At 68.2% G+C, this 49,563-nt stretch carries 46 protein-coding genes, 2 tRNA genes and 1 riboswitch (1 of these 49 running past the window's edge); of the genes, 36 read left to right on the top strand and 12 right to left on the bottom strand.

The genetic code is table 11. The features are described from left to right. Positions 1-271: 271 nt before the first annotated feature. Positions 272-598, top strand: coding sequence for a helix-turn-helix domain-containing protein (locus EII35_RS01280; RefSeq protein WP_185744092.1), 327 nt, complete (start codon positions 272-274; stop codon positions 596-598). A 167-nt stretch (positions 599-765) separates the two neighbouring features. Then, complete coding sequence (locus EII35_RS01275; RefSeq protein WP_125226638.1) at positions 766-2,283, top strand: hypothetical protein; 1,518 nt, start codon at positions 766-768, stop codon at positions 2,281-2,283. Here the strand turns inward: EII35_RS01275 and EII35_RS01270 are convergent. Then, on the bottom strand, positions 2,234-3,142 hold the full coding sequence (locus EII35_RS01270; protein ID WP_125226637.1) for a DNA adenine methylase: 909 nt from the start codon (positions 3,140-3,142) through the stop codon (positions 2,234-2,236). The genes EII35_RS01275 and EII35_RS01270 overlap by 50 nt on opposite strands. 368 nt (positions 3,143-3,510) lie before the next feature. On the opposite strand from EII35_RS01270, the gene EII35_RS01265 reads away from it, so the two are divergent. The 5 genes from EII35_RS01265 to EII35_RS01240 all read left to right on the top strand — a co-directional run bounded on the left by EII35_RS01265 (position 3,511) and on the right by EII35_RS01240 (position 7,357). Then, positions 3,511-4,410, top strand: coding sequence for a DNA-processing protein DprA (locus EII35_RS01265; protein ID WP_125226636.1), 900 nt, complete (start codon positions 3,511-3,513; stop codon positions 4,408-4,410). 114 nt (positions 4,411-4,524) lie between these two features. After that, positions 4,525-4,731, top strand: a complete 207-nt coding sequence (locus EII35_RS01255; protein WP_125226635.1) for a hypothetical protein — start codon at positions 4,525-4,527, stop codon at positions 4,729-4,731. Between the two features lie 41 nt (positions 4,732-4,772). Beyond that, positions 4,773-6,413 carry an AAA family ATPase gene (locus tag EII35_RS01250; RefSeq protein WP_125226634.1) on the top strand — a complete coding sequence of 547 codons (1,641 nt, stop codon included), beginning with the start codon at positions 4,773-4,775 and terminating at the stop codon, positions 6,411-6,413. A 73-nt stretch (positions 6,414-6,486) separates the two neighbouring features. Then, positions 6,487-6,780: a DUF6112 family protein gene (locus EII35_RS01245; RefSeq protein WP_260464969.1), complete on the top strand. Its 294-nt coding sequence runs from the start codon at positions 6,487-6,489 to the stop codon at positions 6,778-6,780. After that, positions 6,764-7,357 (top strand): hypothetical protein, encoded by a 594-nt coding sequence (locus EII35_RS01240; protein ID WP_260464968.1) that lies wholly within the window; start codon positions 6,764-6,766, stop codon positions 7,355-7,357. The genes EII35_RS01245 and EII35_RS01240 overlap by 17 nt, the downstream gene beginning before the upstream one ends. Here EII35_RS01240 and EII35_RS01235 read toward each other — a convergent pair. Continuing rightward, positions 7,350-7,425 (bottom strand) — tRNA-His (locus tag EII35_RS01235). The genes EII35_RS01240 and EII35_RS01235 overlap by 8 nt on opposite strands. 83 nt (positions 7,426-7,508) lie before the next feature. On the opposite strand from EII35_RS01235, the gene EII35_RS01230 reads away from it, so the two are divergent. After that, on the top strand, positions 7,509-8,810 hold the full coding sequence (locus EII35_RS01230; RefSeq protein WP_125226633.1) for an amidase family protein: 1,302 nt from the start codon (positions 7,509-7,511) through the stop codon (positions 8,808-8,810). A 6-nt stretch (positions 8,811-8,816) separates the two neighbouring features. Here the strand turns inward: EII35_RS01230 and EII35_RS01225 are convergent, their stop codons facing one another. Together EII35_RS01225 and orn are read right to left on the bottom strand one after the other, a co-directional pair. Beyond that, on the bottom strand, positions 8,817-9,140 hold the full coding sequence (locus tag EII35_RS01225) for a hypothetical protein (protein WP_125226632.1): 324 nt from the start codon (positions 9,138-9,140) through the stop codon (positions 8,817-8,819). Between the two features lie 336 nt (positions 9,141-9,476). Next, entirely contained in the window at positions 9,477-10,106 is a 630-nt protein-coding gene (orn, locus tag EII35_RS01220; RefSeq protein ID WP_125226631.1) for an oligoribonuclease, read from the bottom strand. A 155-nt stretch (positions 10,107-10,261) separates the two neighbouring features. On the opposite strand from orn, the gene EII35_RS01215 reads away from it, so the two are divergent. Then, positions 10,262-10,337 (top strand) — tRNA-Arg (locus tag EII35_RS01215). A gap of 7 nt (positions 10,338-10,344) precedes the next feature. Here EII35_RS01215 and EII35_RS01210 read toward each other — a convergent pair. Further along, positions 10,345-11,001, bottom strand: a complete 657-nt coding sequence (locus EII35_RS01210; RefSeq protein ID WP_125226630.1) for a hypothetical protein — start codon at positions 10,999-11,001, stop codon at positions 10,345-10,347. A 75-nt stretch (positions 11,002-11,076) separates the two neighbouring features. Between EII35_RS01210 and EII35_RS01205 the strand changes: the two genes are divergently transcribed. From EII35_RS01205 to EII35_RS01165, 9 genes are all read left to right on the top strand, one after another. Continuing rightward, a complete protein-coding gene (locus tag EII35_RS01205) occupies positions 11,077-12,417 on the top strand; it encodes a PrsW family intramembrane metalloprotease (protein ID WP_125226629.1) in 1,341 nt (446 codons plus the stop codon). Then, a complete protein-coding gene (locus EII35_RS01200) occupies positions 12,414-14,135 on the top strand; it encodes a P-loop NTPase family protein (protein WP_125226628.1) in 1,722 nt (573 codons plus the stop codon). The genes EII35_RS01205 and EII35_RS01200 overlap by 4 nt, the downstream gene beginning before the upstream one ends. After that, positions 14,135-15,709 carry a GTPase gene (locus EII35_RS01195; RefSeq protein ID WP_125226627.1) on the top strand — a complete coding sequence of 525 codons (1,575 nt, stop codon included), beginning with the start codon at positions 14,135-14,137 and terminating at the stop codon, positions 15,707-15,709. Before EII35_RS01200 ends, EII35_RS01195 begins: the two co-directional genes overlap by 1 nt. Before the next feature lie 61 nt (positions 15,710-15,770). Continuing rightward, on the top strand, positions 15,771-17,453 hold the full coding sequence (gene ettA / locus EII35_RS01190) for an energy-dependent translational throttle protein EttA (protein WP_125226626.1): 1,683 nt from the start codon (positions 15,771-15,773) through the stop codon (positions 17,451-17,453). A 3-nt stretch (positions 17,454-17,456) separates the two neighbouring features. After that, positions 17,457-19,397, top strand: a complete 1,941-nt coding sequence (uvrC, locus tag EII35_RS01185; RefSeq protein WP_125226625.1) for an excinuclease ABC subunit UvrC — start codon at positions 17,457-17,459, stop codon at positions 19,395-19,397. A 177-nt stretch (positions 19,398-19,574) separates the two neighbouring features. Then, a riboswitch (cobalamin riboswitch) is annotated at positions 19,575-19,747 on the top strand. Between the two features lie 41 nt (positions 19,748-19,788). Next, positions 19,789-20,850: a FecCD family ABC transporter permease gene (locus EII35_RS01180; protein WP_260464967.1), complete on the top strand. Its 1,062-nt coding sequence runs from the start codon at positions 19,789-19,791 to the stop codon at positions 20,848-20,850. Continuing rightward, a complete protein-coding gene (locus tag EII35_RS01175) occupies positions 20,847-21,650 on the top strand; it encodes an ABC transporter ATP-binding protein (protein WP_125226624.1) in 804 nt (267 codons plus the stop codon). The genes EII35_RS01180 and EII35_RS01175 overlap by 4 nt, the downstream gene beginning before the upstream one ends. Positions 21,651-21,682: 32 nt before the next feature. Continuing rightward, positions 21,683-22,774, top strand: a complete 1,092-nt coding sequence (locus EII35_RS01170; protein ID WP_185744098.1) for an ABC transporter substrate-binding protein — start codon at positions 21,683-21,685, stop codon at positions 22,772-22,774. 45 nt (positions 22,775-22,819) lie between these two features. After that, on the top strand, positions 22,820-24,211 hold the full coding sequence (locus tag EII35_RS01165) for an alpha/beta hydrolase (protein WP_125226622.1): 1,392 nt from the start codon (positions 22,820-22,822) through the stop codon (positions 24,209-24,211). A 24-nt stretch (positions 24,212-24,235) separates the two neighbouring features. Here the strand turns inward: EII35_RS01165 and EII35_RS01160 are convergent, their stop codons facing one another. Genes EII35_RS01160 through EII35_RS01150 form a run of 3 tightly spaced genes read right to left on the bottom strand, consistent with a single transcriptional unit; the run spans position 24,236 to position 27,257 of the window. After that, positions 24,236-25,069 carry a carbohydrate ABC transporter permease gene (locus EII35_RS01160; RefSeq protein WP_125226621.1) on the bottom strand — a complete coding sequence of 278 codons (834 nt, stop codon included), beginning with the start codon at positions 25,067-25,069 and terminating at the stop codon, positions 24,236-24,238. Beyond that, positions 25,069-25,965 carry a carbohydrate ABC transporter permease gene (locus EII35_RS01155; protein ID WP_125226620.1) on the bottom strand — a complete coding sequence of 299 codons (897 nt, stop codon included), beginning with the start codon at positions 25,963-25,965 and terminating at the stop codon, positions 25,069-25,071. The genes EII35_RS01160 and EII35_RS01155 overlap by 1 nt, the downstream gene beginning before the upstream one ends. A gap of 2 nt (positions 25,966-25,967) precedes the next feature. Continuing rightward, complete coding sequence (locus EII35_RS01150) at positions 25,968-27,257, bottom strand: extracellular solute-binding protein (RefSeq protein WP_125226619.1); 1,290 nt, start codon at positions 27,255-27,257, stop codon at positions 25,968-25,970. Between the two features lie 269 nt (positions 27,258-27,526). Here EII35_RS01150 and EII35_RS01145 point away from each other — a divergent pair, with 269 nt between their 5' ends. After that, positions 27,527-29,602, top strand: coding sequence for a hypothetical protein (locus EII35_RS01145; protein ID WP_125226618.1), 2,076 nt, complete (start codon positions 27,527-27,529; stop codon positions 29,600-29,602). A 12-nt stretch (positions 29,603-29,614) separates the two neighbouring features. On the opposite strand, the gene EII35_RS01140 is transcribed toward EII35_RS01145, so the two are convergent. Further along, complete coding sequence (locus EII35_RS01140) at positions 29,615-30,775, bottom strand: MFS transporter (RefSeq protein WP_125226617.1); 1,161 nt, start codon at positions 30,773-30,775, stop codon at positions 29,615-29,617. A 102-nt stretch (positions 30,776-30,877) separates the two neighbouring features. On the opposite strand from EII35_RS01140, the gene EII35_RS01135 reads away from it, so the two are divergent. The 16 genes from EII35_RS01135 (at position 30,878) to EII35_RS15740 (ending at position 44,432) form a co-directional block, all read left to right on the top strand. Beyond that, positions 30,878-31,465 carry a biotin transporter BioY gene (locus tag EII35_RS01135; protein WP_260464966.1) on the top strand — a complete coding sequence of 196 codons (588 nt, stop codon included), beginning with the start codon at positions 30,878-30,880 and terminating at the stop codon, positions 31,463-31,465. Further along, a complete protein-coding gene (locus EII35_RS01130; RefSeq protein ID WP_221739641.1) occupies positions 31,462-32,154 on the top strand; it encodes an energy-coupling factor ABC transporter ATP-binding protein in 693 nt (230 codons plus the stop codon). The genes EII35_RS01135 and EII35_RS01130 overlap by 4 nt, the downstream gene beginning before the upstream one ends. Then, on the top strand, positions 32,151-32,768 hold the full coding sequence (locus EII35_RS01125; protein WP_125226615.1) for an energy-coupling factor transporter transmembrane component T family protein: 618 nt from the start codon (positions 32,151-32,153) through the stop codon (positions 32,766-32,768). Before EII35_RS01130 ends, EII35_RS01125 begins: the two co-directional genes overlap by 4 nt. A 9-nt stretch (positions 32,769-32,777) precedes the next feature. After that, positions 32,778-33,641: an RNase adapter RapZ gene (rapZ, locus tag EII35_RS01120; RefSeq protein WP_125226614.1), complete on the top strand. Its 864-nt coding sequence runs from the start codon at positions 32,778-32,780 to the stop codon at positions 33,639-33,641. Continuing rightward, positions 33,638-34,588 (top strand): gluconeogenesis factor YvcK family protein, encoded by a 951-nt coding sequence (locus EII35_RS01115; protein ID WP_125226613.1) that lies wholly within the window; start codon positions 33,638-33,640, stop codon positions 34,586-34,588. The genes rapZ and EII35_RS01115 overlap by 4 nt, the downstream gene beginning before the upstream one ends. Before the next feature lie 34 nt (positions 34,589-34,622). Then, the gene (gene whiA, locus EII35_RS01110; protein ID WP_125226612.1) at positions 34,623-35,606 is read left to right on the top strand and encodes a DNA-binding protein WhiA; all 984 of its coding nucleotides are present in this window, start codon (positions 34,623-34,625) and stop codon (positions 35,604-35,606) included. A gap of 117 nt (positions 35,607-35,723) precedes the next feature. Beyond that, the gene (gap, locus tag EII35_RS01105; protein WP_125226611.1) at positions 35,724-36,719 is read left to right on the top strand and encodes a type I glyceraldehyde-3-phosphate dehydrogenase; all 996 of its coding nucleotides are present in this window, start codon (positions 35,724-35,726) and stop codon (positions 36,717-36,719) included. 105 nt (positions 36,720-36,824) lie between these two features. Further along, positions 36,825-38,033, top strand: a complete 1,209-nt coding sequence (locus tag EII35_RS01100; protein ID WP_125226610.1) for a phosphoglycerate kinase — start codon at positions 36,825-36,827, stop codon at positions 38,031-38,033. A gap of 1 nt (position 38,034) precedes the next feature. Next, on the top strand, positions 38,035-38,808 hold the full coding sequence (tpiA, locus tag EII35_RS01095; RefSeq protein ID WP_125226609.1) for a triose-phosphate isomerase: 774 nt from the start codon (positions 38,035-38,037) through the stop codon (positions 38,806-38,808). 125 nt (positions 38,809-38,933) lie between these two features. Further along, positions 38,934-39,194 carry a preprotein translocase subunit SecG gene (gene secG, locus EII35_RS01090; protein ID WP_260464965.1) on the top strand — a complete coding sequence of 87 codons (261 nt, stop codon included), beginning with the start codon at positions 38,934-38,936 and terminating at the stop codon, positions 39,192-39,194. 35 nt (positions 39,195-39,229) lie between these two features. Next, positions 39,230-39,586: an RNA polymerase-binding protein RbpA gene (locus EII35_RS01085; protein WP_125226608.1), complete on the top strand. Its 357-nt coding sequence runs from the start codon at positions 39,230-39,232 to the stop codon at positions 39,584-39,586. Positions 39,587-39,650: 64 nt separating this feature from the next. After that, positions 39,651-41,222 (top strand): S1 family peptidase, encoded by a 1,572-nt coding sequence (locus EII35_RS01080; protein ID WP_125226607.1) that lies wholly within the window; start codon positions 39,651-39,653, stop codon positions 41,220-41,222. A gap of 22 nt (positions 41,223-41,244) precedes the next feature. Beyond that, positions 41,245-42,303 (top strand): GNAT family N-acetyltransferase, encoded by a 1,059-nt coding sequence (locus EII35_RS01075; protein WP_125226606.1) that lies wholly within the window; start codon positions 41,245-41,247, stop codon positions 42,301-42,303. Beyond that, the gene (locus EII35_RS01070) at positions 42,300-43,373 is read left to right on the top strand and encodes a GNAT family N-acetyltransferase (protein WP_125226605.1); all 1,074 of its coding nucleotides are present in this window, start codon (positions 42,300-42,302) and stop codon (positions 43,371-43,373) included. Before EII35_RS01075 ends, EII35_RS01070 begins: the two co-directional genes overlap by 4 nt. A gap of 1 nt (position 43,374) precedes the next feature. After that, on the top strand, positions 43,375-44,085 hold the full coding sequence (locus EII35_RS01065; RefSeq protein WP_185744091.1) for a GNAT family N-acetyltransferase: 711 nt from the start codon (positions 43,375-43,377) through the stop codon (positions 44,083-44,085). A 29-nt stretch (positions 44,086-44,114) separates the two neighbouring features. Then, a complete protein-coding gene (locus EII35_RS15740; protein ID WP_185744090.1) occupies positions 44,115-44,432 on the top strand; it encodes a GNAT family N-acetyltransferase in 318 nt (105 codons plus the stop codon). Here the strand turns inward: EII35_RS15740 and EII35_RS01060 are convergent. From EII35_RS01060 to EII35_RS01050, 3 genes are all read right to left on the bottom strand, one after another. After that, on the bottom strand, positions 44,425-46,986 hold the full coding sequence (locus EII35_RS01060) for a beta-N-acetylglucosaminidase domain-containing protein (protein WP_125226603.1): 2,562 nt from the start codon (positions 46,984-46,986) through the stop codon (positions 44,425-44,427). The genes EII35_RS15740 and EII35_RS01060 overlap by 8 nt on opposite strands. Before the next feature lie 177 nt (positions 46,987-47,163). Then, on the bottom strand, positions 47,164-47,895 hold the full coding sequence (pgl, locus tag EII35_RS01055) for a 6-phosphogluconolactonase (protein WP_125226602.1): 732 nt from the start codon (positions 47,893-47,895) through the stop codon (positions 47,164-47,166). Between the two features lie 185 nt (positions 47,896-48,080). Continuing rightward, positions 48,081-49,241, bottom strand: a complete 1,161-nt coding sequence (locus EII35_RS01050) for a Gfo/Idh/MocA family protein (protein WP_125226601.1) — start codon at positions 49,239-49,241, stop codon at positions 48,081-48,083. A gap of 150 nt (positions 49,242-49,391) precedes the next feature. Here EII35_RS01050 and EII35_RS01045 point away from each other — a divergent pair, with 150 nt between their 5' ends. Continuing rightward, positions 49,392-49,563, top strand: partial view of a helix-turn-helix transcriptional regulator gene (locus tag EII35_RS01045; RefSeq protein WP_125226600.1) — the beginning only. 497 nt of this gene lie beyond the right edge of the window; 172 of the gene's 669 nt are visible here — the first part of the coding sequence; it begins with the start codon at positions 49,392-49,394; its stop codon lies beyond the right edge, outside the window.

Genomic DNA, 49,563 nt, shown 5'->3' with positions numbered 1-49,563 from the left:
GCACGAGCCTTCACCGCGGGATCAATCTTCTTCGGCATGATGCCAACCTTCCCACCCCAGAAAGGACCGGCACGAAACCTGGGGCGCTTCAAAGTGCCAGGCCGTGCCTCGTTCCTGAAGGCTGGACCTGACCCATCTGGGGTGCCTGAGTAGCACGTTTGGCAACTCCGCCCCCAAGACGAAAACCCTGGTCAACCGCCTGAACCGTGGGGTCTACGCGGTCTCCCGACGGCCCGAAAGCACCGCTCCGAGGGATGATCGTGGCCCTGTTGTGAGGACTGTCGAGACGGCTCAAACTCTTCTCACCGCCGCCGAGGTGGACGCGCTCGTCGGGGACTACCTGGCCGGGATGAGCGTGAAGTCTCTCGCCGAGACCTACGGCATCCACCGCGCCACGGTGTGCACGCACCTCCGCCGGCGCAACGTGCCGACCCGCCTGCCGGGGCTGGGTCTGGACGAGAAGGCGGAGGCGGTGCGGCTGGCCCGAGCGGGTGTCTCGATGCGGGCGATCGGGCGCCGGCTGGGAGTGGACCGCAAGGCTGTGCGTGCAGCGCTGGTCGAGGCTGGACTCATCGTGGATGGCGCTGATGCCTCGTAGCGCTGTTCCGGGTCGGTGGTCGCGGAGAGTTTCGCCGGACATCGTCGCTCTCGACGTGTCTCGGCCCACAGACCGAAACAGGCGGCTAGCGTTCGGCATGAACGACTGCTCTCGCCAGTTCGCCGAGGGCGTGGATCGCCGGACGGAGCACGAGAGCGGGGCTGGGTATGGCTTACGAGCAGCTACCGATAGTCGAGGTCGACCTCGATCGGCTCCTTCTTGACCTGGAGAACTACCGCATACCGACGCGCCGCGACGACGAAGCTGGTGCGCTGAAGTACTTGTTTGCGTCGGAGGACGTCCTCGGAGCGGCGCGACTGATCCTCCGTGACGGTTACTTCGACAACGAAGTCCCGATTGTGACGTCGGCATCGGACTCCGGGAGTGGTTCCCCATACACCGTGTTGGAAGGCAACCGCCGAGTCAGCGCGCTCAAGGCGCTTCGGGACCCGACGATCGTGCCCGGCCATGAGGCAGAGATTCGAGCCCTGCTGAAGCGGTACGCAGTGGAGGCGGGGAGTCTGCCGGAACGGATTCGTGTGATCGTCGCTCCCGACCGGGCGACAGCGGCGCCTCACGTGGCGAGGTTGCATACCGGCATGTCGAAGAGGCGCTGGAGCCGTGATCAGCAGGCCACCTTTTACTATTCGCTCATCGACGAGCAGACCACGGTTGACGATGTGAAGGCGCAGTACCCGGACGTCGAGGTTGCCAGGTTCATGAGGATGGCCGTGATGCGGCGCTTCCTAAGTGCAGCACCGTTTACTGATCACACTCTCCGTGAGTATGCTCAAAGCGACGCCTTGAAGATGTCAGCCTTCGAATATGCCTACCGAAACAAGGAGATTGCCTCTGCGATCGGCGTGGAGTTCGATAAGGATGGCATGCTCCTGCCGCGGGCATCGACGCCCGAAAAGATTGCTGTGAAGTTGACGAAAGAGAAGCTCAGCGCTTTGGAGTATCTCGTCGGCGAGTTTCGTGCCGGCCATCTCAACACTCGCTCGCCAGAGTTCAAGAAGAGCAAGCAGGAATATCAGTCCCTGGTGAATCGCCTCAACGGCGTCTCGACTCCTACTTCGCCACAACCAGCGCCGCCCGATCTTCCCGCGCAACCAACGCCATCAGGACCATCCCAAGGCGGTCCGTCCAGTGTGTCCGGCGGGCCCGGCAGTGGTCGGGGTGGAACCGGTCCGACTCCACCTGGCTCACCTGGTGGCACCGGCAGCCGTGGGCCCAACCATCCAGACACGAAGGACACGCTTGACCTGTCGGGGCTTGACTACGAGAACGCGCCACTGAATCTCAAGCTGCGATACTTCGAGCTGCGCAGGATCAGCCTCACGAATCTCCCAATCGCGGCCGCGATCCTCATGCGCTCAGTATTGGAGGCGACCATCAAGGTCCATTTCGAGGGCGACCCAACCCCCGCCACCGGCCAGTTGAGCGATGCATTCAAGCATGTCGTGCAGGCCTACGGTCAAGAGAAGTCTCTCAAGTCGACCATTGCCACTATTCAGTCGGGTAACGCTCACAAGCACGGGTCGATCCAGTGGTTCAACCTCATCGCGCACAGCGCCGATGCTTCCGTTAGCGCGGACGACCTTCGGCAGGCGTGGAAGCTTGTGAACCCGCTGCTCAGGCGCTTGTTGCGTCGGATCTCACAGGCGTCAACTGCAACGCCTTGATCGCCCGTGCGACCGACGGGGAGGCCACCAACAGCTCTTCGGCCTGCCCCGGGTACCTGGCGGAGTAGGTGAGCTCCAGTCGGCACTGGAACTGATCCTTGTACAGTTTTTCGATCAGTGGGGCCGTGTCATAGGTCACCAGCCAGTGCGCCTCTTCGACTGAGTTGACGATCGCCGAGAGGGCCTTGTGATCCCGTCCGTCGAAGGCGTTTAGGTAGAGTTGCGAGCCCGCCTGCACATAGGGCGGGTCGATATACATGAACGATCGCTCATCGTGAGAGTACTGCTGAATTACTGTCCTGCCATCGAGGTCAGAGACCGTGATGCGATCTGCCAGCTCGCCGATTGCGGTCAACCGCTCAACGAGGGTTTGCCGGTTGAACCGGGCATCAATCTTGTACTTCCCTTCCTGACGCTGCCCGCCGATAACGCCTGCGTTCAGAATCCCTGAACGATTTGTTCGGTTGAGGAAGAAGAAAGCGAATCCCAAGCGCAGCATATCGCTCTCCTCTCGGGAGCGGTATATCTCTCGTTGTCTCTGCCACTCGTCAATGGTCAGCGGCGTTGACCCGACCAGCTCTACAAAGCTCGCATTGTGGGCAACGACAGACTTCCAAAAGGCATGGACGGCTGGATCGATGTCATTGATAACTAAGTGCCGGACGATGCCCTCACGAAGTAGCGCGATCCCTGCGCCTGCGCCCCCGGCGTAAGGCTCAATGTAGCGGGCATCTGTGATGCCAAGAACCTCGATGATGTCAGCGAAGAAGCCAGCAAGCGCAGCTTTTCCGCCTGGGTATCGAAGCGGGGAGAGTGTGCCGTAACGGCGTGACCCAACGACACGCAGGCTGTCATTCACTGGAGTCTTTCCCTCACTCGATGTGCAGTCACTCGGCAGCGAGTAGAACAGAAGCGCGCGTCACCTCGGCCGAGAAAGGGGTCGCCGCAGTGCTCACAATCTCGCCATGCGTCGCGACGACGAAGGCGCTCGCGACGCAGAGCACGGTCCAACTCTGTTAGGCCCGCGTCAGTCAGATCGCCCAGACTCTTCATGTTACGAATAGTACTCGTTACGCGACGAGCTGCCAGTTGCAACGCGGACAGTTCGTCAGGTGTGGATCTTCGGCGGCACGGCTTTCGCGCTCAGAGCGGAGGGAGCGCCGAGCTTCGTTGCCGCGAGACGCTCGGTGCGCACCTTCTCGGTAGGAAAGCTGAGAGGAAGCGAAGATGGCTGGCTTGACCGCCCTTGCAGGTGACGAGCGGGCTGCGCGGATGGTGTTGTCCCTTGTTGTTGAGCCGAATGATCCAGTGACGGGTCGTCTTCTTGCTCGGCTTGGAGCGGTGGAGATGCTTTGGCTTGCCGAGCACGACAGCGCTGTGGTGGGCCTCAGCTCTGTGGACGCGCAGGTCTGGCGGGGCCACTTCGACGTCGCTGCGGTGAAGGATGTCGCCTCCCGTCTGGACCAGGTTCAGCGGTCAGGGGTTCGGGCACTCGTCCCCGGTGACGCTGACTGGCCTGCTGCACTTGATGATCTGGGCGTGAGAGCCCCGTACGTGTTGTGGGCTCGTGGTGCGTCGTCATTTCTCGCTCGCGCGGTGCAGGACTTCATCACGATCACGGGGGCACGCGCTTCCACTTCTTACGGCGACCATATTGCCCGCGAACTCGCCGCTTCGATGGCTGCGGACGAACGGGTGGTCGTCGCCGGTGGCGCGTATGGGATCGACGGTGCCGCGCACCAGTCGGCGCTCGCCGCAGGTGGGAACACGATCGCGATCCTCGCTAACGGAGTTGACCGCCCCTATCCTGCTGGCTACCGCGACCTACTCGAACGCGCGGCCGATGTCGGGCTTCTTATCAGCGAGGTGCCGCCCGGTGCAGTTCCGACCAGGAATCGGTTCATCGCTCGCGCGCGGGAGATGGCGGCGTGCTCGTCCGCGACGGTCGTCGTCGAGGCAGGAAGCCGGTCGGGCTCCCTGGTGGTGGCGCGCAACGCTTTCGAGTTGGGTCGGGGCGTGGGGGCCGTACCAGGCCCGGTGACGAGTGCCGCGAGCATCGGGCCGCATCGTCTGCTTCGGGATGGCACCGCATCGCTGGTCGCCGACACGTCTGATCTTGCTGGTTGAGGTGGAGCATGCGGGCGGTGACCTTGCCCGAGCTTGAGGGATCGTCGACGAGCCGGTCCGGGTCTCCATTGACGCCGGTCGGCGTGCCCGAAGTGGTGGTGTTGCAGTCGGCGGGTGATCCGCTGGTCGTCGCCGTCGGCAGGTTCGCGGTTCCGTTCTGATCTGGCAGGGCCAAATGCCCTCGACATTCAAGGCTGGCAAACCTACAACGGCGGCGGCAGGCACAACCTCGCATCCATCTCCGGAGGCCACTACGAACTCCTGCACGTCACCGTCAAGGCAGGTGACGACGGCATGGCGATTAAACCGAGGTCTCTGTGATCCTCAGGCACCGGAATTGCCTTGCACCTAGGATGCGTGTCATGAGAGAGACGGTCGCGCTCTGGGCGCCAGACATCGAGCCGCCCGACGATTGGCTTGTGCCCGCGATCCTCTACCAGGACAAGATCGCGACGTTTGCGCCCGAACCCTACTTGGACGACCGCGACGGTCGGGTTTCGCGTCGTATCAAGCACCTTCTGGGCGATCTGTACGAGCCGGTGAGCCTGCCGGCCACATTCGCGAACGGTGACTACATCGAGCACGAGCTTCGAGCCCGAGTCTCAGGCTGGATCGCTACCGCGCGGCGAATAGATCCGAAGAGAGATAGCTACATCGGTCGATGGGCTGATCGGGCCGAAGGCTTTGATCGACGCCGACGGAATGTGCTCGGACAACTCGCTGAGGTGGGGAATATAATTCGGGAGGCGCAAAGACGAGAGGCTCGCCTCGCGGAAGCTCTGAAGCAGCTCCAGGCCGACAGGCGCCTAAAGGAAGAACGCTTGGAGTCGATGAAGGCGGCGGCTCGTCCAAGCATCAAGGCAGCGAAGCTAGCTCGACGGGAAGAAATCGACCCGCTCGTCAAACAAGTGCGCATTCTGTGGCAGCAGCGCAGGGATCTGGACCGCGCATCCCAGGACTACCGTGACGTTTGCCGAACTCTCGACGAACTTCGTGCTCAGATCGACGCAACGAAGCAGAGCAAAGATTATCCGGGCGCGTCTGAGATTCGGGACCTCGAGGAACAGATACGGGGCATTGTTTCCGAGGTGAACGCTGCGGCGACTGAGCTGAATGCGCTGCGTGGCACAACTGAGCGATTGCGTAGGCGACGTGAACGACAGCAACGTTGGATTGCCCGCCCATGGGAGAGCGACCAAGAGTTCAACACCGGACACCTCTGGAACCTGCCTCCGGGGCTCGACACGATTGCCGTCGGCAAGATTTACGGCCGGGCGTTCGATTTCCTCGCGTCATCCGCGGGGATGTGGGTGGCCGGGCGAGGCGATAGGCCGTATGCTGGAACTCTTGTCGGTCCGAAGTTTGTGGTCGATGACATCATGTTGACCGTCGCGGCGCACGTTGCATCGGATCGCGATGATTGCGTCCTAATGCTGAGCGAACAGAGGAGGCGGGCGCTTAGCGCGCCAACCGATCCCCTTGCCGCAGCGGCGGCGGTGACTTGGCTGTTGCCAGTCCCTCAAACATCTGATCTTTTGGCGGTCCGCTTATTCCGGGATCAGCACGCCGACGAGCTTAAGTCGCTGCGGAGGTACATCCAAACGCCTCTGTCGTCGGCCGTGACAGTTGAAGACTTGCAGGACGCGATTCGAGACATCCAAGTCTCGTGCCAGAGTGCGGCGAGGGAAATCTCGCGTGCGCTGGAGCTCAATCGCCGCGTCGGCCTGGCGTACGTCCGGGGGGCAGTCGTGAGCGAAGTTGGCGCGAGTGTTCGGGATACCGCCGTGGCGGCAGGTCTCGGCGCCATTCCCGCACTGCATGCGGCAATGGATGTCGGGGACCCGCTCGCTGGGGCACCAGCTGGTCTCATGATGACCGGGGCGGCTCTGACAGCTATGACAGCCATCAACTCCGTCCGTGCGTGGTCAGCACGAAGGCGCGTGCCTTCGCCATTCCTGTATACGTACGAGGCATTGCGCGCGTCTGAACGGTGGCGCGCATAGGGGGCGACACTGAGAGGGCCGCTACGCGGACCGTGCTGTAGCCCACCAGGCTCGACAAGCACACCTTTGCGGCATGCACTACTCCAGTCGCCAGCATGTTCGCTACCTCGTCCCACGGGCGGCTTGGCGGCCTGCGATGAATGTGTTCCCCGGCTTCGACGGACTCAGCGGCATCGGAGGCCTCCGCGTCGTGGCCGGTGCTCTCCTGGCATTCGTCCTGATCGTCGCCGTCCTTCTGCTCATCGTCTCCGCGATTACATGGGCCATCGCCGCGGTGCACGGCAACTACGCCCCTGCCAGCAAGGGCGGAGTCGGCGTCCTGGTTGCTGTCGGCGCTGCCGTCCTTGCCGGTGGAGCGGCTGGTTGAACGGTTCTACGAGACGGTTCAGATCGACCCGGAGACCCGGCAGGCGCTGTCGGGGATGTTGCATGCGAGGTTCGATCAGATGATGGCCGAGGGTGCGGGGGAGTTGGCTGATCTGGCTGCCCGCCGGACCCGTCTGGAGGACGAGCAGCGCAAACTGTTGCAGGCCCACTACGCGGGTGCGGTCCCGTTGGGGTTGTTGAAGCGGGAGCAGGACCGGATCACCGGGTCGTTGGAGACCATCGAGTACCGGCTGGCCGCGCATCACGGGCATTATGCGGATGCGCGGGCGAACCTGGACGACTCGTTGCTGCTGCTGGCTCATGTGGGTGACATCTATGCCCGTGCCGATGATGCGAACCGTCGGTTGTGTAATCAGGCGTTATTCAAGGCGATCTACATCGACGAGGACAACGACGTCCGGGTCGGGTATCGGAGTCCCTACGACGGGCTCGCCAACACCGATCTACAGGCCGACGCCCTGACCTGGGCCGCCCGAGCGCGAAATCAGGGCCATGACGGAACCCCGACCAAGGGTGGTCCCTTGGTCGAAAATTCACACCTGACCCATCTGGGGTGAGTAACGGGACTCGAACCCGCGACATCCTGGACCACAACCAGGTGCTCTACCAGCTGAGCTATACCCACCGTGCGTCGCCAGAGGCGACTGGGAAACGATAGCGTATCCGACCTCGCAGCATGAAATCGACCTGTCGTGGTAGGTTGCCGGCATGGATCTGCTCGACGTCGGCGCGGTGGAACTCGCCCGCAGCCTGACCCCCGGTCGGGTGGCCGACCACCTGCTCCGCGTGCTTGCCCGCATCGAGGAGCGCGACGAGGCGTTGAACGCCTTCTCGGCCCTCAACCCTGCGGCCCTCGACGACGCCCGTTCCCTCGACCTCCTGCCCCGCGTCGTCGCCGACCGGCTGCCGCTGTACGGGGTTCCCGTGGCCGTCAAGGAGGAGATCGACGTCGCCGGCATGGTCACGACCTTCGGCGGGCGCGGCAACTCCAACCCGGCCGCTGCTGATTCGGAGGTCGTGGCCCGGCTGCGCGCCGCCGGGGCCGTCATCGTCGGCAAGACGCACATGCCCGAGTTCGGGCAGACCCCCTTCACGACGGGGGAGTGGGGCTGCACCCGCAACCCCCATGACCCCACCCGCTCCCCGGGTGGCTCCTCCGGGGGATCCGCCGCAGCCGTCGCCTCCCGGATGGTGCCCCTGGCGCTGGGCGGCGACGCCGGGGGTTCCGTCCGCATCCCCGCCGCCTGGACCGGGATCGTCGGATTGAAGCCCACCCGCGGCCGCGTCAGCACCGCCCCGCAGCCCCATCTCTGGCACGACCTCGGCACCTACGGTCCGCTCGCCCGCACCGTCGAGGATGTCGCGACGGCGCTCAGGGTCCTTGCATCGACCGCAGTGCGGCGGGAGAGCCCACCCACTCTCACCATCGGCTGGACCCTCGCCTCCCCGATGCCGGGACTTCGTCCCTCCACGGACATCGCCGCGGCCGTCGCGCATGCCGCTCGCCGACTCGAGGATTCGGGTCACACGGTGCAGCACGGCTCCCTGCGCTGGCTGAACCCGGTGCTGCCGTTCCTCGTGCAGTACCACTGCGCAGTCCGCGACGAGGTGGCTGCACTCGAGCATCCCGACCGCGGGGAACGACGCTCCCGGCGGGTAGCAGCCCTGGGGCGTCTCATTCCCCAGGTGGTGTTCGACTGGTCCAGGCGTAGCATCCGTCGACTCGAGGCGGCGGTGGACAAGGCGTTCAGCGCCTTCGACGTGCTGCTCACCCCCGTCACGCCGACGCCGCCCCACCGGATCCGCAGGATCCATGACATGGGGTATCTCCGCGCCCACCTGATCTCGTCCCCGGTGATCGCCTACACCTCGTACTGGAACCTGGCCGGGCTCCCCGCCGTCGCCGTGCCGGTCGGCAGGACGACGACGGGGCTGCCGCTGGCCGTTCAGGTCATCGGCCCCCGAGGGGACGACGACCTGGTGCTGGACGTGGCCGAACTGCTCGGCTGAGTTCCGTCACAACTCCGCGCCGAGTGCCACCGCCAGGCTCCTCGCCCGCGCGGCCTCCTCCTTGCGGGACTGCCGCTCCAGCGAACGAACCAGAATGGTGTGGGCGTAGCTGTTCGTCGGGTTGGACTCGATGAGCTCGCGGGCCAGCACCTCTGCCCTCGGCAGGTAGGCGGCCTTGAAGTTCGCCAGCGCGAGCAACTCCTTGGTCTCCTCGATCTCGCTGGGCCGGTGCTCGGTCTCCAGGATGGCCTGGAGCTCGACGATGGCCTCACGGAACCGCCGACGCTCGATGTGGTTCCTCGCGGTCACCAGACGCTCGTATCCCATCATGGGCCTCCTTCTCTCGTGTCGGCTAGCACAACGTGCGAGAGAAGAGGTTTATTCCTCAACGACAGGTTGCTCGGGCAGGGGGTCGTGACGAGGGTCGTCACAGTGCGTTGACAGCCGGTTGTGCATCGCGGGCCGTCGACCCCCAGGCCCCTGATTCGCCTGCCTTACAACGGTTTCACCTGTCCTGGGTCGGAAACGCCTGCCTCGTTCCACTTCGCCTGTCTTGTAGGACAGGCGAGCCGCCGAAAAGGCAGGCGAGCCCGGCTCAAGGCAGGCGAACCCGGGTCAAGAGGGCGCGCGGAGAGGGGGTCACCGGGGTGACAACAGTGGATGCACCTATCCGCGTACCCTCTCAGTTTGAAGCCCGGTGATGGAGCCGCGGTGCTTCGCCGCCATGACCTTCGCCTGCGCCGTCGTCGGTCCGGGAGCGGGCACGAACATGGCCTCCCGGTAGTAGCGCATCTCCTCGATCGACTCCTGGATGTCGGCCAGCGCCCGGTGGTTGCCCTGCTTCGCGGGGGCCTGGAACAGCACCCTCGGGTACCAGCGTCGCGCCAGCTCCTTGAACGACGAGACGTCGACGTTGCGGTAGTGGACCCACGCCTCCAGCTCCGGCATGTCTCGGGCCAGGAAGGCGCGATCGGTGCCGATCGTGTTGCCCGCCAACGGCGCCTTGCGGGCCACGGGAACGTATTCGCGGATGTAGTCCAGTGCCAGCTTCGACGCCTCCTCAAGCGTCGTGCCGGAGGCCAGATCGTCGAGCAACCCCGACGCGGTGTGCATCTCGCGGACGAAGTCGCTCATCCCCGCCAAGGCGTCGTCGGAGGGTTTGATGAGCACGTCCACGCCCTCGCCCAACACGTTGAGCTCGGCGTCGGTGACGAGCACCGCCACCTCGATGAGCGCGTCCTTCGTCAGGTCCAGCCCTGTCATCTCGCAGTCGATCCACACCAGTTCATCACTCACAGCCCAAGCCTATGGGCAACCGGGGTGGGGATGATGGCGCGACGTCCTGCAGACCCCGAGCTTGTCGTGATCGGCTCGGGGCGGTCGCGCGAGTCGTCGCGAGCCATCGCCTGTGCGTAGAATCATCGCTGTCGGGGGTTGTGTCAGGCCTCCGAGCCCCAGTAGCTCAGTGGATAGAGCAACAGCCTTCTAATCTGTCGTGCGCAGGTTCGAGTCCTGCCTGGGGCGCCAGGAGGCTTCAGGCCGGACCCCGGGCCGCATCCCGGATCGCCAGGTGCCGCCCCTGCGGGCCGAGGGTGAAGCCATGCGCGACGAGGGTCGGTGCCACCACCTCGTCGATGAGCGAACCAGCAGTCGGATCGGTGCCGGACCCTCCCGGGGGCTGGTCACAGCCGCCGCCCGGCAACCCACAGTTGACCAGTACCCCTCGCCGACCCGGGGGAGCGGCGGAGTGGGGCTCCTGCAGGAACAGGTATCCCTGAGCGGGTAGGACCACCTGTTCCAGTTCCGGGTGCTCGTACCCCGTGATCGAGCCCAGGCAGTACGAACAGCAGAAGAAGTCCACCAGGGCCACCACCCCGCGACGGCGCAACTCCGCGAAGGCCCCGTCCAACCGGTACCGCTGCAGGTCCGCGGCGGCCGTGGCCAACTGCTGGCGGCGGAAGCTGAGCAGGTGGGCCGCGAGGTCGCGGTCGGCGTGCGCGCCCAGCCGACTCGCCCACGAACCGATCCCAATGCACGTGGCCAGGGCCTCGACCTCCGTGTGGCCGGAGACGATCCAGCCCCAGGCCAGCCGGACCCCGTCCAGCACCTCGTCGACCTCCGGGGCGTCCAGCCGTCCCCGCCACGACGGGGGCAGCGTCAGCCCCGGCGGCAGTGGCGTGACCTGGCTCATGGGGTCACGTTAGCGAACCGGGGTTGGTGAACCCCGTCGCCGTTGGCCGGGGTGCCCAGTAGGCTGGTGGCCATCATGACCACAGGTGTCTCCGATCCCAAGGAACTCGCGCTGGGCGACCGCCAGCGGTGGCTGTCCGGGCTGCCCCCGGCCACCCCCCGCCCCTGGTGGCAGCGGATGCTCCGAAGCCCCCTCTTCTGGCTCACCCTCGTCCTCGTGCCGTTCTACGCCTACTGCCTGGTGGACCAGTACCTCGTGCTCCACCCGGACCGCACCTTCCCCGATGGCACCGTCGCACTCGGGCTCAACAACGAGGCCCTCCGGATGGCGGCCTTCTGGGCGATGTGGACGGCGCTGGCCTACTGCCTGCTCTTCCTGTGGCTCGATCGGTTCCGGCCGCAACGTCCCCTCATCTGGCTGCTCACCTTCCTGTGGGGCGCCTGCGCCTCCACGTGGATCAGCATCCACGTCAACTCGTGGGCCGGGGAGATGATGCAGACCACGCAGGCCGATGCCGACGCCGGTACCCGACCCGCCATCTTCATCGCCCCATTCGTCGAGGAGGCGAGCAAGGCGACGGTGCTGTTCCTGCTCATCATCCTGTACCGCACCCGGATCGTCTCCCAGATCAGCATCGTCGCCCTGTCCGGGCTGTCGGCCATCGGATTCGCCTTCGTGGAGAACATCATCTACTACGGCCGCGTCATTGTGTACGCCATGAACACCATCGAGGTGGAGGACCCGACGGCCGCCGTCAAGGAGATGGTCATGCTCCGCGGCGTGTACACCTCCTTCGGGCACCCCCTGTTCACGATGATGACGGCATTCGGGCTCGCGGTGGCGCTCGGTGCCCGCAGCAAGTGGGTGCGCATCACGGCCCCCCTGGCGGGCTTCCTCGTCGGCGTGGCCGGACACATGCTGTTCAACGGGGTGGCGAGCCTCTACCCGATCGAGCAGCTCAAACCCCAGTGGTACATGGCGCTGGGCCTGGTGGCGATCCTCGTGCTCTACCTCATCCTCGGCGTCGTCGCGGAGGCCCGCCTCATCCGGCACCGACTCAACGACTTCCGGATGGCCGGATGGCTGCAGGAACGCGACCTCGTCGTCATCTCCGGCCCTTTCCGCCGGATCAAACTCCTCACCGCAGCCCTCTTCCGCGGCCCCCGGATGTGGTGGCGCACCGCCAGGTTCATCCGGCTCGTCACGGAGCTGGCCCACACCCGCGCCCAGGTCACGCGCGGCACCGTCGGGCCCGGCTCGGATGAACGCTGCCACGAACTCGTCCACCGGATCGAGGAACTCCGGTCCAAGGCCCTCACCGAGACCGAGGGCCTGACGATCCTCCCGCCGCGCCGCCGTCGCCGTCCCGCCCCGGCTCCCGCCCCCACCTATCCGCCGCCGGGATGGTCCCGATGAGCGGCCCACGCCTGGCCACCGCCCTCCACGCGCTGGTCGATGTCCTCCGGGAAACCCAGCTGCCGCTCCCCCTGGAGGGGGTGGAGGATCAGCGTGCCCTCGTCGCCAGCCTGGGCCACCAGACCCAGGACTACCTCCTGCCCCGGGCGCAGCGTCTCGACGCGCCCCTCCTCGCCGTCGTGGGTGGTTCGACGGGGGCGGGCAAGTCGACGCTCGTCAACACCCTGCTCGGCACGGTCGTCACCAGGGCCGGGGTCCGGCGCCCCACCACGACGGCGCCGACCCTCATCTGTCACCCGCTGGACCGGGAGTGGTTCCGATCCGGACCGGTGCTGCCACACCTCGTGCGCAGCGACGAGGCGGTCGCCGACTCCCGCGCCCTCCAGATCGTCGCCACCGAGGAACTGCCGGAGGGGCTCGCCCTCCTCGACGCCCCCGACATCGACTCCATCGACGACGAGAACCGTCGCCTCTCCAGACAACTCCTCGCCGCCGCCGACCTGTGGGTCTTCGTCACCACAGCGGCCCGCTACGCCGACGCGGTGGCCTGGGAACTCCTCCACGAGGCCGCTGAACGCGACGCCGTGGTCTGCACCGTCCTCAACCGCTGCCCGCCGGAGGCCGCCGCCGACCTCACCGCCCACCTCAAGGAGATGTTCCTCGCGCGCGGCATCAGCGCCCCTCAGGTGTTCACCATCCCCGAGCAGGACACCCCCGTCGAGGGCATGCTCCCCACCGAACTCGGCGCGCCACTGCGACGCTGGCTCGCTGAGCTGACCAACGGTCGGGGACGTCGCCACGCCGTCGCTGTCCAGACCCTCGCCGGGGCGGTCCGTCACCTCGACCCGCAACTGCGGGGCCTGGCGACCGCGGCCACCCAGCAGGCCGAGGCCATCGCCCACCTGCGCGAGGCCGCCGCCTCCGAGTTCCGGATCGCCACGAACGAGATCACCCGGGCCACCTCCGACGGCACCATGCTCCGCGGGGAGGTGCTCTCCCGCTGGCAGGACCTCGTCGGCACCGGCGAGTTCATGCGCGGTGTCGAGCAGCGCATCGCCGCGCTCAGGGACCGCATCACCGGCTGGTTCACCGGAGGGAAGAAGGCCGACGAGGTGCAGGGCGCGATCTCCGACGGCCTGTCCGCCCTCATCATCGAGAGTGTCACCTCCGCCTCCGACCGGGCCGCCACCGCCTGGGCCCGCACCCCGTGGGGACGGGTCCTCGCCGCCCGGGAACCCACCCTCGCCCGGCCGGAACCGGGCTTCGACCAGGAGGTCGCCTGGCTGGTGCGGGCCTGGCAGTCCGATGTGCTCAGCCTCGTCGAGAACGAAGGGCGCGGGAAACGACGCCGCGCCCGGGTGCTCGCCCTCGGCACCAACGCCGTCGGGGCCGCCCTCATCGTCCTGGTGTTCGCCACCACGGGTGGGCTCACCACCGCCGAGGTCGGCATCGCGGGCGGAACCTCGCTCGTCGCCCAGCGTCTCCTCGAGGGCATCTTCGGCGACGACGCGGTCCGGCGGCTGGCCACCCGAGCCAGGCGGGAACTCGAGTTCCGCGTCGAGAGCCTCATCGCCACCCACCTCGGCCGTTTCGAGGAACGCCTCGCCACGCTGCGGTTCGACGAATCCCTGCCGCAACGCCTCACCACGGCGGCCGAGGCGCTCCGGCTGGCCAGCGGCGACGCCTTCGACGCCCTCACCAGGCCGGAGGGCTTCTGATGCGGCGACGCCTGGAGAACCTCGACGAACTCGTCACCCTCACCGCGGGACGGGTGCCCGAGGAGGTCGTGGCCCGGGCCCGCGCCATCGCCCAGCGCGCCGACCAGCGGCTGCGGCTCGGCGAACAGACGGTCGTCGCGCTGGCCGGGGCGACGGGATCGGGGAAGTCCTCGCTGACCAACGCCCTCGCCGGAACGCAGATCACCGACGTCGGGGTGCGACGCCCCACCACCTCCGAGACCATGGCCGTCAGCTTCGGCCCCTCCAACCCCGAACTGCTCGACTGGCTCGGCGTCGTCCGTCGACACGAGGTCCCGGCCCCGGAGAAGGGGCTGCGCGACGTCGTGCTCCTTGACCTGCCGGACCACGACTCCGTGGCGCTGGGGCACCGCGCCGAGGTCGACCGGCTGGTGGAGGTGGTTGACCAGTTCGTGTGGGTGCTCGACCCGGAGAAGTACGCCGACGCGGCCGTCCACCACCGCTACCTGCGTCCACTCGCCGGGCACCGCGACGTCGTCACCGTCGTGCTCAACAAATCGGACCGGCTGTCCTTCGTCGCGCTCAAGGAATGCATGACGGACCTGAGAAGGCTGCTCGACGAGGCCGGCCTGACCGGGGTGCCGCTGCTCGCCACCTCGACCCGCTCCGGGGTCGGCATCGACGAACTCCGCCGCGACCTCGCCGCCATCGCCGCCAGGAAGACCGCGGCCCGCGCCCGCCTCTCCGCGGACCTCGACGCGGTCGCCGCCGAGCTGCGTCAGGCCTGCCGCGGGGACGTCGGCAAGGTCCCCGACCAGGTGGTGACGGAGATGGAGACGGCACTCGCCCAGGCAGCGGGGGTGCCGGAGGTCGTCGAGGCGGTGCGGCGCGGCATGATCCACCGAGGCTCCCTGGCCACGGGCTGGCCGCTGGTGTCCTGGCTCTCCCGGCTCCGCCCGGACCCCCTCAAGAGGCTGCGACTCGGGGCGGGGCAGCAGACCGCGGACGAACCCGTCACGCAGCGCAGCTCCCTGCCCACCCGGGGGCCCGTCGCCCAGGCGCGGCTGCGGATCGGGCTGCGGAACCTCGCCGACGAGGCCAGCAGCGGCATGTCCCCGGACTGGACCCAGGCGGTGCACCGGGCCGTTCACCGCGACGTCGACCATCTCCCCGACCTCCTCGACCAGGCCCTCGTCCGCACCGACCTCGGTACGGAGGAGGTCCCGATGTGGTGGCGGCTGTTCAAGGGGCTGCAGTGGCTCCTCGTCCTCGCCGTCGTCGTCGGGCTCGGGTGGCTCGGGGTCAACGTGGCGCTGGCCTACTTCGGGCTGCCGCCGCTCCCCGTCGAACCGCTCGGCCCGGAGGGCGGTGTCCGCATGCCCCTGCCGACCCTCATGGTGCTGGGCGGTCTGCTCGGCGGGGTCGTGCTGGGGGCGAGCGGCCAGTTCTTCGTCCGGCTGGGGGCCCGGGGAGCCGCACGTCGCGCCCGACGGCGACTCCGTCGCTCCATCAACGAGGTCGCGACGACCCATGTGCTCGACCCGCTCGGGGAGGAGCTGGGGCGGTTCGCTCGCGCGAGGAAGCTCATCGGCTGAGCGGGTGCACACCCGCTGGGAACTGGCATACTTGCCCACGGTCTACTCGAAGGGAAGCTTTGTGGCCGAGTTCATCTACACCATGCAGAAGGTCCGCAAGACGGCGGGCGAGAAGCTCATCCTCGACGACGTCACCCTGGCGTTCTTCCCGGGCGCCAAGATCGGTGTCGTCGGCCCGAACGGTGCCGGGAAGTCGACTCTGCTGAAGGTGATGGCGGGGCTCGAGCAGCCCAACAACGGCGAGGCGGCCCTGGCCAAGGGCGCCACCGTCGGCATCCTCCTCCAGGAGCCGCCGCTCACCGAGGGCAGGACGGTGCAGGAGAACGTCGAGGAGGCCGTCGCCGACCTCAAGGCGAAGATGAAGCGCTTCGACGAGATCGGCATGGAGATGGCCGAGCCCGACGCGGACTTCGACGCGCTCATGGCCGAGATGGGCGAGCTGCAGACCGAGCTCGACGCCCACAACGCCTGGGACCTCGACGCCCGGCTCGAGCAGGCCATGGACGCCCTGCAGTGCCCGCCGCCGGACACCCCCGTCGACGTGCTGTCGGGTGGTGAGCGTCGCCGGGTGGCGCTGTGTAAGCTGCTGCTCCAGCAGCCCGACCTGCTGCTCCTCGACGAGCCGACCAACCACCTCGACGCCGAGTCCGTGAACTGGCTCGAGGGCCACCTCAAGTCGTACCCGGGTGCGGTGCTGGCCGTCACCCACGACCGCTACTTCCTGGACAACGTCGCCGAGTGGATCTGCGAGGTCGACCGCGGCAAGCTGCACCCCTACGAGGGCAACTACTCCACCTACCTGGAGACCAAGCGGGAGCGCCTCCAGATCGAGGGCAAGAAGGACGCCAAGCGCGCCAAGATCCTCGAGAAGGAGCTCGAATGGGTGCGCTCCTCGCCGAAGGCCCGCCAGGCCAAGAACAAGGCCCGACTCCAGCGTTACGAGGAGCTCGCGGCCGAGGCCGAGCGGTTCCGCAAGATCGACACCGCCGAGATCAACATCCCGGCCGGTCCGCGGCTCGGCTCCGTCGTCCTCGAGGTGAGCCACCTCACCAAGGGCTTCGGCGACCGGGTCCTCATCAAGGACCTGTCCTTCTCGCTGCCCCGCGCGGGCATCGTCGGGATCATCGGCCCCAACGGCGTCGGCAAGACCACCCTGTTCAAGACGATCACGGGCATCGAGGAGGCGGACTCCGGCAGTGTGAAGATCGGCGAGACCGTCAGCTTCAGCTACGTCGACCAGAACCGCTCCGGCATCAACGCCGAGGACAACGTCTGGCAGGTCGTCTCCGACGGGCTCGACCACATCAAGGTCGGGAACTTCGAGATGCCGTCGCGCGCCTACGTCGCCTCCTTCGGCTTCAAGGGCCCGGACCAGCAGAAGAAGGCCGGGGTGCTCTCCGGTGGTGAACGCAACCGGCTGAACCTGGCGCTCACCCTCAAGCAGGGCGGCAACGTGCTGCTCCTCGACGAGCCCACCAACGACCTCGACGTCGAGACGCTGTCGAGCCTCGAGGACGCCCTCCTCGACTTCCCCGGCTGCGCCGTCGTCATCTCCCACGACCGCTGGTTCCTCGACCGGGTCGCCACCCACATGCTCGCCTGGGAGGGTGAGGACGAGGACGGCACCCCGCGCTGGTTCTGGTTCGAGGGCAACTTCGCCGACTACGAGGCCAACAAGATCGAACGTCTGGGGGCCGAGGCCGCCCGTCCGCACGCCTCGAAGCACCGCCGCCTGACCCGGTGAGTCATGGCTGACCCGGCCAGTTACCGGCCCAGGCCGGGCAGCATTCCCACGGAACCGGGGGTGTACCGGTTCTTCGACGCGTTCGACAACGTCATCTACGTCGGCAAGGCGAAGAACCTGCGCTCCCGGCTGAACTCGTACTTCGCCGACCCGGCGTCGCTCCACTTCCGCACCCAGACGATGGTGCGGACCGCGGCCCGGGTGGAGTGGACGGTGGTGGCCAACGAGGTGGAGGCCCTCCAGCTCGAGTACACGTGGATCAAGCAGTTCGACCCCAGGTTCAACGTCAAGTACCGCGACGACAAGTCGTACCCGTGGCTGGCGGTCACCTGGAGCGAGCGGTTCCCGCGGGTGTTCGTCGGGCGCGGGGCGAAGCGACGCGGCACCCGCTACTTCGGCCCGTTCGGTCAGGCGTGGGCGATCCGTGAGACCCTCGACGCCCTGCTGCGGGTGTTCCCCATGCGCTCGTGCACCGACGGGGTGTTCAAGCGGGCCGAGGGCTCCGGCCGTGCCTGCCTGCTCGGGGACATCGGCAAGTGCTCCGCCCCCTGCGTGGGCAGGGTGGGCCCGGAGGAGCACCGGGAGATCGCCGACGGGCTGTGTCGCTTCATGGCGGGCGAGTCGGAGCGGATCGTCGCCGACCTGGAACGGGAGATGCTCGCCGCCTCCGCCGAGCTGAACTTCGAGCGGGCAGCGGTCCTGCGGGACCAGCTGGCGGGGCTGACGAAGGCGCGGGAACGCAACACCGTCGTGCTCGCCGACGACACCGTCTGCGACGTCGTCGGTTTCGCCGACGACGGTCAGCAGGTCGCGGTGCAGATCTTCCACGTGCGGGGCGGGCGGATCGCGGGCGAGCGGGGCTGGATCGCCGACCGGGCGGACGATCGTGACCTCGCGGAGCTGCTGGAGCCCTTCCTCCTGCAGCTCTACGACGCGGAGAACCCGCCGCCCCCGGTGGTGCTGAGCTCGGTCCCGGCCGAGCCGGAGCTCATCACGGTGCTGGAGGAGCTGCGCGGCGGTCGGGTCGAGGTGAGGGTGCCGATCCGGGGCGACAAACGCGCCCTGCTGGAGACGGTGCTGCGGAACGCCCAGCTGGCCCTCGACCAGCAGGCCACCAAGCGGGCCTCGGACCTGACCACCCGCAACGCCGCACTGGAGGAGATCGCGGACGCGCTGGGCCTGGCCGAGCCGCCGCTGCGCATCGAATGCTTCGACATCTCCCACACCCAGGGGGTGGAGGTCGTCGGCTCCATGGTGGTCTTCGAGGACGGCCTGCCGAAGAAGTCCGACTACCGCCGCTTCATCATCAAGAGCTTCGAGGGTTCCGATGACCTCCGGGCGATGGATGAGGTCCTGACCCGCCGACTCGGTCGGCTGCTCGACGAACGGGGCCGGGGCGACGACGACGCCGACGGTCCGCTGCTCATCGACCCGACGACGGGGGCACCTCGTCGCTTCGCCTACGCCCCGGCGCTCATCGTCGTCGATGGTGGGGCGCCGCAGGTGGCCGCGGCGGCGAGGGTGCTCGACGAACTGGGGCTGGCGGGGGAGATCGCGTTGTGTGGGCTGGCGAAGCGGCTGGAGGAGGTGTGGCTACCGGGGGAGGAGTACCCGGTGATCCTGCCGCGCGCCTCCGAGGGGCTCTACCTGCTGCAACGGCTCCGCGACGAGGCCCACCGTTTCGCCATCGCCCATCACCGGGGTCGGAGGAGCAAGCACATGCTGGCCTCGGCCCTCGACGACGTCCCCGGCCTCGGCGAGATGCGTCGCAAGGCCCTGATCTCCCACTTCGGCTCGATCAAGCGGCTCCGCGAGGCGAGCGTCGAGGAGATCGCGAAGGTGCCGGGCTTCGGCCCGAAGCTCGCCGCGACGGTGCAGCAGGCGGTGGCAGGTACGGCGGGCGAGGCCATCAACCTCACCACCGGCGAGGTCACCGAGACGTAGATTCCGACCCATCCGGCTCGCCTGCCTTGACTTGGAAACGCCTGCCTTGAATCGAATCGCCTGCCCAACAAGACAGGTGAGCCGGGGAAATGGCAGGCGAACCGCAGTGAAGACAGGCGAATGAGGGGGGGCATGCGGAGGAGGCCGTGACCGGAGAGGAAATCCACGGATTCACTGATAGGCTGCTCGGGAAGCTGGCGCCCCTTGGGGCACGGGAACCCGGTGGGAATCCGGGACTGACGCGCAGCGGTGACGGTGACGAACCTGTCGTGGGACCACTGGGGAGACCCGGGAAGGTGACGGGGGAGGGTGAGCCGGAGTCCGAAGACCGCAGCTTCATGTCCTGTCGGTCGAGGGCCTCGCGCATGGGCTCGTGGACTCTGGAGTTGTGTTGGACCGTACCGCTCTGGTTCGTGGCACCCGTCGGTGGTTGACGCTGCCCATCCTCATCGTGATCCCCGTGTTGACCGCGCTCAGCATCGTCTACTCGGTCAACATCGGCTCGGAACGCCTCGACCCCGACGCCATCTGGCAGGTCATCCAGGCCCACCTGTCCGGGACCACCAGTGACAACCGCGCCGTGGAGGCCATCGTCTGGGAGCTGCGGCTCCCGCGGGCCCTGCTGTCGGTCATCGTCGGCGCCGGGCTCGGCATCGCGGGCTGCGCCATGCAGACCCTCGTCCGCAACCCCCTGGCCGACCCCTACCTCCTCGGTGTCTCCTCCGGGGCCTCCGTCGGTGCGACCGCCGTCATCACCTTCGGGGTGCTGTCCGGATTCGGCCTGTGGGCGATCTCCGCGGGCGCGCTCCTGGGGGCCTTCGGCGCGGCCCTCGCCGTCTACCTGGTCGCGATGGCCCAGGGCGGGCTCACCCCGATCCGGCTCGTGCTCTCTGGTGTCGTCCTCTCGTCGGCCTTCTCCGCCATCGCGAGCTTCCTCGTCTTCAAGGGGCCTGACCCGCGTGCCGCCCAGTCCGTGCTGTTCTGGCTCCTCGGCAGCGTCTCCGGCGCCCAGTGGGACCGACTCATGCTGCCCTTCGTCGTGGTGCTGGCCAGCCTGCTGGCGCTCATGCTCGTGAGCGGCTGGCTCGATGCCCTCGCCAGCGGTCCCGATGCGGCCGCGGCGCTCGGGGTTCCGGTCAATGTGCTGCGCCAGGGCCTGTTCCTGCTCCTCGCGATCCTCGTCGGGGTGCTGGTCGCGGTCTCCGGGGGGATCGGTTTCGTCGGACTCGTCGTCCCGCACCTGTGCCGGATGATCGTCGGCTCCCTCCACCGACGGCTGCTGCCGGTCTGCGCGGTCATCGGCGCCTTCTTCCTCCTGTGGGTGGATGTCGTCTCCCGCGTCATCGTCGCCCCCGCCGAGGTGCCCCTCGGGGTCGTGACGGGTCTGGTCGGTGCCCCGGTGTTCCTCATCGTCATGGGGCGCCGCAGCTACGGATTCGGGAGTGCAGCATGACCACGCTCAGGGCAGAGGGGCTGAGCTGCTCCATCGGACGACGTCTCATCGTCTCCGGCATCGACCTCGACGTCCAGCCGGGCACCATGACCGCCATCGTCGGCGTCAACGGCGTCGGCAAGTCCACCCTGATGCGGGTGCTGGCGGGGATCCGCCCCGCGACCGCCGGGAGGGTCCTCGTCGACGGGGTGCAGCTCGCGGACATGCGCCCCCGGGAGCGGGCCAGAAGGCTGGCCTTCGTCGCCCAGGAGGAGACCCCGCCGGACGAGCTGACCCTCGCCGAGATGGTCGCCCTCGGAAGGCTGCCCCACCTCATGCCATGGCAGCTCGGAGGCCACCGGGAGCGACGGATCGTCGAGGAATGCCTTGACCTCGTCGGGCTCGCGGAGCTGCGGAACCGGCGCTGCAACCAGCTCTCGGGCGGTGAACGACGCCGGGCCATGCTGGCGAAGGGGCTGGCCCAGCACACCGAGCTGCTGCTGCTGGACGAACCGACCAACCATCTCGACGTCCACCACCAGCTCCACCTCCTCGACGTCATGCGCAGCATCGGCCGCACCATCGTCGCGACCATCCACGACCTCGACCTGGCCATGGGGTGGTTCGATCAGGTCGTCATGCTCGCCGACGGTGGGATCCATGCCGCCGGTGCCGCCCAGGACGTGATGACCGCCGAGAACCTGGAGTCCGCCTTCCACGTGCGGGCCCGCCAGGTCGAGGCGGTCGAAGGCGGGGTCCCGCACCTCGTCATGGATGGCCTCGTGCCGACATTGACCCCTGAAACGAAGGAAGACAGATGACCACTCGCCGCCGAATCCGGGCCCTCGCCTGGCTGACCGTGCCCATGCTGGCGCTCGGAGCCTGCTCCGCTCCCGCCAACCAGACCCAGCAGACCAGCAGTGCCCCCGCCGCATCCAGTGGGGCCGCGGGTGGCGGCTCCGCCGCGCCCGCGGGGAGCCTCACCGTGACCAACTGCGGGAAGGAGCTCACGCTGTCCGCCCCCGCCACGAAGATGTACATCAACGACGGCAACATCATCGCGCTCGCCCTGGCGGCCGGAGCCGTCGACGAGATCACCGCCGTCAGCAGCATCGGTCGTGACCTGCCGATCCTCACCGCCAAGTACGGCGAGGAGACCGTCAGCAAGCTCAAGGAGGTCTCCCCGGAGTACCCGGCGCTGGAGTCCGTCCTCGCCGCCTCGCCGGACCTCATGGTGGCCGGGTGGGGCTACGGCTTCGACGAGGCGAAGAACCTCACCCCTGACAGCCTCGAGGGCAAGGGGATCTCCTCCTACATCCTCACCGAGTCCTGCCGGCAGCAGGAGGGTGGAGCCGAACGCGGCATCGTCGACCCGTGGGAGGCCGTCCGCATCGACATCACCAACCTCGGCACCCTCACCGGCCACAGCGACGTCGCCAAGGGCGTCGTCGACGACATGGATGCCCGCCTGAAGGTCCTCGAGGCCGCCCCGAAGGCCGAGAAGGCCCCGGTCGTCTTCCTCTTCGACTCCGCGAAGGACGCCATCTTCACCAGCGGATCGCTGGGCGCCCCCACCGCCATCATCGAGGCCGCGGGCGGGGTCAACGCGACGGCGGACGTCAAGGACACCTGGACCCAGGTGAGCTGGGAGAAGCTCGCCAACTCGAACCCCGACCTCATCACCTTCGTCGAGTACCCCGGCCAGACCTACGAGGAGAAGGTGGAGAACCTCAAGTCCCACCCCGCCACGAAGGACCTTCCCGCGGTGAAGGAGGAGCGCTTCCTCAACCTGCCCTACGCGATGTGGACGGAGAGCCCCATCAACATCGACGCCGCGGAGTACGTGCGCAAGTCCTTCGAGAAGCACGGGCTCGTCCCGGCATCCGAGGTGACCACGAAGCTGCCGATGCCGGCCGAGGTTCCCGGCCAGGACAAGCTGCCCTGAGTCGGTCACCCGCTAGGCTGGTGGGAGTCGTCGAAAGGAAGACGGATGCGACGCCGCACTCTCCTCGGCACTGCCACCCTCATCGCCCTCAGCGGCTGCTCCCCTCGAGGAGGGCAGCCGGGCGCTCCCACCAGCCCCACCCCGACCCCGACCACCACGGAGCCGTCCACCCCGCCGTCGGACCGGGTCGAACGGCTCAAGCAGGAGGCCCTGGCGCTGACCAGGGGGATGATCGACGGCGACCCGCAGCCGATCATCGACCGTGGCACCGAGCAGCTCCGGCACGCGGCCGACGCCGCTGCCCTGGCCGATGCCTGGCGGCAGGTCTCCGAGCCGAAGGGTCCGGTGGTCGGCCTTGCCGGGGCGGGGCTGTTGACGCAGCAGGGCGACCAGGCGGTCATCGTCGTCCTCATCGACCTGGAGCGGGGGCGGCTGGTCACCCAGTACGCATTCGACGGTGAGGATCGCATCGCAGGCTTCCACTTCCGTGACCCGCTCCCCGCGGACGAGGCAGCCGTGACGGGGCCCACCCGGAGCGAGGAGCCGACGGGGTACCAGGCGGAGGCGGTGTCGGTGGGAGAGCACTCCCTCACCGGCGAGTACGTCACCCCGGCCCCCGGCGTCACGGCCCGGCCCGTCACCGCGCTCCTGCTGGGGGGATCCGGCCCCACCGACAAGGACGGCACCGTCGGCAGCACCCACATCCTCAAGGATCTCGCGGCAGGACTCGCTGCCGCCGGGATCAGCTCCCTGCGCTACAACAAGCGATACCTCGAGCAGCCCAACAGTGACGGAGCCATGACGCTGGCGACCGAGGTGCTCGACGATGCCGCGGCCGCACTCGACCTGGTGGCCGGGCTGCCCGGCAGCGGCGGTCACCGCGTCGTCGTCATCGGACACAGCCTCGGCGGGATGCTCGTGCCGCATCTGCTGGCGACCCATGCCGACGTGGCTGGCGGGGTCATCCTCGCGGGCAGCCCCCGGCATCTCGCCGACATCCTCCACGACCAACTCGTCGCGCGCCTGGGCGACGGGGAGGACGCCGACGCGGAGCGGGAGAGGTTGGCGTCGGAGGTGGCCGCCGCGAAGGCCGCCACGGGAGGCGACGAACAGATCCTCGGCGTCCCGGGCACCTACTGGGAGAGCGTCACCCGGATCCACGGCAGCCTGGCGCAGGACCTGGCCACCGCCGGGGATCCCATTCTGATCCTGCACGGCGGCGACGACGGCCAGCTCCCCGCAGCCACCGACCACGAACCGTGGGCCGAGGTCGCCAGCGGCCCCACCGTGGAGCGCCGACTGTTCGAGGGCCTCAACCACCTGCTCATGCCGACGGCCGACACGCAGGGCAATCTCGACTACGTCACCCCCAACCACCTCGACCCGCAGGTCGTCGCGGCGATCTCCGACTGGGTGCAGCGCCACGTCGAGGCGTGACCTCCGCCCGGCGGGCCGCGGTGGTCAGCCCTTGACCGCCCCCGCGACGAAGCCGGAGGTCATCCGGTGCTGGACCAGCAGGAACAGGATCATCACCGGGATGGTGATGAGCACCGACCCCGCCATCGCCCCGCCCCAGTCGAAGCCGCGCAGACCCTGCTGGAAGGACTGCAACCACAGGGGCAGCGTGATGGAGGTGTTGCGTGACAGCACGATGAGGGCCAGGGCGTACTCGTTCCAGGCGTGCAGGAACGAGAACACACTCGTCGCGACCAGTCCCGGCGCCAGCAGCGGGAGCGTCACCTTGACCATCGCCTTGAAGCGGGAGCAACCATCCACCATGGCGGCCTCCTCCAGTTCGAGGGGGACACCCGCGACGAAGCCCCGCATCATCCACACGACGAAGGGCAACAGCCCGGCGATGTAGAGCAGGGACAGACCCATCACCGAGTTGAGGAGGTTCCAGCCGTCGAGCATCCGGTACTGCGACAGGAACATCGCCTCGGCCGGGATCATCTGGATCACGAGGATCGCCACGATCATCGTGTTGCGTCCCACGAACTTGAACCGGGTGAGGGCCAGTGCCGCCAGCAGCGACAGCACCGTCGTCGTGAACACCAGGATGAGCGCGATGCTCATCGACATCCCCAGGGCCTGCCAGAAGGTGGCATCGGTCAGAACCTTACGGAAGTGGTCGAGGGTGATCGGGGAGGGCACCAGGTTTGGTGGGTTGTTGAGCAGATTGCGCTCCAACTGGAGGGAGGAGTTGATCATCCAGTAGACGGGGAGGGCCCACAGCGCTGCCGAGAGCAGCACCACGATGTTGACCACGCTCCTCGCCAGGTGCTTGCGGCGCATCAGTCGTCTCCTCGGGTGTAGAGCATGTGGATGTACTTGGCGGTGATGACCACCGTCACCAGGAGGATGATGGTGGCGATGGCGGAGGCGAGCCCGTACTTGCTCTGCGAGATACCCATCTGGTACACGTACGTGCCCAGCAGGTTGGTCTCGGTGGAGATGCCGCCGGACTGCTGCAGCACATGGATCTGGGTGAACACCCGGAGATCCCAGATGATCTGCAGGATCCCGATGAGGGCCACGACGGGGGAGATGATCGGATAGATCACGTGGCGCAGCCGCTTCCAGTAGCTGGCCCCGTCGAGTTGGGCCGCCTCCAGCAGCGCGTCGTCGACCTGGGTCAGTGCGGCGTAGATCGAGATCGACGCCAACGGCATCGACCCCCAGATGATGATGACCGACGCCACCAGGTGGAACGTCCACGGGCTGCTGGCCAGCCAGGAGAACCCGTTGAACTGCTCCAGCCCGAAGGTTGCGAGCACGAAGTTCACCAGCCCGAAGTTCGGGTCGACGAGCCACTGCCACACCGTCAGGGCGGCCAGCATGGGCATGGCCCACACCACCACGAAGGAGGTGTTGAGCAGGGTTCGGGCCCAGGGGCTGGCCTCCTTCATCAGGAGGGCCAGCCCCACGGCCAGGATCATCGTCACCCCGGCGGTCCAGGCGCAGAACAACAGGGACTTGCCGAGCACCTGCCAGAAGTACGGGTCGCCCAGCACCTTGACGTAGTTGGTCAACCCCACCCAGGGTGCCGGTGCCCCGAACTGCTGTGCCAGGCCGAAGTCCTGGAAGGACAGGACGAACTGGTTGACGAGCGGGTAGCCCGCGAACAGCAGCACGAAGGCGACGGATGGCGCGAGCAGCAGGTAGGGGATGAGCGGTTTGATCTTCTTCATCGTCAGGAGTTGAGGGCGTCCTCGATCTGCTTGCCGTACTTCTGCGCCACGGCCTCGAGGTCGTCACTCTGTGCGATCTCGGTCCAGAAGTCCTGGATGAGGTTCTTGCCCTCGGCGACACCCCACTGGGGCGTGTTGGGAGTGAGCTTCGAGTTCCCGACGACGGTGGCCGAGATCTCCCCGAAGGCACCGGGGATCTTGTCGCCGTAGGTCGTGTTGCCGGGCACCCAGCCATCGGCGGCGATGAGTTCCTGGAACTTCGGGGCGAAGATGACCCGCAGCGCCTCCTTCGCCAGGTCGGGGTTCTGGGCGTTCTTGGCGATGGCGATGGTGGACCCGCCGGAGAAGGACTTGCCCACCTCGCCGGGGTTCAGGCCCGGGATGGGCATGACCGCAACCTTGTTCTCGTCCCAGAGGGCCTGGTCGATCTTGCCGGTGATGTTGCCGGTGCCGATGAGCACGGCCACCTTGCCCTCGTTGAAGAACTTGTCGAAGGACTGCTGCGAGGCCTGGGAGGCCACCGAGTAGATCGTGGCCTCGGTGAACAGGCGCTTGATCCGCTTGATCGAGTCCATCGACTGGGGGGAGGTCACCTGTTGCGTCCACTTGTCCCCGTCCTTGGTGGCCCAGTCGCCGCCGCCCGCGAACCACAGGGAGCCGACGGAGTGCTCGTCCCCGGCAGCCAGGTACAGGCCGCAGAAGTCCGGCGTGTTCTGTGGGTTGGTCTTGGTGAGCTGGATGACGGCATCGGCGAACTCGTCGAGGGTCTTCGGTTCGGCGATGCTGGCGGCCTCGAAGATGTCCTTGCGGTAGTAGATGCCGCGCGCCCCGGCGTAGAGGGGGAGGGCGTACTTGACGCCGTCCCAGCTGCCCGCGTCGACGAAGCTCGGGATGAGTTTGGCCCCACCGAGTTCCTCGTAGAGATCGTCGACGGGCATGAAGGCGCCGACGCTGGAGAAGGCCGAGGACTGCGTGTTGCCGGTCTCGACGAGGTCAGGGCTCTCCGAGCCGGAGGACAGGGCGGTCTGGAGCTTCGACATGACGCCCTCCCACGGCTGGATCTCCACCGTGAGGGTGTTACCGGGGCTCTTGGCGGCGAACTCGTCGGTGAGGTGCTTGATGGCGGCATCCGAGATGGAGCCCTCCATGAACCACACCCGAACCGTCCTTCCGGTGCCGGTGGCCTGGCCGCCGCCACCACTGCCCCCGTCGGAGCCGCAGGCCGCGAGCGTCGTGGCGAGCGCTCCCGCGCCCAGACCGAACAGTGAACGCCTGGTGAAACTCGTTGACATCGTCGTCCCTTCCGTCGTTGACGCCCCGGCGATCCGGGGGCGCATCCACCCCGTGCAGCCGAATGTTTCGGCTGGTCACCGAGGTGTTGCTCCCCGCCGGGGTGTGTTGAGGTGCAACTCTGCGTGCCCTCGGTGCGTTGGAGAGAACGCTCTCACAGGTCGGACTCGGGGAATGGGCATGTCAACGCGAACATGGCTAGGATTGACCAAAAAGCTGACAATAAGGGGTGGCGGGGGTCACCCGGCTCGGGTGTGAAAGAAGGATCGTGATGCCCAAGCGGAGACGAGGCAGGGAACGCCGTCCCCGGACTGAAGTCGAATTGTCACCCGAGCCCCGCCACAGGGAGGCCGGGAGCAGGGACGAGGGGAGGGAACTGCTCGCCAGGTTGCTCGCCTTCAGCCGGGAGGTGCCCCTCGTGCTCATCTCGGCCACCGTCGACGGGGATCGCTTCACCGACCCGCAACGCGTCGCGGCCACCGGGGCCGAGGTCTGGACCATCAGCCACGAGGTCTCCGACCTCATCCGGGACAATCTTGGGCGCGACCTCACGGTGCACAACGGGGCCAGCCGGATCTTCCCTCCGGGGATCGAGTGGCAGGAGAACCCCCGACTCTCGCCCCTGTTCGTCGCGATCGAGCCCTGGCAACGTGAGAAACAGCAGGATGGGGTTCTGGCGGCCCTCGCCCGCATCACGGCCCCGGCCGTTCCGGAGCCCGAACCGGCTCCTGCGTCGGGGGGTGCCCGAACCGTTCCGACCCCGGAGGCGGCAGCCGATCTGGCGAGACACCTGCTCGACCCCGAGCGCTCCCATCCCGTCGTCGTCATCACCTCCGCCCGGGACGCCGAGGGCCCGTACGTCGATGCAGGGCGTGTGGCCGACGAGCTGGGTGAGACCGTGCCCGTCCACGTCATGGCCACGGGGGTGATCTCCTGGGCCTTCTCCGACGTGCTGCCGCCGAACTGCGAGGTCTACGGCGGTGCCTCCCGGGTCTACCCGCCAGGAGTGGACTGGGCGCAGGATCCCTTCCGCGTGCCGCTGCGGTTTGCACGGGACACCCGTGAAGGGGAGCGGGTCGGCCTGCAACTCGTGGCCGACGCGCTGCGTCACGTCGAGCCCACCGAGCACCGAAGCGCGACCCTGCGGCGGGAGGTCGCCGCGACGGGGACCGTCGTGGGGATCGTCGCCGAGTGTGCCCTCCTGCGACTCGACGACGGCCAGATGGCCCACGCCTGGCCCGAACTCGTCGCCCACGACGTGGCGCCGGAGCGGGTCTTCGCCCGCGGTCAGCGGGTCCGGGGACGCTTCGACGAGGCGAGCCGTCGCCTCGCCCCTGAGCGACGCGACGCCTCGGAGGCGCTCGCGGGCGTTGCCGTGGGCGACGTGATCCTCGTGCGGGTGGCCTCGGTCGCCGAGCACCGTTGCTCCGTGGAGCCCTTCCCCGGATTCGCCGTCGATCTCTCCCCGGAGCAGCTCGTCGCCTCGGACCAGGGCAAGGACCTCCGCAGTCTGGTCACCCCGGGCGAGGTCATCCCCGTCGAGGTGCTGGGCTGCGGGGTCGCCGCCCGAACGTGGCGGCTCTCCGCCCTCATCGACGACGTGGAGCCGTCCCCGGCTCCCTCACTGCTGCCCGAAGGGCCACCGTGGCTGACGCCGGCCAGTGACGAGCCGGAGCCGATCGAGGAACCGCGGCCCGTGACCTTCAGGGAGCCGAGGGGGCCGAGGGTGGCGGCGCCGGAGCCCGACGACGACGTGGTGGTGCAATTCCGCATCGAGAACGAGCGGCTCATGGCGCAGGTGCGGACGCTCGGCGAGGAGGTGACGAAACTGAAGGGTGCCAGGGAACGGGACGCCCGGAAGATCCGTAGCCTGGAGCGGAGCAAGCGACAGGTCAAGAACCACGACGGGGAGGCGGAACGCATCCTCCGGGAGGACGGCAGCCGGTTCGCCGACCCGGAGGAGCAGCTGCGCTTCGAGGTGTACCTGGCGTGGGTGCGTCGCTTCAGTGACCAGGAGCGCAAGGGGGAGCGCAGACTCATGGACTGGACGATCGGGGAGGGGTTCTTCGAATCCTGGGCCGAGGTCCAGGGAGTGGAGCGGGCCAAGGTGGTGGACGTGATCGTCGAGGTGCTCACCGATCTCGCGCCACGGGTGAGTGCGCGGGAGGTGCACCAGCTCCGCAGCGGTTCCGGTGGGGACGACCCGCCGCGCACCCGGGGACGCGAGACCGCCTGGCGGGTGTCCCTCCAGGTCGGGACCCCGGGGGCCAGGCGGCTCCACTACTGGAAGGGGGACGGCGTCATCGAGCTGTCCAGCATCCGCCACCACGACGACCTGCGGACGTGAGCGGCCGAGCGGTCATCGGGTGAGGGACTGCGGGGTGGCCCGGCGGAACAGCGCCGAGGCCACGACGGCCACCGCGCCGAGGGTGAGGCTCACGATCATCCCGCCACGACCACCGAGGGCGTCGATGGCGAGACCGGCCGCCGCCGAGCCGAGCGCCGCGCCCATGAGCTGTCCCGTGGTGAGCCAGCCGTAGGCCTCGGCGGTGTCGGCGAAGGAGACGCTGCTCGCGATGATCGACGACATCGCCGCGATGGCCGGTGCGGTGCCGAGCCCCGTGACGAACAGGGCCGCGGTGATGCCCCAGAAGCCCTGCATCATCGTCGCGGCGCCCAGTCCGGCGGCCATGACGAGCAGGCGGACCGGCATCGACCAGCGGTTGACGACGCGGTTGCCGACGGCCAGCCCGCCGAGGAGGGAGCCGAGGGAGGACAGGGCCAGGACGTAGCCCGTGAGCAGCGACCCCTCCCCGAAGGTGCCGACCACGGCCGCCTCCATCGCTGCGAGGCAGCCGATGACCAGGAAGGACACCCCGGTCATGAGCAGCACCGAGGGGTTCGCGAGTACCCGGCCGAAGCGCCCCGTCGAGGCGGGGATCCTGAGGCGGCGCACCACGGGGTCGAGGATGAACAAGGCGCCGCCCCCGACCTGCACTCCCAGCACCACGAGCATCGCCGTCGTGGAGCCCAGCGTTGCCACCATGGTGGTGATGAGGACTGGTCCCAGCACCCAGATGATCTCCTGGAGGGCCGCGTCGAGGCTGAACAACGCCTGGACCCGCCCGGGTGGCGCCATGGTCGGGTAGAGGGTCCTCACGACGGGCTGGATCGGCGGGATGGTGGCCCCGGCGACGGCCGTGAGGGCGAGCATGGCCCACAGCGGCATCGGGAACAGGACCACTGGCAGCAGGGTCAGGGTGGAGATCGTCAGGCAGGCCAGCAGGACCGGTTGCGTGCCGAAGCGGTGCAGTTGTCGGGAAACGATTGGTCCAGCCGCCGCCATACCGATCGACAGGGCTGCCAGCACAGCGCCCGCGGAGGCGTAGTTGCCCTTGAGGTGCTCGACGTGCATCAGCATGCCCAGCGAGGTCATCCCCGCCGGGATGCGGGCGATGAGCTGGGAGGTGATGACCCGTGCCAGGCCGGGGGAGGAGAGCAGATCAGCGAAATGACGCACCGGCCGAGTCTAGACCTTGCGGCGGGGCGGGGCCGACGCCGACTTGAACGGTGTTCAAAGCCCGTGTTGAATGTCCCTCGCAACTCGACCCAGGAGGTAATCGTGACCGCCACCCCGGCCAAGTCGACCTTCTCCTTCCAGGCCACGGATCTGGCCCACGTGGGAGTCTTCGGTGCGCTCATCGCCGCGCTCGCCATCGTGCCCGGCTTCCAGATCGGACCCGTCCCCTTCACCCTCCAGACACTGGGGGTGGCCCTGGCGGGCCTGTGCCTCGGCCCCATCCGGGGCTTCGCCGCGGCCTCCCTGTACCTCGTGCTGGGAGCCATGGGCCTGCCGGTGTTCAACAAGGGCGCCGCGGGCATCGGCACCATCCTCGGCCCCACGGGTGGGTATCTGCTGTCCTTCCCCTTCGCAGCCCTGCTGAGCGGTTTCGTCGCCATGCTCGTCGTGCGGCGAGGTCTGTCGGCCCTCACCCCGTTCCTGCTCTTCGGTGGCCTGCTCCTGTCGCGTTACCTCGTGATCCTGCCCTTCGGGGTCATCGGCCTCATGCGGGCCCTCGGCAAGAGCTTCCCGGAGGCCCTCGCCATCGATGCCTCGTTCTGGCTGAGCGACGCGATCAAGAGCGTGGTCGCCGTCCTCCTCGCCGTCGCGGTTCACCGGGCCTTCCCCCGCCTGCTGGTGCAGCGTTGATCCGATTCACCGACGTCTCGGTCGCCATCCCTCCGGTGATGCGGGATGACGAACCGAAGGTGTTGCTGAAAGACGTCAGCCTCACCCTCGCCGAGCGCAGGGTGGCCGTCATCGGGGCCAACGGCTCCGGCAAGTCCACCCTGCTCCGGCTCATCAACGGCATGCGACGTCCCACCTCGGGGCGGGTGGAGGTCGACGGGCTCGACAGCGTCACCGACGCGGCCAGGGTCCGCAGGCACGTCGCGTTCATCTTCACCGACCCACTCGCCCAGCTGCTGATGTCCAGCCCCGTCGAGGACGTCGAGCTCAGCCTCAGGCACCTGCCGAGGCGGGAACGACGGCCGAGAGCCCTCGCCCTGCTCGCCGAGCGGGGCCTCGACGACAAGGCCCACCAGAGCATCTACGACCTCTCCGGCGGCGAAAGACAACTCGTCGCCCTCACCAGCGTGCTCGCGGTCGAACCAGCCGTCCTGGTCGCCGACGAACCCACCACGCTGCTCGACCTCAGGAACCGCGTGCGACTCCGCCGCACCCTCGCCGACCTGCCCCAGCAGCTCGTCCTCTCCACCCACGACATGGATGTGGCCGCCGACGCCGAACGGGTGATCGTCATCGACGACGGCCGGGTCGTCGCCGACGGGGGGCCGCGCGAGACGATCGACTGGTACGAGCGGGCGATGAGCGCGTGAACGTCGATTCCAGCCTCCTCGGCCTCCACCGTCCCGGTACCGGATGGCTGTTCCGCATCGGCGTCGGGTGGAAGTACCTCCTCATGCTCGCCCTCGTCCTGCCCCCACTGGTGGTGCGGCAGTGGTGGTGCACCGTGGCCGTGATCCTGCTCACCCTCGTCCTGTTCGCCTCCTCCGGGATCGGCCCGCGACGCTCGCTGCGCCTCGGCTGGATGATGTGGGTGATCCTCGCCGCCGTCGCCGCCCTCCACCTCATCCCCGGCGACGTGGCCTCAGCCGTCGTCACGGCCGGGAACCTCCTCCTCGCGATCATCGGGGCGCGACTGGTCACCCTCACCACTCCCACCTCGGAGATCCTCGACGCGGTGGTCAGCGCCCTCGCCCCTCTCCGCCACATCGGGGTCAACCCGGAACGCGTCGCCCTGACCGTCGCGCTCATGATCCGATCCATCCCCCACATCATCGGGCTCGTCGACGAGGCGCGGGACGCCGCCAGGGCCCGCGGGGTGTCCCGGAACATCGTGGCCGTGCTCTTCCCCGTGATCCTCGGGACGGTCGCCCATGCGGAACGAACCGGCGAGGCGATGGGGGCGAGGGGGCTCGGCGAACGTTAGGGTGCTGCCATGGGTCAACCTCAGGAGTCCCTGGAGATCGTCATCATCACCGGCATATCGGGGGCCGGACGCCGCACCGCGGCCCACACCATGGAGGATCTGGGCTGGTATGTCGTCGACAATCTGCCGCCCACCCTGCTACCTGCCCTGGCGGATCGGCTCGGGGCGGACGAACGGATCGCCGTCGTGGTCGACGTCCGGTCCAAGGTGCAGTTCGACCAGCTGCCCGACGCCTTCGCCCAGCTCAAGGCGCGCGGCTACCGGGTCACCGTCATGTTCATCGAGGCCACCGACGACGTGATCGTCCAGCGTCAGGAGTCGAACCGTCGCCCCCTGCCCCTCCAGGGCGGGGACCGGCTCATCGACGGCATCGTGCGGGAGCGACGCCTCCTCGCGGACCTGCGGGCGACGGCGGACATCGTCGTGGACACCTCCAAACTCAGCGCCCGGCAGTTGGCGCAGCGGGTGGCCAACCACTTCGGCACCGACGCCTCCGACAAGCTGCACGTCGCGATCATGTCCTTCGGGTTCAAGAACGGCCTCCCCGTGGACGCCGACATCGTCTTCGACGTCCGTTTCCTGCCCAACCCGTTCTGGGTGCCCGAGCTGAGGCCGAAGACCGGCCTGTCGCCGGACGTCGCCGGCTACGTGCTCGGCCACGAGGCCGCCCAGGAGTTCCAGGAGCGGATGGTCGGGATCGTCGACACGGTCGCGCCCGGCTACCTCACCGAGGGCAAACGACAGGTCACCCTGGCCATCGGCTGCACGGGCGGCAAGCACCGCTCCACCTCCATGAGCGAGGAGCTCGCCACCCGCCTGCGCGAGCGTGGCTACGGGGTGAGCGTGCTCCACCGGGACCTGGGGAAGGAATGAGCACCCTCGGGACACTGCCGAAGGTGGTGGCCTTCGGCGGTGGTCATGGACTCCACGCCTCCCTGTCCGCGCTCCGACGGGTCACGGACAGGCTCACGGCGGTCGTCACCGTCGCCGACGACGGCGGCTCCTCCGGACGGCTTCGCACGGAGCTGGGGTGCCTGCCCCCCGGCGACCTGCGCATGGCGTTGGCCGCGCTGTGCGGCGACGACCAGACCGGCCGGGCCTGGGCCCGGGTGCTGCAGTCCCGATTCGGCGGCGACGGCCCCCTCGCGGGCCACGCCATCGGCAACCTGCTCATCGCCGGGCTCTGGCAGCAACTCGACGACCCGGTGGCAGGCCTCGACATGGTGGGGGAGCTGCTGCGGACCCGGGGCCGGGTGCTGCCCATGAGCTCCGTGCCGTTGCAGATCGAGGCGGATGTCCTGGGACTCGACCCCATGGCCCCCGACGAGATGTGCACCCTCGCCGGGCAGGCGACGGTGGCCAAGACCCGCGCCACCGTGCAGGCCGTCCGGCTCATACCGAAGGACCCGCCCGCCCACCCGGAGGCGGTCGCGGCGGTGCGGGACGCCGACGCGATCGTGCTCGGCCCCGGATCGTGGTTCACCTCCGTCATCCCGCACCTGCTCGTGCCCGACCTGCGCGACGCGATCCTCACCACCGAGGCCAAGCGCATCCTCGTGCTCAACATGGCCGCGGCGGAGGAGACCGACGGGTTCACCGCGTCCCGCCACATCGAACTGCTCGCCGAGCACGCCCCGACCCTCAGACTCGACGTGGTGCTCGCCAACGATCAGTTCGCCGAGTCTGACCGCCATCTGGCCAAGTTTGCGGCCTCGCTGGGAGCGGAACTGGTGGTCGCGGACGTCGGAGTCCACGACGGCACGGCACGACACGACCCGAATCGGTTGGCGGCCGCCTACAGCGAGCTGCTCATCGGGTAGTCGGTGCCCCTGAGGTCATGGAATGATGGCCCCTATGGCATTGACCCAGAAGGTGAAGGCTGAACTGGCGGCTGTCGCCATCCCTCATCCCAACCCCCGCCGCGCCGAGGTGGCCACCATGCTGCGCTTCGGCGGTGGGCTGCACCTCGTCGGTGGGCGCATCGTCGTCGAGGCCGAACTGGACTCGGCCGCCGCCGCTCGCCGACTCCGCACCTGGATCCACGAGCTGTACAACCTCGACTCCGACCTGCTGGTCATCAACGCCTCCGGGCTGCGCCGCACCACCCGCTACGCCGTGCGGGTGATCCGCGACGGGGAGGCGCTCGCGCGACTCAGCGGACTCGTCGACCAGCAGCGACGCCCCGTGCGGGGCCTGCCGGCCTCCGTCGTCGGTGGTTCCATCGCCGACGCGGTGGCGGTGTGGCGGGGTGCCTTCCTCGCCCGCGGCTCCCTCACCGAGCCCGGCCGCTCCATGGCCCTCGAGGTCACCTGCCCCGGCTCCGAGGCCGCACTCGCCCTCTCCGGGGCGGCGCGTCGGCTCGGTATCTCGGTGAAGTCCCGCGAGGCGAGGGGAGTGGAGCGGGTGGTCATCCGCGACGGCGAGATGATCGCTGACCTCCTCACCAGGATGGGGGCCCAGGAGACCCGGCTGCTGTGGGAGGAGCGACGGATGCGCCGCGAGGTCAAGGCGCAGGCCAACCGCCTCGCCAACTTCGACGACGCCAACCTGCGTCGTTCCGCCCGGGCCGCCGTGGCCGCGAGCGCCCGCGTCGAACGCGCCTTGGAGATCCTCGGTGATGACGCCCCCGAGCACCTGGTCGCCGCCGGGCGACTGCGTCTCGAGCACCGTCAGGCCAGTCTCGAGGAGCTGGGCAAGCTGCACGAACCGCCGCTGACGAAGGATGCCGTCGCCGGACGGATCCGTCGCCTGCTCGCCACGGCCGACAAGGCCGCTGAGCAGCAGGGTATCCCCGGAACCGAGGCATCGCTGCCCCCTGAGCTGCGCGAGTCCCAGTGACCGGGGGCGGTCTACTGGTCCGGGAATGATGCGGCTAGGATGTGAAGCGTCAGTAATCGGGTGTGTGACGCCGTCGGCGTCGATCTGCCCAGGCATCTCTCGAAGGAGATCTTCCACATGACCGTCAAGGTTGGAATCAACGGCTTCGGCCGCATCGGCCGCAACTACTTCCGCGCCCTCGTCGCTTCGGGCGCCGACCTGGAGGTGGTGGCCGTCAACGACCTCACCGACAACAAGACCCTGGCCCACCTGCTGAAGTACGACTCCATCCTGGGTCGCTTCGCTGACGAGATCTCCTACGACGATGACGCCATCATCGTCGGCGGCAAGGAGATCAAGGCCTTCGCCGAGAAGGATCCGGCGAACCTGCCGTGGGGCGAGCTGGGCGTCGACATCGTCATCGAGTCGACCGGCTTCTTCACCGACGCCACCAAGGCCAAGGCCCACCTCGACGCGGGCGCCAAGAAGGTCCTCATCTCCGCCCCGGCGAAGAACGAGGACATCACCATCGTCATGGGCGTGAACGACGACAAGTACGACCCGGCCTCGCACCACATCATCTCCAACGCGTCCTGCACCACCAACTGCCTGTCCCCGATGGCCAAGGCCCTCAACGACGGCATCGGCATCGTCAAGGGCCTCATGACCACCATCCACGCCTACACGCAGGACCAGAACCTGCAGGACGGCCCGCACAAGGACTTGCGTCGTGCCCGCGCCGCCGCCCTGTCGATGGTCCCCACCACCACCGGCGCCGCCAAGGCCGTCTCCCTCGTCCTGCCCGAGCTCAAGGGCAAGCTCGACGGCTACGCCATGCGTGTGCCCACCCCGACCGGTTCCGCGACCGACCTCTCCTTCGAGGCCGCCCGTGAGACCACCGTCGAGGAGATCAACGAGATCGTCAAGAAGGCCGCCGACGGCAAGGTGCTCGTCTACACCGAGGACGAGATCGTCTCCAAGGACATCGAGACCGACCCGGCCTCCTGCATCTTCGACGCCAAGCTGACCAAGGTCATCGGCAACCAGGTGAAGGTTGTCGGCTGGTACGACAACGAGTGGGGCTACTCCAACCGTCTCGTCGACCTGACCGTCCTCGTCGGCTCCAAGCTCTGATCCATTGAGCACTGCTGACCCCGCCCACCTCGGACCGACGCGGATTCCTCGCGCGGACGCCCTGGAGGCGGGGTCAGTTCGTACCCAGACACGAAAGGAACTCCCATGAAGGCTGTCTCCGACCTCGGCGATCTCGCCGGGAAGCGGGTCGTCGTCCGTTGCGACTTCAACGTCCCCCTCGACTCCGACAAGAACATCACCGACGACGGCCGGATCCGAGCCGCGCTGCCCACGCTGCGTGAGCTCCGCGACGCCGGCGCCCGCGTCGTCATCCTCGCCCACCTGGGCCGCCCCAAGGGCGAGCCCGACCCGCAGTTCTCCCTGGCCCCCGTCGCGGCGCGGCTGGGCGAGCTGCTCGGCGTCGAGGTGAAGTTCGCCACCGACGTGGTCGGTGAGAACGCCAAGGCCGTCGTCGACTCCCTCACCGACGGGGATGTCGCCCTGCTGGAGAACGTCCGCTTCGAGGCCGGCGAGAAGTCGAAGGACGAGGCCGCCCGCAAGGCCCTCGCCGAGAAGTACGCCGCCTTCGGCGACTTCTTCGTCTCCAACGGCTTCGGCGTCGTGCACCGCAAGGAGGCCAGCGTCTACGACATCGCGAAGCTGCTGCCCTCTGCAGCCGGTTCGCTGGTCAAGGCCGAGATCGACGTGCTCGAGGGCCTCACCGAGGACCCGAAGCGCCCGTTCGTCGTGGTGCTCGGCGGCGCGAAGGTGGCCGACAAGCTGGCGGTCATCGACAACCTGCTCAAGGTGGCCGACACCCTCGTCATCGGCGGTGGCATGCTGTTCACCTTCCTCAAGGCCCAGGGTCTGAACGTCGGCTCGTCGCTCGTCGACGACGAGTCCATCGAGGCCTGCCGCACCTATCTCAAGGTCGCCGAGGAGACCGGCAAGAGGATCCTGCTGCCCGTCGACATCCGGGTGGCCGCCGAGGTCGACTTCGGGGCCCGCACCGTCGGCGAGGTGGAGGTCGTCAAGGCCGATGCCATGCCCGAGGGCAGGATGGGGCTCGACATCGGCCCCGAGTCCGAGAAGCTGTTCGCCGACGCCATCCGTGAGGCCCACTCGGTGTTCTGGAACGGCCCCATGGGCGTGTTCGAGATCAAGGGCCTGGAGTCCGGCACCAGGGCCGTGGCCCAGGCGCTCACCGAGGTCGACGGCATGAGCGTCGTCGGTGGCGGCGACTCCGCCTCCGCGGTTCGTGCGCTCGGTTTCGCCGAGGACGCCTTCGGGCACATCTCGACCGGCGGCGGTGCGTCGCTGGAACTCATGGAGGGCAAGGTCCTCCCCGGTATCGCCGTTCTGAAGGAGAACTGACATGGCACGCAAGCCGATCATGGCCGGAAACTGGAAGATGAACCTGAACCACGTCGAGGCGACGGGGCTCGTGCAGAAGCTCGCCTGGACGCTGGCCGACAAGGAGTACGACGCCAAGGACGTCGAGTGTGTCGTCATCCCGCCGTTCACGGATCTGCGCACCGTCCAGACCCTCATCGACGGGGACAAGTTCCCGATCGCGCTGGGGGCGCAGAACGTCTCCCAGCACGACTCCGGTGCCTACACCGGGGAGATCTCCGCGGACATGCTGGCCAAGCTCGGCGTGAAGTACGTCGTGGTGGGTCATTCGGAGCGTCGCGAGTACTTCGGCGAGACCGATGAACTCATCAACGCCAAGGCGGGGAAGATCTTGGAGCACGGGATGACCCCCATCATCTGCTGCGGTGAGGGCCTGGACGTCCGCAAGGAGGGGCGCCACGTCGAGTACACCCTCGAGCAGGTGCGGGGCTGCCTGGCCGGGCTGACCGCCCAGCAGGTCGCGGGGCTCGTCATCGCCTACGAGCCGGTGTGGGCCATCGGCACGGGTGAGGTCGCGACCCCGGCCGACGCCCAGGAGGTCTGCGGCGCCATCCGTCAGGAGGTCGCCAAGCTGTACGACGAGGCGACGGCCGAGTCGGTGCGCATCCAGTACGGCGGCTCGGTGAAGGCTTCCAACGTGGCCGAGATCATGGCGGAGCCCGACGTCGACGGTGCCCTCGTGGGCGGCGCCAGCCTCAAGGCGGAGGAGTTCGCAGCGATCGTCCAGTTCGGCTGAGGTCGCTCGGTTCAGGGCCGTCGATCGGGTGGTTCCCCACCCGATCGACGGCCCTTGCCGTTGTTGTGAACGGCGTGGCCGGTGTGGATGTGGTGTTATCGGAGTCCTCAGTTAAACTACTCCGCGTGATTGTCCCCCTCGTCAGCTGGCCGATTGTGACTCTGTCGATCATCCTGATCTTCCTGAGCACTCTGCTGGCCCTGTCCATCCTCCTCCACAAGGGTCGTGGCGGCGGCATGTCCGACCTCTTCGGCGGCGGTATGTCCACCTCCATGGGTGGTGTCTCCACCGCTGAGCGACGGCTCGACCGCATCACCTTGTTTCTGACACTGGTCTGGGTCCTGACGGTCCTGGGGCTGTTGGTGCTCTATCGCATGGGCGTGTGAGTAGGTTTCAGGTCTTGAGTTTCTGAGGAGTAGTTGTGGCAGGTGGGAACGCCATCCGGGGCAGCCGAGTCGGCGCCGGGCCCATGGGGGAAGCTGAACGGGGCGAGGCAGCCCCGAGGCTCACGGTCTCGTACTTCTGTGCGAGCGGCCACGAGACGCGTCCCGCGTTCGCAGCCGACGCCGTGATCCCCGAGTCGTGGGACTGCCCCCGGTGTGGGCTCCCCGCGAACACCGATGCGGAGAATCCGCCTCCGCCGCCGAAGATCACGCCGTACAAGACGCACCTGGCCTACGTGAAGGAGCGTCGTACGGATCAGGAGGCCGCGCAGATCCTGGCCGAGGCGGTGGCGCACCTGCGTGAACGCCGTGCCGCCGGGGAGATCATCTTCTGACCCCTTCCGCCGGGTTCCGCGGAATCAACTGCCCCGTGAGCCTGCGGTCTGCTTCACTTTCCCCATGCAGCCTGTGCGTCTCCACTCCGTGCTTCGATGGCTCGTCGTCTGCGCCGTCGTCCTGTCGGGCCTCATCGTTCGTCCCCCGTCCGCCGCGGCGGATCCGACCGTCGCGACCCGGATCGCGGACCGGAGCTTCCCCGGCGTGCACATGATCATCGACGTCTGGCGGATGACGGCGACGATCCCGGTTCTGACACTCAACGAGGAAGCCACGGCAGCCCTGGAGCAGCAGCTGAAGAGGCAGGTTGAGAGCGGTACGCTACCGGCCACCGAGGAGGCGGTCACCCAGGCGATCATCGATGCCATCGAGGCGGACCCCGGAACCTACTACGTCGGCACGGGTGAGACCCGCAGCACGCGGGCCGAGATCTCCGCGGTCGGGACCGGATGGACCGTCACCCCGGATGGACACGTCGTCACCGCCGCCCACGTCGTCGACAAGTCCGAGGAGGAGTTGATCGAGGGGGTCGGGCAGAACGCTCTCGAACAGTTCCTGAAGTCCGACATGGAGGTGTTCGCCAGCGGCGATCGGTGGACCGACGGGCAACTGCTCCAGATCGGGCGTTCCCTCCAGAAGGTGTACGCCGCCACCATGAAGCTCAGCAACGTGCAGCACGTCGTCAAGGTTCGCCTCGAGGAGCCGGGCGACGAGGGCAAGGTCGGCCGCGAGGTGGAGGCCACCATCGTGGACAAGGGAGCTGCCTTCCCCGGGCCGGACTGGGCCCTGCTCAAGGTGGAGGGCGAGGAGAATCTGCCGACGATCCCGATGGGGGACGAGAAGCAGATGGTCACCGGCGCTGACCTGTTCATCGTCGGGTTCCCGATGAGCCCGACCTTCCTGCCCGGTGCCACCGTCGACTCCGTGAACACCCCGACCATCACCTCCGGCTCGGTGACGGCGGTCAAGGCCACCGAGTCCGAGGGCGAGAAGGTGCCGGTGTTCCAGACCCAGGCCCCGTCAGCAGGAGGAAACTCCGGTGGTCCGGCCTTCAACACCGAAGGGGAGGCCATCGGGATCCTGGTGGCCGGGTCCAAGGACCCGGAGACCGGGGCCAACCTTGACGGGCAGGGATGGGTGATCCAGACCAGCGTCGTCAAGGAGGCGCTCGCCAGGAACGGCGTCACCCCCACCGAGTCGGACACGACGAGGCTGTACAACGAGGGCCTCGAGGCGTTCTACGTCGAACACTTCTCCGCCGCCAAGAAGAAGTTCGACGAGGTGAGGAAGCTCTACCCGGGGCATCCCTATGCACAGGACTTCATCGTGAAGTCGCAGGAAGCCATCGATGCGGGACGCGACAAGACGCCGCCCCCGGCCGAGGAGACCGCCGCACCTGAACAGGGCCAAGCGAACGCCGGGCGGGAGGACCTGCTGTGGGTGTGGATCGCACTGGGGGTGGGGAGTGTGGCTCTCGTGGCCGCGATCATCGCTCTCGTGGTCTCATCCAGGCGGAGGAGGAGGGCGATCATGATGGCACCGGGTCCGTACCAGCCCCAGCCCTGGCGGCAGCCCCACGGGCCGGGCGGGCAGCCGCCCCAGGGCCCGGGTGGGCCGCAGCCCCCCAGGTGGTGAACCCGCGGGTAGGGTGTTCGGCGTGACGGTGACCATTCGAGAGATCACGCTGCCCGTGAGCCACGACGACGAGGACTGGGTGGCCTACTGCGGGATCCAGCAGCAGGCCGTCGACGAGGAGGAGGGGGAGGGGCTCCGCCGACTCACCCCCGAGGCGATGCTGCAGACCGCCAGGGCCGATCAGCTGTACACCACGACCCGCTGGCTCGCGCGCATCGACGGTGTCCCTGCCGGGGTGGCCGTGTTCCAGGTCAACAGGCGCGACGACCCGGGGACCGGGTATTTGACGGTCTTCGTCGCCCCGGAACATCGGCGGCAGGGGGTCGGTGGGCGGCTCGCGGAACAGGTCAAGGAGCTGGTGGGTGAGGGTTTCACCCGACTCCACAGCGAGGTCACCACCCCTGTGCCCGAGGGGGAACGGCTCACGGCCCCCGGCGGGGTGGGTGCCGTCCAGGCCGACCATCCGGGGGTGCGCATGGCCCTGGCACACGGCTTCCGGCTGAGCCAGGTGGGTCGCAACGGACACTACGAGTTCGCTGCTCCGGCGGTTCCCCTGGAACGCGCCCTCGAGGAGGCCACGGCCGCTGCCCAAGGCTACGAGGTGCTCTGCTTCGAGGGGGTGCCCGCCCCCGAACTGCGCGACGACATCGCGGTGCTCAAGGGCCGGATGTCCCTGGACGAGCCCTTGGGAGACACACCTCGGGTCGAGTACCGCTGGGACGCGGCCCGGGTGTTGGAGCACTACACCGACCAGCACCGGACGAAACGGGTGTTCATCGCGGTCGCGGTCGAGCGGGCCAGCGGCCGCCTCGTGGCCATCAACGAGCTGCTCAGCAGCCGCGCCCACCCGGAGAACCCGATCTACCAGTGGGACACCCTCGTGCTGCCGGACCATCGCGGGCACCGGCTCGGGATGCTCGTCAAGGCGGCGAACCTCAGGGCCGTCCACGAGGCCGTGCCCGAGTCGCCCCTCGTGACCACCTTCAACGCGGCCGAGAACGAACCGATGCTGGCCGTCAACGACGCACTGGGATTCGTCACCCACCACGTCTCCGGGGTGTTCATCAGGAAACTGCCATGATCGATGTCCTCGAACTCACCCTGCCCGACGATGCCGCCGACCCGCTGTGGAGCGCCTACGCCCGGATGAGTGTCGAGAGCTCCCGGGAGGCCGTTGGGCCGTCGGGAACGCCTATCACCCCGGTGGAGATGCTGGTCCAGTCCCAGCAGGCCGAACAGAAACGCGGGATCAGGATCATGCGATGGCTGGCCCGCGCGGAGGGGAAGGCCGTGGGTTTCGCGCGCCTCCGCATCGACTCCTCCGACAACCGGACCGGCGGCACGGTTCTCGTCCATGTCGATGCTGAGCATCGGGGGAGAGGGATCAGTCGGGTCCTGGCCCAAACCATTCGGGAGGCGGTGCCGGCCACCATGGACCACCTTGGGGCCGAGGTGATGACCCCGGTGCCGCAGGGTGAGGTTCTGGAGGCGGCGAGCGGCGGTGCGGTGGCGGCCGATCATCCCGGGGTGCGGTTGGCGCTGTGCAACGGTTTCGAGCTGGCGCAGGTGATGTGGTTCCAGCGTCTCGAGTTCTCGGTTCCGGCGCAACGGTGGGTGGCGGCCGAGACCAAGGCCCGGCAGCTGGCGGGGCCGGAGTACGAGGTGCTGACCTTCGAAGGGGTGCCGCCCGAGGAGTTGCGGGCGGGAGTGGCAGTGCTCAAGCAGCGGATGTCCACGGATGCGCCGCACGGGGCCGTGATCCTGTCGGAGGCCCGGTGGGATGCGGAGCGGGTGGTTCGGCACTATGAGGCATTGGGGGCGACGCAGCGGGTCTTCGTCGCGCTCGTGGTGCATCGGGCTTCGGGGCAGGTCGTGGCCCTCAATGACCTGGCGGGTACCCGTGGCCGCCCCGATGTCCCGCTGCACCAGCGGGACACCCTGGTGCTGCCTGCGCACCGTGGTCGTCGGCTCGGGTTGCTGGTGAAGGCCGCGAACCTGATGGCGGTGCGGGTTGCGGTGCCGCAGGCCCCGTCGGTGCTGACCTTCAACGCGTACGAGAACCAGCACATGCTGGCGATCAATGACGAACTCGGCTTCGAGCGACGAGGAACCCTGGGACTCTTCCAGCTGTCGCGGAAACGAGGGAAGTAAGATGCGGATCGAGCAGTACCCCCTGCCCGAGGATCCCGGCGACCCGACGTGGCGGGCCGTCGCCCAGTTGATGCGCGCCGACATCCGCGAGAACTTCGGACCGCACGGGCCCGAACACGATGCGGCTGAACTCCTCACCCAGGCCACGACCTCCGTGGGACGGGTACGACGCTGGCTGGCCATGGAGGGCGAGGAGGTGCTGGGTTTCGCCCGGTGCGTCACCGACCATCCCGACAACCCCGACGGGGCCGATGTCCACGTCCATGTGGGCGCGACCCATCGAGGTCGAGGATGTGGCCGGGCCCTCGCCGAGGTCGTGCTGGAGTCGGTGAGGGGCGTCGCGCACGTGACGGCCCGGCTGTTCACGTCGATCCCGGAGGCCGGGGACGCCCTGCCCTGCCCCGGCGGCGGGGCTGTGGACCGCAACTCCCACAACGTCCGTCTCGCCCGTTCCCTGGGGCTGGACCTGGGGAACGTGTATTGGCTCGGTCACCACGACCTCGCGGCACCCGTTGAGGATCTCGAGCAGCCAGCCGTCCCCTCGCTGCGGGGTGGACCTGCCACACGATCGAGGGCGTGCCACCCGAGGCGTGGCTCGAACCCATCGCGGCGGCGAAGAACCGCACCCTCCAGGACGCTCCCCAGGGCACCATCCGCTATTCCGGGCGGGGCTGGGATCCTGAGCGTGTCGCCTCGTACCACGAACGGCTGAGCCGCCAGCACCGCGTCCTCCTCACGCTGGTGCTCGACGAGGACGGTCACGCCGTGGCGTTGACGGAACTGTCATCCCCGATCGAACGACCCGCGGCCATGGGCCAGCAGCTCTTCACCGTCGTCATGCCGGAGCACCGCGGCCACGGCCTCGGCGCCCTGGTGAAGGCCCGCAACCTGCTCGCCCTCAAGCAGGCGGTGCCGCAGACCCCGGGAGTGGTCACCATGAACGCGGCCGCCAACCGTCACATGCTCGCCGTCAACGAGGCCCTGGGCATGCGCACGACAAGGGCCGTGGGGTTGTTCCGACGCGACGGTCAGCCACCACGGCCCGCCGGGATCACTTGACGATGACCTCGTTGATCTGCACCCACTGACCGTCAGGGTTGGGGGCCGATGCGCTGATCCTCACGTAGCGTGCCCTCGTGTCCGCGGGGGCGGACAGGGTGACCTCGGCCCGATTGATCCGGCCCAGCTGCGTCCATTCCGCGCCGTCGGCGGAGACCTCCAGGACCCCGTTGTGGACGAAGTCCCCGGCCGTGTCCCCCGTACCGGCCTGGAGCAGCTTCACCTCGCTCACTGCGCGTTCGCGACCCAGATCCACGAGGAACTCGGAGTTCTCATCGGGGCCGAACCTCGAGACCCACGCCGTGCCTGGCTTTCCGTCGACGGCGGCCTCCACCGGATGCGCGTCCCACTGGCCGAGGTTCGTGCTGGCCCGCGGCTTCGAGCGTTGCTCCGGGGCGGTGTGGCCGGTTGCGTTCTCCCATGCCGCCTCTGCCTCGCCGACGAACACCTGGAGGGCACCGTCGCCCACCGTGGGTGCCACACCGTCGACGGTCTCGCCGGCACGCCAACGCGCCTCCGACATCCGTTTCAGGGCAGGAGCCGCAGGGGACGGGTTCCGGTTGGCCACACTCTTCTTCACCTCGATTGCCTCGAGCGCCGCATCCGCCAGGTCGGCTGCGGTCCTCGCCCAGGGCATGAGGTCCTCGGCGAAGCCCTTCGAGGCTGCCTTCTCCAACACGGCAGGGGCCCCGCTGAGGAGCTCGAGCCGGTTGCGCAGCTTCTCCTCGGCCGCCGCGAGCCCGTCCGCGTCCTTCGCCTCGAGTGCATCGTTGAAGGCCGCGAGTTCGGTGCCCAACTCGCTGGGGGTGGTGGTGGAGGAGTACCGCCACGAACTGACCACGTCCATGAGGGCGGCCACGTTGGGTTGATTCCTGACCCCGACGAGCTGATCGACGGCGGCCAGTCGCGCCTTGTCCGCGTCGTGTTTCGGGCCGTACCAGGTGTAGCTGCCGTACGCGGCGATGGCGGGCATCGAGGCGTAGGCCTGCAGCATCGGATTGACGAGGATGCCCTCGAACTGCTGGTGGAGAGCGGCGTCCCGCTTCGGGATCGGGCCGAGGAACAACCGGTCGAGATCGCCGTCGTTGACGGGGAAGTTGTCCCACAGCAGCAGCTTCGAGCCGTGGAAGGACGTCGTGGCCTTCTTGACCTCCTCGGCGGTGATCTCGTCGTCGACGATGCCGTCGCCGGTCCACACCTGGGCCACCTTGTCATCAAGGTTCACGGACAGGGCCGTCCGGGCCGGGTCGGCCTCGGCGCCGTGGTACTTGGTCGGCGTGAGCACGAGATCCGGCAGCCTCTTGGCGGACAGGTACTCGCGCTGCACGCGGTTGACGAAGTGGGCCTGGGCCCTGGCGACCCGCTCCTGGGCGCTGCCGCCACCACCGATCTTCTGGTCCTCGGCACACATGCGGCTTGCGTTGATGTCGTCGAGCGCGATGCTGAAGGCCGTGAACCCGACCCCCCGCAACGCCTCGAACTTCGCCACGGCGGCCTGGAAGTCCTCCTCGCTGGAGTAGCAGATGTCGAGTCCGGGGGACAGCGTCGCGATGAGCCTGATGCGGTTGGCGCGTGCCGCGTCGGCGAACTTCCGCAGCTCGGCCAGCTGCTCCTTGGGGTAGGGTTCCCGCCACTGATCGCGCAGGTGGACGTCGTCCTTCGGGGCGTACATGTAGGTGTTGAGCCGGTGCCGAGCCGACCACCGCAGGATGTCGATGCGCTCCTGCAGCGTCCACGGCGGGCCGTAGAAGCCCTCGACGATGCCGCGGGTCCGCATGCGCGGGAAGTCCCGGATCACGGTGTTGGGCGCGACACCCTCGGACTCGAGCGTGCCGAGGGTCTGCAGGCCGTGATGGAGGCCGTCCTCGTCGGTGCCGACCACACGGACCGTCGGCCCCTCGGCGTCGACGGAGGTGGCGAGGACGTAGCCCTCCGACTCGGCGGGCGGTGCCACACCCTCGGGCAGCGCCGGGCTGTCAGGGCCGACCCCGATCATGAGCCGCACCGGCAACGGTGCGCTCGCGGTGGGAGCCGGAGCCGTGGGGTCGGGTGCCGGGGCACTCGTGGGGGGCTGTGCCGTCGTGGTCGTCGGGGCCGGTGCCGGGGCGCCATCGCCGGGGACGGGGTCGGTCGTCGTCGAGGTGGGCGCGGCCGGTGCGGCGGTGCTGTCCGCAGCCGCAGGCGGTGTCGTCGCGACCGAGCCGCCCGCGGCGCTGATGATCTCCATGGCCTGCTGGATGGCGGCCTCGGAGACGTTCTCCGCGGCCAGCTCGACCGGCCCCCGGAGCTGAATCGTGATCTCCGAACTCGTCTGTTCCTGGGGGTCGGGGGACACCTCGGCGGGGCTCGGCGTCGTCATGGACGTGGCGTCGTTCGGGACCACCGACGGGGTGGGGGTGGCGGAGGCCGTGGCGGACGGTGGGACGGACCGGGACCCCGACGGGGAGGAGGGGGTCGGACCTGATTCTGCCTGGGGGCGCTGGAGCACCATTCCCAGAACGATGAGTCCGATGGCCACGAACCCGGCCACGACAACTGTCACACGCGTACGCAACTCAACTCCTCGAAGACAAGGGGAGCGGATGGTGGATGACCGATCCAGCAACGAACCTAACACTCGGGGACAGGGTTTGGGGTCCGGATGTGTCGTTCATTCAGCCGTGATTCCGCCGACCCGCGGGCCTTGTGGCCGGGTGGGGGAGATGGGCGTCGGATGCCGGGGTCGGGCCCCTCAGAGCTGGCAGTCGAAGCGGGGTGGCAGCGACGAGGCGGCCGCCTCGTCGAGGAACCAGTACGTGGCGACCTCCCCCCTGGGGTGCCCGGCGGGGATGGCGGCGTCGCCGTCGATCGCCCGCGCGATCATCTCGGCCTTGTTGGCCCCGGTCGCCATGAACCACAGTTCATCGCACCTGCTGAGGGTGGGCAGGGTCAACGAGATGCGTTCGGACGGAGCCTTGGGGGAGTCGGTGACCCCGATGACCGTCTTGCTGGTCGGGTCGAAACTCGGATGGCCGGGGAAGATGGAGGCGACGTGACCGTCGGGCCCCATGCCGAGCAGGGTGATGTCGAAGTGGACGTCCCCCAACTCGACCGCGTACTCGACGGCGGAGTCATGAGGATCGTCGCGACCTTCCTTCGCGGCCATCATGTGGATCTTCGCGGTCTGGACCGGCAGGGTCTTCCCCAGGCGACTGATGGCCTGGAGCGAGTTGCGTGCGGGATCCGTCGCCGCGACGAATCGTTCATCCCCCCACCAGAGGTGGAGACGCGACAGGTCGAGCGGGGCCTGGGCGGCACACTCCGCGAAACGTTCGTAGAGGAGGTCGGCGGTGCTCCCTCCCGTGAGGCAGAGGTGGATCTCGTCGCGATCCTTCTGGAGCTCCAGCAGCTTCTCCAGGAGTCGGGAGGCGAGCAGGCCCGCCAGTTTCGCGGGAGTACTGAGCCGAACGGTGCGGGTGCGCACTCACTCACCTCCTGCCGGCCGCGGGGACGCGGCGGGAGGATGTGCGATCACGGACATCGCGACTCCTAGCTGGTCGTTTCGGCCAAATCCACCGGGCGGTACTCCCTGCTCGGCGTGGTTCCGGGAAGGGGGCCTCCGAAGGACAATAGCTCGCCTCATGTGGCTGGGGCCAACCTGATGATTTCTCAGGTTTTCTGGGGGTTTTCCTGTGCTGCCCGCGGGTCTCCCGGCTGCGTTTCCCGGCCGGTGATCTCGGCGATGTCAACCGTTCGTCCGTGGCGCAGCGAGAGGGTGGCGGCATCGGCGGTGGCGATGGAGTCCCGGGCCGCCTCTCCCGTGAGCAGGGGAGCGAACTCGTCGGGGACCGGTGCGCCGTGCAACACGTCGTTGAAGAAGGCCAGCTCCTCCTCGATCGCCCCGCGCAGCCACAGCGGGGGCCGATGCCCCGGCGCCCCGTACTGGATCGCCCCGTCGGCCTGCCTCGCGCGATAGATCCGGGCCCGGTCCTCGTCCTCCACCGGGTTGCGGTGCAGGCCGAACCGCTCCTCATCCTCCGCCGTGCGGACCGTGACGGTGGACTCCATGAGGTCGATCCGGGCCGCGCCCAGGGTGCCCTGGATGAGGATGTGGTGTTCCGGCCATCGGAAGGCGCTGCCGTACTCGCAGATGCCATGGCCGCCGTCGCGGAATCCCAACTGGAGCAGCAACAGGTCGTCCTCGTCCCAGGCGTCGTCGCCGCGGTGGGCGACGCGTCCGCCCATCATGGAGACCCTCGTGGCCGGTCCCATGAGGTGTTGGATGCAGTCCAGTTCGTGGATGTGGTGGTAGAGGTGGCCGCCCGAGGTGGCCCGGCCCTTCTTCCAGGACACCTCGGGGCCCGGCTCCTCCCAGCCGTTGCGCGCCGAATGGGCGAACAACAGCTCCCCGAGGACGCCGTCGGCGATGAGTCGCTTGACGCGCCGTACCCCGTCGAAGAAGTGCATGATGTGTCCGGCCATGAACACCGTCGAGGCCCGTTGCGCGGCGCTGACCATCTCGTCGCAGTCCCCATGGGTCAGGGCGATCGGCTTCTCGCACATGACGTGGCGGCCGTGACGCGCCGCGGCCATCACCGCATCCTTGTGCCGATGGCTCGGCGACGCCACGATCACCGCGTCGACATCCGGCCGGGACGAGAGCGCGTCGAGGTTGGTCTCGACATCGCAACCGATCTCAGCGGCGACGGCGTGAGCGTTGTCGGGATCGAGCACGGCGGTGACCCGGGCCGCCGGCAGTCCCTGGAGGGTGCGTGCCAGCTCGGCCCCGAAGTATCCTGTGCCGACGACTGCGTAACCGATGGTCCTCATGGGGGCTCCTTGGGTGGATGACGGGTACCCGACTCCGCGGAGCCAGGCTCTCGCGGCCCGCAGCGCAGTCTTTTAGGTTTCCCTTGCTTGATAGGCTGGGCCTATTCGACAAGACTGGCGTACGCAAAATCGCCGGGAGGGGGAAGAGTCATGAACGACACGGTTCACGATACCGACAACTCCACACGCGAACGGGTCATCCGCTCCATCCTCGAGCACGGCCCCTCCACCGCCCGGGAACTCGCCGAACGCCTCTCCCTGACGCCGGCGGCCATCCGACGCCACCTCGGCGCGCTCACCGACTCCGGGGCGCTCGACTCCC

The sequence above is a fragment of the Arachnia propionica genome (assembly GCF_003932785.1).
In the GTDB taxonomy this organism is placed as follows: Bacteria; Actinomycetota; Actinomycetes; order Propionibacteriales; family Propionibacteriaceae; genus Arachnia; species Arachnia propionica_B.
Note: the sequence above shows the minus strand (reverse complement) of the source record. Positions and strands in the feature narration are given on the sequence as shown.

Excerpts from the sequence above, each read along its gene's own strand:
- EII35_RS01080 (WP_125226607.1), top strand. The coding sequence starts at position 39,651 with ATGCAGCCTGTGCGTCTCCACTCCGTGCTTCGATGGCTCGTCGTCTGC.
- EII35_RS01245 (WP_260464969.1), top strand. The coding sequence starts at position 6,487 with ATGCACTACTCCAGTCGCCAGCATGTTCGCTACCTCGTCCCACGGGCG.
- EII35_RS01195 (WP_125226627.1), top strand. The coding sequence starts at position 14,135 with ATGCGGCGACGCCTGGAGAACCTCGACGAACTCGTCACCCTCACCGCG.
- gap (WP_125226611.1), top strand. The coding sequence starts at position 35,724 with ATGACCGTCAAGGTTGGAATCAACGGCTTCGGCCGCATCGGCCGCAAC.
- EII35_RS01250 (WP_125226634.1), top strand. The coding sequence starts at position 4,773 with ATGAGAGAGACGGTCGCGCTCTGGGCGCCAGACATCGAGCCGCCCGAC.
- whiA (WP_125226612.1), top strand. The coding sequence starts at position 34,623 with ATGGCATTGACCCAGAAGGTGAAGGCTGAACTGGCGGCTGTCGCCATC.
- EII35_RS01150 (WP_125226619.1), bottom strand. The coding sequence starts at position 27,257 with ATGTCAACGAGTTTCACCAGGCGTTCACTGTTCGGTCTGGGCGCGGGA.
- EII35_RS01225 (WP_125226632.1), bottom strand. The coding sequence starts at position 9,140 with ATGATGGGATACGAGCGTCTGGTGACCGCGAGGAACCACATCGAGCGT.
- EII35_RS01145 (WP_125226618.1), top strand. The coding sequence starts at position 27,527 with ATGCCCAAGCGGAGACGAGGCAGGGAACGCCGTCCCCGGACTGAAGTC.
- EII35_RS01205 (WP_125226629.1), top strand. The coding sequence starts at position 11,077 with ATGACCACAGGTGTCTCCGATCCCAAGGAACTCGCGCTGGGCGACCGC.
- EII35_RS01275 (WP_125226638.1), top strand. The coding sequence starts at position 766 with ATGGCTTACGAGCAGCTACCGATAGTCGAGGTCGACCTCGATCGGCTC.
- EII35_RS01265 (WP_125226636.1), top strand. The coding sequence starts at position 3,511 with ATGGCTGGCTTGACCGCCCTTGCAGGTGACGAGCGGGCTGCGCGGATG.
- EII35_RS01165 (WP_125226622.1), top strand. The coding sequence starts at position 22,820 with ATGCGACGCCGCACTCTCCTCGGCACTGCCACCCTCATCGCCCTCAGC.
- EII35_RS01230 (WP_125226633.1), top strand. The coding sequence starts at position 7,509 with ATGGATCTGCTCGACGTCGGCGCGGTGGAACTCGCCCGCAGCCTGACC.
- EII35_RS01200 (WP_125226628.1), top strand. The coding sequence starts at position 12,414 with ATGAGCGGCCCACGCCTGGCCACCGCCCTCCACGCGCTGGTCGATGTC.
- uvrC (WP_125226625.1), top strand. The coding sequence starts at position 17,457 with ATGGCTGACCCGGCCAGTTACCGGCCCAGGCCGGGCAGCATTCCCACG.
- tpiA (WP_125226609.1), top strand. The coding sequence starts at position 38,035 with ATGGCACGCAAGCCGATCATGGCCGGAAACTGGAAGATGAACCTGAAC.
- EII35_RS01160 (WP_125226621.1), bottom strand. The coding sequence starts at position 25,069 with ATGCGCCGCAAGCACCTGGCGAGGAGCGTGGTCAACATCGTGGTGCTG.
- EII35_RS01050 (WP_125226601.1), bottom strand. The coding sequence starts at position 49,241 with ATGAGGACCATCGGTTACGCAGTCGTCGGCACAGGATACTTCGGGGCC.
- EII35_RS01070 (WP_125226605.1), top strand. The coding sequence starts at position 42,300 with ATGATCGATGTCCTCGAACTCACCCTGCCCGACGATGCCGCCGACCCG.
- EII35_RS01210 (WP_125226630.1), bottom strand. The coding sequence starts at position 11,001 with ATGAGCCAGGTCACGCCACTGCCGCCGGGGCTGACGCTGCCCCCGTCG.
- EII35_RS01065 (WP_185744091.1), top strand. The coding sequence starts at position 43,375 with ATGCGGATCGAGCAGTACCCCCTGCCCGAGGATCCCGGCGACCCGACG.
- rapZ (WP_125226614.1), top strand. The coding sequence starts at position 32,778 with ATGGGTCAACCTCAGGAGTCCCTGGAGATCGTCATCATCACCGGCATA.
- EII35_RS01100 (WP_125226610.1), top strand. The coding sequence starts at position 36,825 with ATGAAGGCTGTCTCCGACCTCGGCGATCTCGCCGGGAAGCGGGTCGTC.
- EII35_RS01155 (WP_125226620.1), bottom strand. The coding sequence starts at position 25,965 with ATGAAGAAGATCAAACCGCTCATCCCCTACCTGCTGCTCGCGCCATCC.
- EII35_RS01175 (WP_125226624.1), top strand. The coding sequence starts at position 20,847 with ATGACCACGCTCAGGGCAGAGGGGCTGAGCTGCTCCATCGGACGACGT.
- EII35_RS01115 (WP_125226613.1), top strand. The coding sequence starts at position 33,638 with ATGAGCACCCTCGGGACACTGCCGAAGGTGGTGGCCTTCGGCGGTGGT.